Here is a 55689-nt window from a genome sequence, read left to right on the forward strand (position 1 = left end):
GGTAGTCGGGTTCGATCTCGACGATCTCGTGGCCGAGTTCGGCGAACCGCTCCGCGAGCCGGACGACGGCCGCGTGCGCCTGCGGATCGAGTTTGGTCTTCGTCGCGGTGAACGGGATCCGCGTGGACAGCCCGATCCGCATCCGGCCTGGTTCGCGGCGGGCGGCCGCCTGGAACGCGGTGCCGGTGCCGGCGGCGACGTCCAGCAGGAGGGCCGCGTCGGCGACGGTGCGCGCGAGCGGGCCGACCACGGTCAGGCCGTGGAAGAGTTCGCGTTCGGTCGGGACGCGGCCGCGCTGCGGTTTGATGCCGACCAGATCGGTCCACGCGGCCGGGATCCGGATCGACCCCGCCCCGTCGGAACCCAGCGCGGCGGCGATCACCCCCGACGCGATGGCCGCCGCCGCGCCGCCCGAGGAACCACCCGGGGTGCGCTCGGTGTCCCACGGATTGCGGGTCGCGCCGAACGCCGGGCCTTCGGTGAACGGCCATTGGCCGAGTTCCGGGGTGTTGGTCTTGCCGATGAGCACCGCGCCCGCCTCGCGGAGCGCGGCGACGGGCGGGGAATCCGTTGTCGCGACGGAGAAATCGCCTTCGCAGCCGAACGCCGTCGGCAGTCCCGTGACGTCGAGGTCGTCCTTGATCGCGGTCGGGACGCCGAGCAGGGGAGCGGATTCACCGGCAGCGAGCCGCCGGTCGGCCTCCTCAGCCTCGCGAAGGGCTTCTTCGGCGCGAAGGCATTTGAAGGCGTTGAGAACGGGCTGGCTGGCTTCGGCCTTCTCGAGCGCTTGCCGGGTGAGTTCGACGGAAGTGACCGCGCCGTCGGCGAGCATCGAGGCCTGTTCGGCGAGGCCGGTGAACGCGAGGTCGGCCTTCGAGGTGGTCATGGGTTCCCCCTGCAGGTTCTCGTTCGTTCAAACGAACGATACCACCGAGTAGTCTCGGTGTGGTTACGTGAAGTTCATGAACCTCGATCGCTTCCCCCGCGTCGACCTCGGCGGCTATCCGACGCCGCTGCATCCAGCACCCCGGCTGGGCGAGGCCCTGGGCCTGCCGAATCTGCTGCTCAAACGGGACGACGTGCATCCGCTCGGCGTGGGCGGCAACAAGCTGCGCAAACTCGAGTTCCTGCTCGGCGCGGCGATCGAGAACGGCGCCGACACGGTGATCACCTTCGGCGCGCTGCAGACCAACCACGGCCGCCAGACGGCCGCTGCCTGCGCGAAGCTCGGGTTGCGGTGCGAGCTCGTGCTGACGGCGAAGGTGCCTCGCGATGGTGACGCGTACGAAAAGTCCGGCAACGTCTCCCTCGACCATCTCTTCGGCGCGAACGTGCACATCTGTCGCGACGGCGAGGAGACCGGAAAGACCTACGACCGGCTGATCACCGAGGCCGCGGCCGAGGGGCGCCAGGTGGCGACGTTCCCGGTCGGCGGCTCCGACGGGGTCGGCGCGCTCGGTTACGTCGCGGCCGCGCGGGAGATCGCCGGGCAGCTCGCCGAGCTGGGGATCACCAAGGCGAGGCTGGTCGCGCCGCACGCCAGCGGCGGGACGTCCGCGGGGCTCGTCGTCGGGACCGCGGACCTCGACTGGCTGACGCTGGACATCGCCTGCGTCAGCCATCCGGTCGACGAAGCCCTCGACAACCTGGCCGATCTCACCATCGCCGCCTCCGCGCTGCTCGGCACCGAGCCGCCGTCACTCGACGGTCTGCGCGTCGACGACCGCACGATCGGCCCCGGCTACGGGATCCCGACCGGCGAGACGTGGGACGCGGTGCGGCTTTTCGGCCGCACGGAAGGAATCGCGCTCGATCCCGTGTACACCGGCAAAGTGGGCGCCGCGCTGATCCGCTGGGCCGCCGAAGGCCATTTCGCGCCCGACGAGCACGTTGTCTTCCTGCACACGGGCGGGCTTCCCGGTCTCTACGGGTACGCCCCGGAATTCGCCGACGCGGTGCGCCGCTGACGCGACCTTCAGCATCCCGGCGATCAGGATCACGTGTGCCACCAAGGAAACCCGCTGCATGACCCCGACCGGCGCGATATCGGTCAGCGTCTTGAAGAACGGGATGTCGGCCAGGCGCACGAAGATGAAGCTGAGCCCGAAGACGACGAGACCGGCCGCGCTGCCCCAGGCCAGGCGCCCGACGAGCCTGGCCGCCGGGGTGCCGCACAGGTTGTCGCGCAAGGTGAAGCCGGCGGCGGGCAGGCTGAGGAACGCGACGAGGCACGCGTACAGGTGGATCTCGCCACTGACCGGATCCGGGAATTCGGGGTAGCTCGCCGGGAAGATCGCGGCCGCCGCCAGCCCGAGCGACCACAGCACGAACAGCAGTTTCGTGGTACGGCTGAGCGGGATCCCGGCCGCGGCCAGTGCGCCGAGCGCGGTGAGCGAGCCGATCGACAGGGAGAGCACGCTGGCGCCGAGCATGCCGGTGCCGCGGTCGACGTAGGCGTAGCTGGACAGCGTGTCGAACACCGGATCGCGTGAACTGATCAGGTGGAGCACGACCATGGTGAACAGTGCCCAGCCGATCGCCGCGCCCGACGCGATCAGCCAGGGTCTCGTCCGCGATCTCTCCCCAGGGAACGTCATGCGTCCAGCCTGCTCGCGCGGGCGCGGCTTTCCGATCCGGGAAGCCCCCGGTTTTACCCTGGGGCTACCCCGAAGTCGACCAGTACCAGTAGCTGGTCATCGTGCCTTTTCGCGCGGGGCCAGCGCTCGCCGTCGGGGTCCTGTTTCTCCGCCGTGCGCACCGCGTCGAGGACGGCGTCGGGGCCACGCTCCCGGCTGATGGTGAGCACTTCCGGCCAGTCGAACAGGCCGTACTCGTCGACGCCGATCGCGACGCCGTCGGTCGCCAGCAGCAGGGCGTCGACCTCCGAACGCGGCCAGCTGCGGCGGACGGCCTCGGCGGCGGCCCTGGGTTCCGCTTCGGCGACCCAGAAGCCGTCCGGCGCGTTGCGTTTCGCGCGGACGTCGGCGCCGGTGCGGAGCTGGCCGCTTTCGCGCAGCGAGACGAGCCTGTCGTCGGTGAGCGGGTCGGCGCCGGAAGGGCCGAAGGCGACGATGGGGCTGTCGGCGAGCACCAGCCCGTCGACGGTGTCGTCCGTCCAGCGCGCGATCGCGACCGTGCTCGACGGCGAGCGTCCCGGTTCGAGGCCCTCGCGGCGGGCGACGTCGGCGATCGACTCGGCCAGCAGGACCGCGAGATCGGCCTGGGGTTCCGCGGTCAGCGCCCGCGACAGGCTGTGCACGAGCAGGCTCGCGTACCAGCCGCCGGACGGCAGATCCGGCCTCGGCGCCGTCGCCCCGTCGAGCACCACCACGGCGTTGCCGAGGACGGCGACGTGGTCTTCGGTCGGGCGCGTCGATCCGTCCGCGCCTACTCCGTCCCTTTCCGCCACTGAGATTTCGGCCATGTCCCCGACCCTAACTGTCAACTGAGGTTGACACCTGCGAGATGTCAACGTAGGTTGACGTCATGACCGAAGCGACAGATCTGGCCGCGCGAGCCGGCGACCGCGATCCCCGGGTGGGATTGCGCGCCGTCGCCGCCTTGCGCCGGCTGTTGGAACAACTCGAGGCCGTGCAGGTCCGCAGCGCGCGGGTGCACGGCTGGTCCTGGCAGGAGATCGCGGCCGAGCTGGGGGTCAGCAGGCAAGCGGTGCACAAGAAGTACGGGAGGCACTGATGTTCGAACGTTTCACGCCCGAACTGCGCGAGGTCGTCGTCGGCGCCCAGCGGGTGGCGTCGGACGAGACGTCCGCGAACGTCGACGCTCTGCACCTGCTGACGTCGCTGGCCAGGGGCACCGGCGTGCTGACCGCGCTGGGCTGCCCGGCGGACGAACTGGCCGACGACCTCCGGCGCGTCCGCCGCCGGGGCGGGATCAGTGACGCCGATGTCGAAGCGCTGAGCGGGTTCGGCATCGACGTCGAGCACATCGTCGAGCGGGTCGAGCAGACCCACGGCCCGGGGGCGCTGACCGGTGGGCAGTGCTCGGGACGCGGTCACCGGCCGTTCACACCCGACGCGAAGAAAGTGCTGGAGAAGAGCCTTCGCGAAGCTGTCGATGTCGGCAGCAAGCGTATCGAGGGGGAACACCTGCTGCTCGCGCTGACGGCCGTTCCCGGCGTGGCCGCCGACGTTCTCGCGCAGCGGGGCATCGACTATCTCGCCGTCCGGCGCCTCCTTGAGCAGCGCGAGGCCAGCTGATCCAACCACGCACACTCGTGATCACAGGCGTAACTCGCGTGATTGAAGACGTAACTCGCGTGCTTGGACGCCGCACACACGAGATCCGCCTTCAATCACGCGAGTTGCGTCTCTGATCACGCGAGTTGCGTCTCTGATCACGCGTGCGCGCGTTCCCGCCACACGACGTACGGCAGGAACGCCTGGGTCAGCGGGCCGATGGCGAGCGCGTAGAGGACCGTGCCGACGCCGACCGTGCCGCCGAGCAGCCAGCCCGCGGCCAGCACGGTGATCTCGATGAGGGTCCGGACGAGGCGGATCGACTTGCCCGTCCGGGCCGAGAGGCCGGTCATCAGCCCGTCGCGGGGGCCGGGGCCGAGCCGCGCGCCGACGTAGATCGCGGCGGCGAGGCCGTTGAGCACGACTCCGGCGACCAGGTTGAAGATCTGCCAGCCGAGCACGTCCTGATCCGGCAGGAAGACCCGCACGAGGTCGACGGTGAGCGAAATGACCACGACGTTGGCCGCGGTCCCGATCCCGGGCCGCTGCCGCAGCGGGATCCACAGCAGGAGAACAAGGACCGACGCGATCGCGGTGACCGTGCCGAACGAGAGACCGGTGATCTTCATCAGGCCTTCGTGGAGCACGTCCCACGGGTCGAGGCCGAGTCCCGACCTGGTCAGCATGGCCATGCTGCCGCCGTAGAGGGCGAGCCCGCCGACGAGCTGGAGCGAACGGCGGGTGGTGTCCTGGGAGATGCCGACAGGTTTGAGGTCGAGTTTGAGTGCCACGAGTGCACCATCAGGGGTAAGTGGCTACCTTGACCATGGCCAATCTGGAACAATTGGCCTTATGGAACCGCTGATCCCGCTGACTGGACGCGTTTCGGGCCCGAAATTGGCCATCTTGCTGGGAAGTTGGCGGCAGAGTGGTTCTCGACACGGTGCCGCGGATCTGGCGGCCGCCGTCGAGCTGCTGGTCCTCGACGGCAGGCTGCCGCTCGGCACGAAACTGCCCGCCGAACGGGAGCTCGCCGAAGCGCTGGACGTCAGCCGCACCCTGATCGGGGCCGCACTGGACAAACTGCGCGCCGACGGCCTGGTCGCGAGCCGTCGCGGGGCGGGTTCGTGGATCGCGGCCCCCGGCGGCCGCGGCCGGAGCGCGATCCTGCCGACCGGCGAGGACCTCATCGACCTCGCCCAGGCCTGCCCGCCCGCCGTCGCGGGCCTGGTCCCGGCCGTCGATGCCGCGCGGAAGGCGCTGGTGGACCACCTCGGCGAGAACGGCTATCAGGTGCGCGGCCTGCGGATCCTGCGTGAGCGGATCGCCCGCCGCTACACCGAACGCGGCCTGCCGACCAACGCCGACCAGGTGATGATCACCAACGGCGCGCATCACGCGTTCGTGCAGGTCCTGCGCATGCTGGCGGGTCCCGGCGACCGGGTGCTCGTCGAGCAGCCGACGTACCCGAACTCGCTGGAAGCCATCGGCGCGGCCCACGCGATCGGGGTACCGGTGCCGTTGGATCCCGTCACCGGATGGGACGTCGTCGGGATCGAAGCCGCGCTGCGGCAGTCCGCGCCGAGGCTCGCGTACTTCGTCGCGGACTTCCAGAACCCGACCGGTCTGCGTATGGACGCCGCCGGCCGGGAGCGGCTCGCGGCCGCGCTGAACCGCGCTCGGACCCCGGCGATCATCGACGAGACGCTGGTCGAGCTGGACCTCGAAGGCGATCCGGTGGACGGGCCGCCGCCGCTGGGCGCGTTCATGGGCGATCTCGGCATCACGATCGGCTCGGCGGCCAAATCGCACTGGGCGGGCCTGCGGCTCGGCTGGATCCGCGCCTCCGAGGACATCATCGGGCGGCTGGTCGCCGCCCGGTTCGCCGTCGACCTGGGGTCGCCGGTGTTCGAGCAGCTCGTCCTCGCGGAACTGCTCGACGACGGCGGGGCCGCGCTGGCGCATCGTCGTCAGGAGACGCTGGCCCTACGCGACGCGCTGACCGGCGCGCTCAACTGGTACTGCCCGGAGTGGACGTTCACCGTCCCGCCCGGCGGGCTCTCGCTGTGGTGCCGTCTGCCGGAGCCGATGAGCACGCGGCTGGCCGTCGCGGCGGCGGGACACGGGGTGCAGGTGGCGCCGGGCTCGCGGTTCGGTGTCCACGGTGGACTGGAGCGCTGGCTGCGGCTGCCGTACGCGCTTCCGGCCGAGACCCTCTTCGAGGCCGTACGCCGTCTCGGCGCGGCGGCCGCTTCGGTCGCCGCGACCCCCGCCGTCGTCGCCCCGGTCGCCGTCCAGGTCACCTGACTCCCCGCATTTCGTCCTCTGAATGCGGTCCTTGCGCGTGCAACTACCGCATTCAGAGGACGAAACGCGGGCCGGAAACGGAAATAGCCGGTGCGCCGGCGGGGCGGCCGATGCTCCAGGGAGGGCATCGGCGCCGCACGACCAGCGCACCGGCTATCCGGCCCGCCCCGAGGCCGAAACCTCGCAGGCGGGCACCGCGGCGGTTACCCGGCACAGCCCCTCGACGTGCCGGGAACCGCCCGCGGTTCAGGCGGACTTCGAGCTTGGCCGGCTCCTGCTCGGCGCGGTGAGCAGAAGCCCCCGGAGTCCACCCGGTGCTGGTCCCGGCGCCGCAGGGGCAGCGCGGCGCCGGGGCCGGGATCCGAACCGGCCGGGCGCGGTCGGCCGTTCGGAAAGACTTTGGGGTTGCCTGAAAAAGGGGCAGGCGAAAATGGCTTATGCCAGAGGATTCAGCAGCCGTCGAAACCAGAAGTTGATCTTGGTTTGGACGTGGTTCTCCCCGGCGACCCGGTCAGGTCAGTCGGGGGAGGTGGCGGGAAGCGCGGCTTCCCGGCCGGTGCGCTCGCCTTCGTGATCGCAGCCGGTTCCGAGGAGCTTCAGCTGCGTGGCGGGGATTCCGGAGTCGAGCACGGCGAGCGGCCCGCGGCCGCCGCCGGTGTTGTCGTGTCCGGGCTGGGCGGTCGTCGTGGGCGCGACCGGCGCCACCGGGGCGCTCGGCAGGCCACCGCCGCCGCCCGAGCCGCCGCCGTCCCGGGACGCGTGCGTGTCGGACTCGGCGGGCGCGGCCGGAGCGGGCTTGGCGTCGTACTGGACCTGGACGGGCAGCGTGACGCGGTGGTTCTGGCTCGCCGCGACCGGAACGGGCGTCTCGGCGGGGACGAGCGGACGCGGCTCCGGCGTGGCGGGCGCTTCCGGCGTGACGGCCTTCGCCGGGACGGCGATGGTGACCGAGCCGCTCGCCGATTCACCCGAGCCGCCGCCGAAGACGGGGTCGAGCATGTCGCCGGTGCCCGGCAGGATCGACGGGGCGCCCCCGGCGCAGCACGGATTCGGCGTGACGATCGGCGCGACGACCTGGTCGCCGATTCCGTCAACGACACCGACGACCCCGCCGACGGTTTCGACGACGCCGCCGACCGTGGTCGTGACGACGTTCAGCACGCCGCCGATGAGACCGCCCAGCAAACCGTTGGACGCCTGGGGCTTCGCGGTCTTCGTTTCCGGCTCCGGAGAAGAAGTCTTCTCGACGGAACTCGTACTCGAAACGGTCTCTTCCTCCACAGTGGCCTCGGGCTCCTCGCTCACAACGGGAGCGGGCTCCTTCGAGGTTTCGGTGGGTTCAGCGGGTTTCGTGGTTTCGGTCGCGGCGGAGTCCGAAGTGGACTCGTTCGGAGTAGTCGATTTCCCGGATCCCGCTTCGGCCGCGGGCTGGACCACGGAGGTCTCCGGCGTCACGGGAAGCTGTTCGTCGGCCGAAGCCGGGGTGCTCAAAACGGCGCCGAGAAGCCAGCCGGTGAGCGCGAGCCCGCCCGCGAAAAGAATTCGCATGCCGGTCTTGCGGAAGGTGAGGTCGTGACGGCGCACGACTGCCGCACCACTCACAGCAATCACCACCGTCCGCGCCTGAAACCCACGTTTTCCGCGTGAGTTCGATCTTTCTTGGGGTCTCTTCCGGTCAGGTCGCAGTTCCCCCGGGGCTGCACCAGTTTTAGCACCGGAGGGGAGTGTTTCACCTCAGCCGCCGTCGATCCAGCCCGTTAGGCGGAACGACGCAACCGGCTCCGGTGCCTGGAGTACCGAAGTTGATCACTCTCGGTATGTGCCCGGCGGCCATCCGGGGACGGGTGGAACTACTCAAATCCTCGGTGACCTGACCTTTTCCGGATCCCGGATGCGGTGTGTGCCGTCGAAGTCGCGTTCGGTGATCGGTGCGGCGGACGCAAGCCGCCGGGAGGGAAGGGTCCGGGATGTGGGACGTGAACGCCGTGTCGGCGGCGGTGCTCAAGGCGCTGAAGGCCTACCGGCTGAGCGAAGCCGACGCCAAGGACATCTGTCAGGAGGCTTGGCTGGAACTGCTTCGCGTGCCCGGCGCGCTACGCGACGAAGCGAAGCTTGGGGCTTGGCTGACGACCACGGCGCGGCGTCGCGCACTCCGGATGATCACCAGGAACAGACGCGAAACGCCGCGTCCGCTGCCCGGCGCGGAGACGACCCCGGAGGCCGAGGTCGTCCGCGCCGAACGGGACCGCGCGCTCTGGGCGGCGGTCGATCGCCTGCCGGATTCGCATCGACGGCTCGTGCGGCTCCTCGCGCACCGGCCGGAGCTGTCCTACGCCCAGATCGCGGGGGAGCTGGGCATCAGTCCGGCCAGTGTCGGCAGGCTTCGAAGACGGTGTTTGGACCGGCTCAGACGGGCACTCGAAAAAGGCGGCTGGGCGTGAACATCGGACGGGTCAGCGCAGTTTGCGCAACCGGGTGACGGCTTCGTCGATGACCTCGTTGCGTTTGCAGAACGCGAAGCGCAGAAGGTGTTTCCACTCTTCCGGGTGATCGGTGAACACCTTTACGGGCACGGCGGCCACGCCCACCCGTTCGGGGAGCTCCCAGGCCAGTTCCGCCGCGTCGTCGAAGCCGAGCGGGCGGACGTCGACGCAGACGAAGTACGTCCCGGCGGTCGGCCGGACCGCGAACCCCGCCTCCGCGAGGCCGGCCGCGAGCCGGTCCCGTTTGTCCTGGAGGCTCGTGCGCAACTCCTCGGCCCACGGCAGTTCGTGGTCCAGCGCGTGGGCGACGGCGGGCTGGAACGGGCCGCCCGAGACGAAGGTGATGAACTGCTTCGCCGCCTTCACCGCCGCGACCAGTTCGGGGCTCGCGCAGACCCAGCCGATCTTCCAGCCGGTGCAGTTGAACGTCTTGCCCGCGCTGGAGATCGACACGGTGCGATCGCGCATACCGGGGAAGGTCGCCAGCGGGAGATGCTCGGCGTCGTCGAACACCAGATGCTCGTACACCTCGTCGGTGATCGCGATCAGGTCGTGCTCCACGCAGAGCGCGGCGACGGCTTCCAGTTCGGCGCGCGTGAACACCGTGCCGGTCGGGTTGTGCGGCGAGTTGATCAGGATCGCCCTGGTCCGGCCGGTCACCGCGGCGTGCAGGCCCTCGACGTCCAGCGCGAACCGGCCGTCGCGTTCCACCAGCCCGACGACGCGCCGCTCGGCGCCAGCCATGGCGACCGCGGCCGCGTACGAGTCGTAGTACGGCTCGATGACGATCACCTCGTCACCCGCCTGCGTGAGCGCGATCAGCGACGCCGCGATGGCCTCGGTGGCACCGGCGGTGACCAGGATCTCGGTGTCGCGGTCGTACTCGACGCCGTAGCGGAGCCGGTGCCGCGCGATCGCCGCGCGCAGTTCGGGCCGACCGGGACCCGGCGGATACTGGTTCGCACCCCCGAACAGCGCGTTCTTGGCGGCGTCGAGCATTCCGGCGGGGCCGTCGGTGTCGGGGAAACCCTGGCCGAGGTTGACGGCTTCGTGGCGGACGGCGAGTGCCGTCATCTCCGCGAAGATGGTCGACGTGAAGGGCTGGAGGCGGGGTACGAGGACAGGTTCGCGCACGATCAGCCATCCTCACGGACAATGGCGGTGTGGAGCAACTGACGCCCGCCAAGGTGACCCCAGCCGATCCGCCCGGTGGAACCGCCGCCGAGGAGGAGAAGCGCCGCGGCCTGCGCAAGATGAAGACGGTCGCGCTGTCGTTCCTGCTCGGCGCGACGGTGATCTTCCTGCTGACCAGCTGGGCCGAGGCCGCCGGCTGGCCCGCGTGGGTCGGCTACGTCCGCGCGGCCGCCGAGGCCGGGATGGTCGGCGCGCTCGCCGACTGGTTCGCGGTGACGGCGCTGTTCCGGCATCCGCTGGGGATCAAGATCCCGCACACCGCGATCATCCCGAACAAGAAGGACGCGCTGGGCAGCAGTCTCGGTGACTTCGTCGGCTCGAACTTCCTGTCCGAGGCCGTGGTCCGCGAGAAGCTGAGCCGGGTCGAGGTCTCGAAGCGGCTCGGCGGCTGGCTCTCGCAGCCCGCCAACGCCGAACGCGTGACGTCCGAGCTGGCCACCGTCGTGCGGGCGGCGGTCAAGGTGCTCCGCGACGAGGACGTCCAGGCGATCATGGAACAGGCCGTGGTCAAGCGGATCGTGGACAAGCCGTGGGGTCCGCCGCTCGGCAAGATCCTGGAGGGCGTGTTCGCCGACGGGGCGCACCACAAGCTGGTGGATCTGATGTGCGACCGCGGCTACGAGTGGGTGCGGGACAACCACTCGACGATGCTGCGCGTGGTCTCGGACCGGGCGCCGAGCTGGTCGCCGAAATTCGTCGACGAGATGCTCGCGGACAAGGTCTACGGCGAGGTGCTGTCGTTCGTCTGGGCGGTGAAGACCGACGTCAACCACCCCATGCGGCTGGCGCTGGACAAGTTCCTCGGCGAGTTCGCCCAGGATCTGCAGACCGACCCCGAGGTGATGGCGCGCGCCGAGCAGGTCAAATCCCAGATGCTGGGGCACGACGAGGTGCAGAAGCTGATCGGTTCGGCGTGGGCGACGGCGAAGGAGATGCTGCTCAACGCCGCCGAAGACCCGTCGAGCGAGCTGCGGCGCCGCGTGCGCACGGGCCTCGAGACGCTCGGGGAGCGGCTGGTCTCCGACGACCACATCCGGTCCAAAGTGGACACTTGGGTGGAGGGCGCGGCGGCCTACGTCGTCACCCACTACTCCAAGGAGATCACCACGATCATCACGGACACGGTGGAGCGCTGGGACGCCGAGGAGACGTCGCGCAAGATCGAGCTCCAGGTGGGCCGGGATCTGCAGTTCATCCGGATCAACGGCACGGTGGTCGGCGCGCTCGCCGGCCTGGTCATCTACACGGTCGCGCAGCTGCTCTTCTGAGCGCCGCGCGTATACCACACTCCGGAGGTCGCACCGGGAGTTGTCCACAGGAAGTGGAGTCATCCCCAGGGTTATCCACAGCTTTTCACGTTTTTGGCCTAACGGTGTGCACAACCCCTGGGGGTAACTCGGGGGTGGGTGACACCAGAAGTTGTGGTCGTTCGGGTCGTGACGCTCAGGTCGAGACGTCCGCCGTCCGGGCCCGCCAGGCCCGCGCCTTCTCCCGGTTCCCGCAGGCCCGCATCGAGCACCACGTCCTCGACCGGTTCCGGGATTCGTCGTAGAACGCCCACAGGCAGTCGTCCGCCGGGCAGATCTTGAGCCGGATCCATTCGCCGAGCACGGTCAGCCGGGTCGACGCCGCCAGCACCGCCTCGCAGACCGTTTCCGAGACCAGGAGCGGGCCTTCGGTGCCGAGGACGATCTCCGCCGGGGCGCGCAGGCCGAGCCGGGGGAGTCGCGGATCGCCGATCGCGGCGCGCAGCGCGTCCCGCGTTTCGCGCGCGGCCGCGGGGGTATCCGCCCGCAGCCGGTGATCGCGGGCCCAACGTTGCCAGGACTCCAGCTCGTCCAGGAGGTCGGTGCCGCGTTCGACGTTCACCGTGTTCAGAAACTCGACCACCAGGGACGCGTCGGTGTTCACCCCGCCCAGTGTACGGGCGAGACCGGTTGTCATCGGCTTTGATAACCCTCATACTCGGTTCACTGGTTACTCGATCTTTCTGGAGGCTGAACCATGGGTGCGGTACCGACCTTCGGCGCGGTGGCGCTCGACTGCCCGGATCCGGTCGCGCTGGCGGAGTTCTACCGCGAGCTGCTCGACTGGAAAGCGGCCGAAGTCGCCGAAGACGGCCATTGGGTGACCCTGCGGAACCCGGAGGGCGGCGCGCGGTTCTCGTTCCAGCGCGTGCCGGACTACCGGCCGCCCGCGTGGCCGTCCGCCGAGAACCCGCAGCAGGCCCATATCGACCTCGACGTCACCGACATGGAGGCCGCCCACGAGCGCGCGCTGGCCATCGGCGCGAAGCTGCTCGACGACTCGCCGGAGACCTTCCGGGTCTACGCGGATCCGGTCGGGCACCCGTTTTGTCTGTGCGCCTGCTGACCTCGCGGGCGAAAAATGCGTAATCTCTGATACGTGATTTGTCCGAAGTGCCAGAACGCCATGAAGACCGTCGACAAGAACGGCATCCACATCGACCAGTGCCAGGGATGCCGCGGCATCTTCCTGGACCGGGGTGAGCTGGAAGCCATCACCAACGCCGAGACCTCGTACTACGGCGGGCACCAGCCCCCGCCGTATCAGGGAGGCGGGCACGCGCCGGCGCCGCATTACGGCCGTCCGGACTCGCCCCGCCCGCACCGTGGGGGTTACGCCGACTCGCCGAAGGGCTACCGGGGTGGGTACTCGGACTCGCCCAAGGGGTACCGCGGCGGATACGCGGACTCTCCGCACGGCTACGGCCACAAGCGTCGTAAGGGTGGCTTCCTCGAGGGCCTCTTCGACTGACCGTGGTCCTCGATCTCAAGATCTGCCCGGCCTGCGGTGATCGCGCCGAACGGCCACGAGTCGAGAGCGGGCTGCTGGTGTGCGCGGTGTGCGCGCACCGGTGGCCGTTCCGGCGGCTCCCGCTGTTCGCGCTGACCGGGCCGAGCGGCGCGGGCAAGTCGACGGTCGGCCCGCTCCTGGCGCGACGGCTCGGCGATCTCGCGCTCGTGGTCGAACAGGACGTGCTGTGGACCGGGGCGTTGCGGGACGACGTCCCCGGCCATCCCGCGTTCCGCTCGACCTGGCTGCGGATGGCGGCGATGCTGCACCAGAACGGGCGGCCGGTCGTCCTGTGCGGCACGGTCGCGCCGCCCGAGTTCGAGCGGTTGCCCGAGCGCGTCTTCTTCTCCGACATCCACTACCTGGCGCTCGTCAGCGAGCCCGACGCGTTGCGCAAGCGTTTGCTCGCGCGGCCGGCCTGGCGCGAGTGGGACGAGGAGCGCGTCGAGGAGATGCTGGAGTTCAACGCATGGCTGCAAGCGGAAGCATCCGCGATGGAGCCGCCGGTCGAGCTGTTCGACACCACTCACGTCCCGGTCGAAGACGCCGTCGACCGCGTCGAGAAGTGGGTGCGAGGTCTGCTTTCAGGAGCCCAGCGGCCAAGTGCGGCCATCGGGTGAGTCCAGCCAGATCACCTGTTCCTCCCCGTCGAGGCTGAGCCCGAACCGGTCCCGCCCGGGCTCGCCGAGGTCGAGCCATTCCTCGTACGCGGCTTCGACGACCTCCCAGAGCCTTCGCGGGCCGCCTTCGGCCACCTCGAACCCGTCGCCCGCCTGCCGATGGCGCATCCATGAGCCGTCCGGATGAACCAAGGCGGTGCTCTGGCCGTCCCGCGAGGCCGTCACGCCCGGAAGACAGAGCCCGGCGAAGAACTCGAAACGGCTGCGAACCTCGGTGAGCACCCTCATCGGCAGCCGGGTCGGCCGCCAGGTGACGTCGCCGTCCGGCATCCTCGACTGCTTGAACCGGTGCGCGCGAAGCGGCATGAAGCGCCCGTCGCGCGCGAGCACCCGCCCGTGTCCCGTCGCGCCTTCGCCCGCGACGATCCGGACGAGCCCGCCGCCGATCGGCCGGTTCAGCGTGGTGACGATCAGCCCGCCGGGCATCGTCTGCGCCAGCCACGCGGGCGGGATCGACGACACCGAACAGGTGCAGATCACCCGGTCGTAGAGCACTCCCGCCGGGAAGCCCTCGGCGCCGTCGGCCGCCGCGCACGAAGGCACGTATCCGATTTCCGCGAGCCGTTTGCGCGCGGCGTCGACGAGTTCCGGATCGATGTCCACTGTGTACACGAGCCCGGCACCGAGCCGGTGGCACAGCAACGCTGTGTTGTATCCGGTGCCCGTGCCGATCTCCAGCACGCGATTCCCGTCGGCGACCCGGAGCTCTTCGAGCATGATCGCCATGATCGACGGCTGGCTGGACGAACTCGTCGGCGTTCCCGGCTGCGCGCCGAGATACCGCGCCCGTTCCCAAAGCCCCGAATCGTCGTCCAGCTGCACGACCAGCACGTCGGGGGAGTAGACGCGGTTGAGCCACTCGTCGTCGCCGTGTTCGACCGCGGCCCAGCCGTTCGCCGCCGGGACGAAGAACCGCGGCAGGAAGACGTGTCTCGGCACGGCGCGGAACGCGGTCATCCAGCGCGCGTCATGCAGCACGCCCTCGGCGAGCAGATGCTCGACGAGGCGCCGCCGCAGCCGCGTGGCGTTCGACATCCCTCCACGGTAGCCGGGTGAGCACCAACACACCCGATGGTTGCAAGCAGAGTGCTTGCAATTGCTAGCACTCGGGCGTAGCGTTGACGACGTCGCGAGGAGGTGACCGATGTCAGACACCGACCGGGATCAGCCCACATCGGGCGGACCGATGGAGAAGGTCGCGGACATCGCTTCCGACATCGGCGAGTACATCCGCCAGCAGCGCAGCAACGCGAAGATCTCCTTGCGGCAGCTGTCGAAACTCGCCGGCGTGTCCAATCCGTACCTGAGCCAGATCGAGCGCGGGGTCCGCAAACCCAGCGCGGAGATCCTGCAGCAGATCGCCAAGGGCCTGCGTATTTCGGCCGAGGCGCTCTACGTGCAAGCGGGAATCCTCGATCTGCCGATGGGCGGCCCGGTCGGCGACGCGATCCGCGCCGATACCGAGCTGACCGAACGGCAGAAGCAGGTCCTGCTCGACGTCTACGAATCGTTCCGCCGCGAGAACGCCGCCGCGAAACCCGAGCAGGCGGCCCAGGCGAAAACCGAAGACCAAGTCGAAGAAACCAAGGAGTCAGCATGACCACGGCCACCAAGACCGAACGCAAGCACACCGCCCTCGACCAGGTCCGCACGCCGCTGCTGGCCGCCCTGGGTGCCGGCAACCTGGCCGGACAGGCCGTCGTCGACGCCGTGTCGAAGGCCAAGGAGAAGGTCGTCGAGGGCAGCGAGACCGCCCGCAAGAACATCGAAGAGCTCCCGCACGACGTCGAGGGTCTCCGCGAGAAGCTGGACCCGGCCGAGCTGCGCAAGGTCATCGACGACTACACCGAGGCCGCGCTGAAGCTGTACAACAAGCTGGCCGAGTCCGGTGAGCAGGCGTGGGACAAGATCGCCGCGCAGCCGCAGGTCAAGAAGGCCATCGAGCAGCTCGAGGACGCGATCAGCACCGCGCAGGACCGCGTCGAGGGTGCGACCACCGACGCCCGCGAGCGCATCGACACCGTGCTCGGCAAGGTCACCAAGGGCACCCGCTCCGTCGGTGAGAAGACCGCCCGCAAGGTGACCGAGGTCGCCGGCGAGATCGCCGACGAGGTCGAGGAGATCGGCGACGACCTCGCGCACGAGACCCGCTCGGCTTCGCGCAAGGTCGCCAACAAGACCGCGCCGAAGACCACGACCACCGCGCGCCGCACCACCGCCGGCCCGGCCGCCAAGAAGCCGGCCACCGCGCCGAAGACCACCGAGAAGTAAGGTCCGCGTGAATTCCAGGGCCCCCGGCACCCGCTTCGGTGCCGGGGGCCCGGGTCATTCGCCCGGTTTGACGTAAGCTGAGTCCGTGTTCGTTGCCAACTGGATCCTCATCGCCATCCATTGGGGCGGCGCGCTGACGGGGCTGTTCGCGTTCGTGCACGCGCTGTTGCAGCGCGCGGACGCGTATTCGGCCGCCGATCGGAAGACCAAACCCATCTGGATGCTCATCACCGGTGGGGCCACCGTGGTGTTGACGTTCTTCCAGTTCTACGGCGGCGGCATGATCCTGTGGCTGCCCGCGCTGGTCGCGGTCCTGGTCTACCTCGTGGACGTCCGCCCCAAGCTCATCGAGGTCCAGCGCGGCGGCCGCAACTGGTGATTAGGGTGGGCGGTGTGACTGACTGGACCATCGCCGGAAGCCTCACCGTCGTCCCCGCCCTCACCCGCACGGATCTGCTCGCCGAGCCCGTCGCGAAGGCACTCGCCGCCCTGCCCGATCCGGACGCCGTCGGCGTCGTCGAGATCGACGCCGAGCTGGCCGACACCGCCGCCTTCTGCGAGGCGTACGGCTCACCGCTTTCCGCGTCCGCGAACTGCGTCGTCGTCGCCGGCAAACGCGCCGGTGAGGTCCGTTTCGCCGCCGCGATGATCCTCGCCACCACCCGCGCCGACGTGAACGGCGTGATCAAACGCCGTCTCGACGTGCGCAAGGCCTCCTTCGCCCCGATGGACGAGGCCGTCTCGCTCACCGGAATGGAGTACGGCGGCATCACGCCGGTCGGCCTGCCCGCGGAGTGGCCGATCCTGGTCGACCAGCGCGTCGCGGACGAACCCGAACTGGTCATCGGCAGCGGTATCCGCGGCGGCAAGCTGCTGATCCCGGGCTCCGTCCTCGCGTCCCTGCCCGGTGCCGAGGTGATCGACGGGCTCGCGCGCCCCGTCGAGTGAGGCTGTCCACAAAGGACTTCCCGCTGGCCGCCGCCTTCGAGGCAGAGGTCCTCGAGCTCGACCCGGCGTTGCTGGCGAGGCTCGGCGAAAACCGCGCCCGAGTCCTCGCCGCGCTGGACGAGCGCCCCGTCTACGGCGTGAACACCGGTATGGGGCGGCTCGCGGGGGTCGCCACGCCCGCGTCGAACGCGCACCAGCGAAACCTGCTGATCGGCCGTGCCGTCGGCGGCCCGCCGTGGCTCTCGGCCGAGGAAGTGCGCTGGCTGCTGCTGGTGCGCCTGCGGGATCTGCTCGCCCCAGAAGCGGGCGCCGGTCCGGAGCTCGTGACGTTTCTCGTCGACCGGCTGAACGAGGGGTTCACGCCCGCCGTGCCGCGGACGGGGCTGGGCAGCGCCGGCGAGATCATCCCGCTGGCGCATGCCTTCCAGACCTTTCTCGGCGTCGGGACCGTGCTGGTGGACGGCGTCGAGACGCCCGCGTCGGAGGTGCTGGCGGAGCCGTACGAGCCAGGTCTCAAGGAGGCCGCGACCCTCATCCAGGGTTCGCCGCTGGCGGAGACGTTCGCCGCCTTCGGGCGGGCCGAGGTCCGGCGGGTGGTGGATCTCCAGACACTCGCCGCCGCGATCGCGGTCGACGTTCTCGGTGCGCCGCAAGGGATCTATCGTCCCGCGCTGGCCGGAGACGACCAGGTGCTGCGTTCGGTCCTGTGCGAAGTGAGCGATCTGATCCGAGGTGCCGTCGAACGACCGGTCGTGCAGGCGCCGGTTTCCGTGCGGGTGGCTCCGCGCGCGCTCGCTCATCTGACGCGGGTCGCCGCCGAGCTGGACGAGGTGCTCGGGCGCTCCATGCCGACCGATTCGCCCGTCTTCCTCGACGGCGAATTCGTGTCCACGACCGGGTTCCACGCCGTCGAACTCGGGCTGCGGATGGACGCGGTGACGGCGGCGCTGGTGCACCTAGGCGAAGTGAGCGTGCAGCGGACGCACCGGTTGCTCGACGAGCGGTTCAGCGGTCTTCCCGCGCAGCTCGCGGTGGAACCGGGGCCACAGGTTGGGCTCGTCCCGCTGCACAAACGCGCGGTGGGGGAGCTGCACGCGCTGCGGCGGTTGGCCACGCCCGCGACCTTGGGTTCCGTCGACACGTCGGGTGGGCAGGAGGACGTGCAGGCGTTCGCCTGGGCGGCGGGGAACCAGCTCCGTGACGCCTGTGCGCGGATGTTCGCCATCACCGCCTGCGAGCTGATCACGGGTTCGCAGGCGCGGTGGCTGGCATCCGGGGACGGGGCACCGGCGCTGCGCGCGACCTACGAACTGCTGCGGGAGCTGGTGCCGCCCGTCGAGGAGGACCGGGCGCTGGGCCCGGCGGTCACGACGGTGGTTTCGGCGCTCAGGAACGGGTTTCCGCGCGGGACTGGATCGCCAGCCCGCGAGGGGTCACCCAACGCGTGACGAGCGCGAAAACCCCTTCGCACACCAAAGCCAATACGACGACCGCGATACCGCCCGCCAGGATCTCGCCGTGGCCGGGCTCGCCGAGCGCGAAACCGTCCACAATGTACCGTCCGAGTCCGCCGCCGTCGTTGACGATCGCGCCGATCGCGACCGTCGCCACCAGTTGCAGGAACGCGACGCGGGCACCCGCGAGGATGACCGGTGAGGCGAGCGGCAACTCCAGGCGCAGCATGATCTGCCACTCGCGGTAGCCGGTTCCGCGCGCGGCGTCGACGGTTTCCTGCTCCAGCTGGATGACGCCCGCGTAGGTGTTGGTGAACAACGGCGGCAGTGCCAACGCCACCAGCGCGAGCATCAACGGCCAGAAGCTAGTGTCGACTTCGAGCCGGGAAGCCAGGAACCAGAACAGGATCACCAGCCCGAAGCTGGGGATCGCGCGGCCGATGTTCACCGCGCTGGTCGCGAGGAACTGCGCGCGGCGGTAGTGCGCCAGCCACAACGCGGGCGGGATCGTCAACACGGCCGAGATCGCCAGTGCCAGCAAGGAGAACTGGAGATGTTCGACCGTCCGGTACGGCACGCCCGCCGGATCGGTCCAGCTCCAGCGGTTCGGTTCGCCGAACCATGCGATGGTCTGGTCGATGATGCTCATCGCGACGCCGCCTTCCGCGACCACGGCGCGAGCGCGCGCCCACCGAGCCACAGCAGCAGATCCACCACCACGGCCAGTACCACGGAAAGCCCGACGCCGACGATGATCGACGTCGGATTCGGTGTCGCGGTCTGGATCCCGTTGCGGATGAAGTACCCCAAGCCGCCCTTGCCGAGCATGGAGGTCACCGTCACGAGCCCGATCGTGGTCACCGCCGCGACCCGCAGGCCCGCGATCACCACCGGCAGCGCGAGCGGGAGTTCGACCTGCCACAGCAACCGCGAACGGGTGAAACCCATGCCTATCGCGGCTTCGCGGACTTCCTTGGGGACCTGTTCCACGCCGGTGACGATGTTGCGGATCAGGATGAGCAACGTGTACGTCGCCAACGGGATCACCGCTGTGGTGAAGGACGTCAGGCCGGTGAAGGGAACCAGGACGGCGAAGGCGCCGAGACTCGGAATGACGTACAGCGAACCGGCCGTGCTCAACGCGACGACGTAGAACCACCGGCGACGCAGCGAAATCGCGGAAACACCGATCGACACCACCAGTCCGATGGCGAGCGCCGCCGCGGTCAGGACGATGTGCTCACCGAGCCGTTCGAAGATCTCGTCGAGATGGCGGTCCACCCAGCGCCACTCGAAGAGCGGCCGCCCGCCCTGGGCGGGTACGGGGAACACGGAGGAGGCTCGCACCGGCCGACCTTACCCCGTTCGGGGCGCCGGATTCCGTTCTCTGGGAGCGCAAGGGGTGGAACTCTCAAAATGTGGATTCTGTCGTGACCCGGAGATACTGTCCATTCCTCTGAACGAGTCATAGGAGTGTGCACGTGCGCTGGACACGGAATGTTCGAGTGGGCGCGGTGCTCGCCGCCGCCATCCTCGGTATGACCGCCTGTGGGGGCGGAGACGACGCGGCGGCCCCGGCCGCGCAGAGCAAGGGCGGGACGCCGATCGTGGTCGCCTCCTTCAACTTCACCGACAGCGTGATCCTCGCCGAGCTGTACGCGAACGCGTTGGAGGCCAAGGGATACCCGATCACCCGCAAACTCAACGTCGCGTCGCGCGAGCTGATCTACCCGGCGCTGAAATCCGGCGAACTCCAGTTCATCCCGGAGTACCAGGGCGCCGCCATCACCACCGGATACGGCAAGGAAGCCCCGAAGGACGCGGCGGGCGAGCACGAGCAGCTCAAGAAGTTGTTCGAGCCGGACGGCATCGGCCTGCTGGACTACTCGCCGGCGGAGAACAAGAACACCTACATCGTGAAGGCCGACCTCGCCAAGGAGAAGGGGCTGGCGAAGATCAGCGACCTGTCCAAGGTCGACAACGTCGTCGTCGCCGGGGCTCCGGAGTGCGCGGAGCGGCTTCCTTGCTTCAAGGGCTTCACCGACGTCTACAAGCTGAAGGCCACGTTCCAGACCGTGCAGGAGGCGGGCCCGCGCGTCGAACAGCTGCGGTCCGGCAAGGTCACCGTCATCCCGGTCGACTCGGTGAGCCCGCTCGTCGGCGACCCGCAGTTCGTCGCGCTGGAGGACGATCTCGCCATCGTGCCGACCGAGAACGTCGTGCCCGCGGTGAACAAGAAGGTGCTCGACGAGCGCGGCGCCGACTTCGCGGCCGCCGTCAACGCCGTGAGCAAGGCCCTCGACACCGTGCAGCTGCGTGAGCTGAACAAGCGCGTCGACTCGGACGGCGAGAAGCCGGGCGATGTCGCGAAGGACTGGCTGAAGGAGAAGTCGCTCATCTAGCCCCCTTCGCGTGCCATGAAAGGTCCTTTCCTTGCGAAATTTGCGAGGAAAGGACCTTTCCTTGCATCCGGGCAGGGGGTGCGCGTTCCTCCTGCGAGCAGCGGTGGAATCGTGGACGCTGTCTTGCCATACGGGTGAAAGGGAGTGGGATGGGAAAGGTCACGGCCGTCGCGGAGCGCACCATCGAGGCGCCGGCGGACAAGGTCAGGGCGCTCGTCGCGGACTACGCCGAAACCCGGCCGAAGCTGCTGACGGAGCACTACCGCGACTACGAGGTCACGGAAGGCGGCGTCGGCGCGGGCACGAGGGCGCGCTGGAAGCTGCAGGCCACGTCGAAGCGCGTGCGTGACGTCGCCGCGACGGTGACCGAGCCGTCCGAAGGCACCCTCGTCGAGACCGACGCGAACTCCAGCATGGTCACCACCTGGACCGTCCGCGAGGTGCCGGGCGGCAGCCTCGTCCGCATCGAGACCACCTGGGACGGCGCGGGCGGTATCGGCGGCTTCTTCGAGAAGACCTTCGCGCCCGGTGGGCTCAAGCGGATCTACGAGGGCGTGCTCGGCAAGCTCGCCGAGGTCGTGTAGCCCTCGCCACAATCGGAATGGGCGCCCCGGTTGGCTCGTTGTATCCGTCGTGAATACGGGGCGACCGCCCCGCTTCGGCAACAGACTTGGAGTTACCTCGTGAACGCAACCGAGATCCGGCTCGCCTCCCGTCCGCACGGTGTTCCGACGCTGGAGAATTTCGAGATCGCCGACGTCGAGATCCCGGTGCCGGGCGAGGGGCAGATCCTGGTCCGGAACCAGGTGCTGAGCGTGGATCCGTACATGCGCGGCCGGATGAGCAGCGCGAAGTCCTACGCCGAGCCGTACGAGGTCGGCAAGGTGATGCACGGCGGCGCCGTCGGCGAGGTGCTCGAGTCCACCGTGGACGATTTCAAGCCCGGTGACATCGTGCTGCACGGCCTCGGCTGGCGCTCGCACGCCGTCGTCGCCGCGAAGCACGCGGTGAAGGTCGACCCGGAGGCCGCCCCGATCACGGCGTACCTCGGCGTACTCGGCATGACCGGGCTCACCGCGTACGCCGGGCTGCTGGAGGTCGCCGAGTTCAAGAAGGGCGACACCGTCTTCGTGTCCGGTGCGGCGGGCGCCGTCGGGTCCGTCGTCGGCCAGCTGGCGAAGCTGAAGGGCGCGAAGCGGGTCATCGGCAGCGCGGGCACGGACGACAAGGTCAAATGGCTGACCGACGAGCTGGGCTTCGACGCGGCGTTCAACTACAAGGACGCCCCGGTGATCGAGCAGCTGCGCGCGGCGGCGCCCGAAGGTATCGACGTGTACTTCGACAACGTCGGCGGCGAGCACCTCGAAGCGGCCATCGACTCCATCAACCTGCACGGCCGCATGGCGATCTGCGGGATGATCTCGGTCTACAACAACACCGAACCGGCCGCGGCGCCGCGCAATCTCGCGTCGATCATCGCGAAGCGGTTCACCATGCGCGGCATGCTGGTCGGCGACCACTACGCGCTGCAGCCGCAGTTCGTGCAGGAGGTCGCTCCGCTGGTGGCCTCGGGGCAGCTGAAGTACTCGGAGACCATTGTGGACGGTATCCGCAACGCGCCGCAGGCGTTCCTGGACCTGTTGGGCGGGGCGAACACCGGCAAGATGCTGGTCCGCGTCTGACCCGCCTCTCGCCGGATGTCATGAAAGGGTCGTTCAGGACATTTTTTGTCCTGAACGACCCTTTCATGACATTTGGGGCTCAGTACTGCGTCGTGAGCGCGCCTTCGGTCAGCGCCGCATCGAGCGCCTCCGCCGACACGTCCAGCTTCATCTGGTCACGGAAGATCTGGCCCGCGGTCGGCAGGCTCGACCGCTCCGGCCACGTCTCCGGCTTCCACAGCGACGACCGCAGGAAAGCCTTGGCGCAGTGCATGTACAGCTCTTCGACCTCGACCAGGATCGCCAGCGCCGGCCGCTTCCCCTTGACCACGAGGTCGTCGAAGAACGGCGCGTCCGCGACCAGTTTCGCGCGGCCGTTGATCCGCAGGGTCTCGTTCATCCCCGGGATCAGGAACAGCAGGCCGGCGTGCGGGTTTTCGAGGATGTTGGTCTGGCTGTCGAGCAGTTTGTTGCCCGGCCGGTCCGCCAGCACCAGCGTCTTGTCGTCGAGCACCTTCACGGAACCGGCGGGGTCGCCGCGCGGCGAGACGTCACAGGTCCCGTCGGCGGACGCCGTCGCCAGCAGGTAGAACGGCGAGTGCTCGATCAGCGTGCGCGCGTGCGGATCGAGGAACGGGATGATCTTCCCCTTGGTCCGCTCGGCCGGGTGGCCGAGGTGTTCACGCAGCGCTTCGAGCGTCTCGATCGCCTTGATCTCTGAGGTCCCCATGACCACAGTGAACCACTAGAACACGACAGTCCGGTTCCCGTGCACCAGCACGCGGCCCTCCAGATGCCACCGGAGCCCGCGCGCCAGCGTCACCTTCTCGATGTCGCGGCCCTTGCGGACCATGTCCTCGACCGAGTCCCCGTGGTCGACGCGGATGACGTCCTGGTCGACGATCGGGCCCGCGTCGAGGTCGGCGGTGACGTAGTGGCAGGTCGCGCCGATGAGCTTCACCCCGCGCGCGTGGGCCTGGTGGTACGGCCGCGCGCCGACGAACGACGGCAGGAAGCTGTGGTGGATGTTGAGCGCCCGCCCAGCCCACGCCTCGCACAGTTCCGGCGGCAGGACCTGCATGAACCGGGCGAGGACCACGGCGTGCGGGTCGTGCTCGTCGACGAGTTTCCGTACTTCGGCGAACGCCGGCGCCTTGGCGGCCGGGTCGCCGGCGGGGAACGGGACGTGGTGGAACGGGATGCCGTGGGCGCGGGTGATGTCGCCCAGCGACGCGTGGTTGCCGATGACGGCGGCGACGTCGACGTCCAGTTCCCCGGACGCGACCCGGCCGAGCAGGTCGTAGAGGCAGTGCCCGGCCTTGGAGACGAGGATCACCGCGCGGCGGCGCTCGCCGGTGTCGCTGACCTGCCAGCTCGACTCGCTCGAAAGCGACTCCGCGACCTCGGCGAAGCGCGTACGCAGTTCGGCGGCGTCGAACGGGAGTGAATCGGCGCGGACGACCTGGCGGGTGAAGAACCAGCCGGTGTCCGGGTCGGTGTGATACGCCGCTTCGACGATCCACCCGCCGTGCTCGGCGAGGAAACCCGAGATACGGGCGATGATGCCCGTGCGGTCCGGGCAGCCGAAGGAGATCACATAGCGACGTTCAGGGTTCGACACGCACACCATTGTCGCTGGTCCCGGCCGCCGCGCGGCGCCGGGTCAGTATCCGGACGCGGACCCGCCGCCCGATCTCGATCGCCGCGACCAGCAGCAAGCCGAGTGCGAAGGACAGCAGAAGGCCCTTCTCCGGTTCGTCCGCGAAGGCCGCTCCGCCGACCAGTCCGATCAGGACGCTGTACACCGCCCAGATGCCCGCGCCGAGGGCGTCGAGGGGGACGAATTTGCGTGGCGGGTAGCCGAGGCTGCCGTTGGCGAGCCCGCTCGCGACGCGGCCGCCGGGCAGGTAGCGGGCGGCGAGGATCAGCAGGACGGCGTTGCGCCGCACCTGGATCTTCGCCCATTCGTAGCGCCGGATCCCGTCCGGACCGCGCTGCAGGCGGGCGAGCGCCCGCGGGCCCGCGGCGGCGCCGACGGTGTAGCCGAGGCAGTCGCCCAGCCAGGCCCCGAGCGCGGCGATCAGCGCGAGCAGCGCCAGCTGGGCGAAGTCCGTGCCGATCAGAACGGCGACGGTGATGACGGTGGTCTCGCTCGGCATGAACGGCAGGAGCGCGTCCAACCCGGACACGAGGAACACGATCACCCACAGCCAGGGCGATCCGAGCGTGCCCTCGAGCAGCCCGGTGACGTACTCCAGCAGTTCCACGGTTCCATGGTGATCACCGCAGGTCGCTTTGGGGTGACGGAGCGGGGTTCGACCGGTGAATTCCTAGGCCGGGGCCACCGAGGACCACGGCACCGTGAGTTCACCCAGCCGCCACCGCGACGGCCGGTTCAGCACCGGCCAGCCCCGGGCGGTGAGCAGATGGACGGTGTGCGCCCAGCGGGCACGGACACCGAAGTTCTGATGCGGCGCCGCCGTCGCCCAGCAGATGTCCAAAGTGGACAGTAGTTCGTGGACGCGTTCGCCGGGAACGTTGCGGTGGATCAGGATCTTGGGCAGTCGTTCGGCCACTGTGGACGGACGTTCCAGGCTGGCGAGATGTACCGACAGGGTCAGGGTGCGCGGTCCGTCGTGTCCGACGGCGACCCAGGTGCTCAGTCGCCCGATCTCGTCGCAGGTGCCTTCGACGAGGAGCCCGCCCGGTGCCATCGCGTCCAGCATGAGCGACCACGCGCCAGGGACCTCGGCTTCGTCGTACTGCCGCAGGACGTTGAACGCGCGCACCAGCACCGGCCGCGCCCCGCCCAGCTCGAAGCCGCCGCGCCGGAAGTCCAGCCACGGCTTGTCGACGGCGGACTGCGCGACGGCGACCCGTTCGGCGTCCAGCTCCAGGCCCAGCACGCGGACGTCACGGCGGACCGTGCGCAGCCAGCGCGCCATCTCGACCGTGGTCACCGGTGAGGCGCCGTAGCCGAGGTCCACGACGAGCGGTTCGTCCGCGCGGTGCAGCAGCCGCGTCACGCCCGGATCGCTCGCGAGCCACCGGTCCACCCGCCGGAGCCGGTTGGGGTTGGTCGTGCCCCGTGTCGGCGCGCCGACCGGTTTCAGCGCTCGGCCAGCCATTTCGCGACGAATTCCGCCTCGCGCTCCAGCAGCTTGGTGACCTGTTCGGCGATCACGCCCTCCAGCTTTCCGCCGACGAACGGGATCCGCACCTTGACCTGGCCGCTGTTGACCAGCGTCGTCCGCTCGCCTTCGGCGGTCAGCGACGTCTTCGCGGTGATCTCGCCCGGCACGCCCGAGACCGCAGCCGTCGCGGTGCCGGTGTAGCCGTTCCCGGCCGCCTTCCAGCTCTGCTCGCGCTCGACGATCAGGTCGCCCCGGTGCAGCGTCCGCACGGCCGACGGGAGCTTGTCCGAGCTGATGCCCTGACGCAGCTTGTAGCGCACTCCGTCCTCGGCCGGGACGTACTCCAGCAGTTCCGCGTCGTCGCCGCCGATCTGCTCCAGCCGCGCCCGCAGCGCCGCCTCGCCGGCGACCGCGTCGAACGTGGTCGCGAGGTCTGCGGAGAACGCTGAGCGGTGCTCGATACGGGAGGCCATGGCGCCAGACAGTACCGTTCACGGGCGTGAGCACTGCCGAAACTCCCACCCTCGCCGACCACACCACGTTGCGCCTCGGCGGTCCGGCCCGGCGTTATGCCGAGGCGAAGACCGTGCGGGCCCTGGTCGACGCGGTCCGCGAGGCCGACGAAGCGGGCGAGCCGGTCTTGCTGCTCGGCGGCGGTTCGAACCTCGTCGTCGCCGACACTGGTTTCGAGGGCACGGTGCTGAAGGTCGGCAACACCGGCTGGACACGTGACGGAGATCTCGTCGAGGTCGCGGCGGGCGAGAACTGGGACGGTTTCGTCGCGGGCCTGGTCGGCGAGGGCATCGGCGGGCTCGAATGCCTCTCCGGGATCCCCGGTTCGGTCGGCGCGACGCCGATCCAGAACGTCGGCGCGTACGGCTGCGAGGTGGCCGAATCCCTGGTCTCGGTCGATCTCTACGACCGCGCCACCCGCGAGATCCGCACGCTGACCGCCGAAGAGCTCGGCTTCGGGTATCGCACGTCGATCCTGAAGGGGACCGACGCGGGCGTCGTGCTCACAGTGCGTTTCAAGGTCAGCGAAGACGGCCTCTCCGCCCCGATCCGCTACGCCGAACTCGCCCGCACGCTCGGCGTCGAGATCGGTGACCGGGTCCCGGCCGCCGAAGCACGCGAAGCGGTCCTCGGGCTGCGTCGCGGCAAGGGCATGGTCCTGGACGCCGACGACCACGACACCTGGAGCGCGGGCTCGTTCTTCACCAACCCGATCATCGGCGAGGCGCGGCTGGCGAAGGTGTTGGCGGGCATCGTGGATGTCGTCGGCGAGGACGTGCGAGTGCCGCAGTACCCGGCGCCCGGTGGCACGAAGCTGTCCGCGGCCTGGCTGATCGAGCGTGCCGGATTCGCGAAGGGGCACGAAGGGCCTGGCGGCCGGGTCTCGCTGTCGACGAAGCACACGCTGGCGCTCACGAACCGGGGCAAGGCGTCGACCGAGGACCTTCTCGATCTGGCGCGCGAAGTGCGCGACGGCGTCCAGGCTCGCTTCGGCGTTTCGCTGCACCCTGAACCCCTGCTCATCAACTGCGCGCTTTGAGCCAAAGACCGCATTCAGAGGACTAAATGCGGGCGGGTGAACAACCCGACGCCACCCTCGTGCGTCTATCGCTCTGAGGGGCGAGGGTGAGTTCCGTCGCCGCGGGTAACGTCGGAGGGGTTCCCGGCGCTGAGCGGGTAGAAGCTCGCGGGGATCTTCATGGGAGGTACACGGTGATCGAACGGCGCACGGTGTTCAAGGCCGCGCTCGCCGCGGGCGCGGCCATGCTGGCCGCCGCCTGCTCCAGCGAAGAAGGCGGCAACGCCAAGCCGGAAGGCAGTGGCGGCGGGGAACAGGGTGCCGCCCCGGTCGCGAAGATCACCGCCGAACCCGCCGCCGACGCCAAGGACGCGTCCGTGGTGACGCCGGTCGTGGTGAAGGTCGCCGACGGCAAGCTCACCGAGGTCAAGGTCACCGGGGACGGCGGCAAGGACGTCAAGGGCGAACTGTCCGCCGACGGGCTCACCTGGACCAGCACCGAGGTCCTCGGCTACGGCAAGACGTACACGTACGCCGCGAAGGCCACCGGCAGCGACAACAAGCCCGCCGAGTTCAAGGGCTCGTTCAGCACGGTCAAGCCCGCCAAGGAGGTTCGCGCCACGCTGAACCCGACCGACGACGCCGAGGTCGGCGTCGCGATGCCGATCAGCGTGAAGTTCGCGTCCCCGGTCAAGGACAAGGCGGCCGCCGAGAAGGCGCTCAAGGTGAAGACCGACAAGGACGTCGAGGGCTCCTGGGGCTGGCTGTCGGACACCCAGGTCGACTGGCGGCCGAAGGAGTACTGGCCCGCGAACATCAAGGTCAACGTCGAGGCGAAGCTCTACGGCGTCGCGCTCGGCGGCGGCGCGTACGGCAAGGCCGACGTGACCACCGAGTTCAAGATCGGCCGCAACCAGGTGGTCAAGATCCACACCCCGGACCACGTGATGAAGGTCTACCGGGGCGGGGCGGAATCGGCGAGCTACCCGTGCTCGAACGGGCTCGACGGCGACGTCCAGCGGAACACCCCCAACGGCACGTTCATCGTGATGACGAAGGAGCCGATGGCGCGGTTCGACAACGCGCGCTACGGCTACACCAACGTCAACAAGAAGTGGTCCTGCCGGATCTCGAACAACGGCGAGTACATCCACGAGAACCAGGACAACGCGGCGAACATCGGCAAGGCCAACACCTCGCACGGCTGCGTGAACCTGCTCGAAGCGGACGCCAAGAAGTACTTCGACTCGGCGATGATCGGCGACCCGGTCGAGATCACCGGTTCGAAACTGGGCAGCCCGACCAAATCGGACGTCAAGAACTGGTTCTACGACTGGAAGTCCTGGAAGGCCCTCTCTGCTGTCAAATAATCGCGCGACCGCGAACGTGTCTACGGGCCGTGGCCTGGCACTGAGTGCGGCGGTTCCGCAGAGGGCGGCCCGCAGCCACGTTCGCGGGGCCTCGCGGCCAAGACGCGCGACTTCAAAAGACGAAAGCGCCTTGGGTCACCGTGGGATCGACCTCATAGGCTGGCGGCCATGAAGACCGAGGTAGTCGGCTACGGCGGGACCCGCATCGGTTTGTGGGTCGAGGGCGCCGAGAACACCCGTCCGATCGTGTTCGTGCACGGCTGGGCCCAGTCGAGCCGGGCGTGGGCGCCGCAGCTGGCGGACCCCGCGCTCAGCGAGCGGTTTCGCCTGGTCGCGATGGATCTGCGCGGACACGGGGACTCCGAAGTGCCCTCCGCCGGCTACGACGATCCCCGGGTCTGGGCGGAGGATCTCGCCTCCGTTCTCGACTTCGCGGGCGACGACGCGATCGTCGTCGGCTGGTCTTACGGCGGGCTGGTCATCACCGACTACCTCCGGGTGCACGGGTCTTCGAGGCTCAGCGGCGTCGTTTTTGTGGGCGCTATCACAGAAATCGGCAAGAACCGCCCCGGCGGCAAGGTCGGGCCCGCGATGCGCGACGCCATCCCGGCGGTCCTTTCGGACGATCCGGCGGTCGCGATTCCCGCGTTGGTGCAGTTCAGCGCGCGGATGACGGCCGCCCCGGTGTCCGGCACGCTCACCCAAGCGCTGCTCGGCGCCTGCCTTTCCACGCCGCCCGCGGTGCGCTCCGCGCTGTTCCGGCGTGACGTCGGGAGCGAGGACGTGCTTCGTGATCTGGACAAACCGGCACTTATCGTCCATGGTCTCGCGGACGCTGTGATCGATCCGACGTCCGCGGAATACGCGGCGGGGAAGATTCAGGGGGCCGTCGTGCGTTGGCTACCTGAGGTGGGGCATCTGCCGTTCGCCGAAGCGGCGGACGAGTTCGGTGAACTGCTGCGCGGGTTCGCCGATCAGTAGGACTTCGGGAGTGTTGACCAGGTGACGATCCCTCTGCACGGGTTCGACGCCGCGCCCAGGCGCGTCGCGGTGCTGTCGTTGCACACTTCTCCGCTGGAGCAGCCGGGTACCGGCGACGCCGGCGGCATGAACGTCTACGTGAGCCAGACGGCCACCGAGATGGCCCGCCGGGGCGTCGAGGTCGAGGTGTTCACGCGGGCCACGTCCTCGGATCAGCCCCCGGTCGCCGAACTGGCGCCCGGCGTGCTGGTCCGGCACATCCCGGCCGGGCCGTTCGAGCCGCTGGGGCGTGACGAGCTGCCCGCGCAGCTGTGCGCCTTCACGGCAGGGGTGTTGCGGGCCGAGGCGTTCCACGAACCGGGCTACTACGACCTCATCCATTCGCATTACTGGCTCTCCGGCCAGGCGGGCTGGCTCGCCCGCGACCGCTGGGGCGTGCCGCTGGTGCACACCGCGCACACCCTCGCCAAGGTCAAGAACGCCGCGCTGGCCGAGGGCGACACCCCCGAGCCGCGCACCCGCGTGATCGGCGAGGAGCAGGTCGTCGAGGAGGCGGACTGCCTGGTCGCGAACACCCGTGTCGAGGCCCGCGAGCTGATCGAGCTGTACGACGCCGACCCGCACGCCGTGCACGCCATCCCGCCCGGCGTCGACCTCGACCGCTTCACCCCCGGCTCCCAGGCCGCCGCGCGCCGGGCGCTGGGCCTCCCGGCCGACGCGATCGTGCTGGCCTTCGCGGGCCGGATCCAGCCGTTGAAGGCGCCGGACGTCCTCCTGCTGGCCGCGGCCGAAATGCTGCGCGAGCGGCCGGAGCTGGCGTCGCGGCTGGTGGTGCTGATCGTCGGCGGCCCGTCCGGGACCGGGCTGGAGCAGCCGCAGGCCCTGCGCGAACTGGCCGTTTCCCTCGGGATCGAGGCGCAGACCCGGTTCATGCCGCCGCAGCCGGGCCAGTCGCTGGTCAATGTCTACCGGGCGGCCGACCTCGTCGCCGTGCCGAGCTACAACGAGTCGTTCGGGCTGGTCGCGCTCGAAGCGCAGGCGTGCGGGACACCGGTGATCGCGGCGGAGGTCGGCGGGCTGCCGGTCGCCGTCCCGCACGGCGTCTCCGGGCTGCTCGTGCCGTCGCACGACGCGAAGGACTGGGCGGGCGCGCTCGCGAACGTCGCGTTGCGGCCCGATTGGCGTGCCGAGCTTTCGGCCAACGCCGTCGTCCACGCGCGACGCTTCTCCTGGCGCCGGACGACGGACCGCCTGCTGGACACGTACGCTCAAGCGACCGGCGCGTTCCGGCGTGCCCTCGAACAGCGCGCGGAGGTGGCGGTTTGACGCTCGACGAGACCTTGCGGTCCTCTTTGGACAATGCGGGCCTGGAATATCAAAGGCGTGGCGAGGGAAGGTACTTCGTCACGTTGCCCGGCACCAAGAAACTGCAGACCAACTGCTGGCTGGTCGCCGGTGACCACGCTTTCGCCGTCGAAGCCTTCGTTTGCCGCCGCCCTGACGAGTCCCATGAGGACGTTTACCGCTTTCTGTTGCGCCGCAACGCGAAACTGTACGGCGTGCACTACACGGTCGACGCGATCGGCGACATCTACCTGGTCGGCCGGTTCGGTTTGGACACGGTCACCGAAGCCGAATTGGACAAGATCCTCGGGCAGGTGCTGGAGGCCGCCGACGGCGACTTCAACACGCTGCTGGAACTCGGATTCGCCGAATCGATCAAACGCGAATGGGACTGGCGCGTGTCGCGCGGCGAGTCGCTGGCGAACCTGCAGGCGTTCAAACATCTCGTCGAGCCTTCGAACGGGCACGAACCCGGAGCCTTGACCGACTCGTGACCCGGACGGTGCAACGGCACCGTCGTCCGTTCCGTCTCTTTCCGCAGCACTGGAGGGAGACGGTTTTGATGCACAAGCGAGTGAGATGGGTCGCGGCCGCCGGCATCGTGCTGGCGCTGGCGGGCTGTTCGGCGAACGATTCCGGCGGTGAGTCGGCCGCGATGCCGATGTCGGCGGACACCAAGCAAGCGGCACCCAAAGAAGGGGTGCCGAACAAGGAAGCCACCGAAGGCAAGGCCGGTTCGGACAAGGCACCGGCGCCCGCGGGGCAGCCCGGGGTCGCGGACCGCAAGCTGGTGCGCACGGCGAACCTGGAACTCACCGCCCCGAACGTCGCCGACGTGATCTCGCAGGTACGCGTCATCACCCAGGGCGCCGCGGGCTACACCGGGCAGGAAAGCACCCAGGAGAAGCGGGCGTCGGTCAACGTCATCGTGCCCTCCGAGCGCCTCGACGGCGTGCTGGACCAGCTCGGGAAGCTGGGGAAGCAGGTCCGGCGCGAGGTCACCGCGACGGACGTGACCGAGCAGATGGTCGACGTCGAATCGCGGCTGGCCACCCAGCGCGCGAGCGTCGAGCGCATCCGCGCGCTGCTCGCGAGGGCGACGTCGGTTTCGGAGATCGCCTCGGTGGAGAGCGAGCTGACGAGCCGGGAGGCCGAGCTCGAGTCGCTCCAGAAGCGGCGCGAAAGCCTGGCGGGCAGTGTCGCCATGTCGACGATTTCGTTGCAGGTGAAGGCGGAGACGGTCGCGGCGTCGGAGGAATCCCGCAGCGGTTTCCTCGGCGGGCTGGCCGGCGGCTGGGACGCCTTCCTGACCTTCGGCGGCGGCCTGCTGACCGCGATCGGCGCGATGGCGCCGTTCCTGCTGGTCTTCGGTGTTCCCGTGGCCGCGCTGGTGTGGTGGCTGCGCAAGCGGCGCCGTCCGGCGGAACCCGCGATGGCGACCGCTTCGGATCTGCCGTCCGCGCCCCCGCTCGACTGAAGAGAACAGGCGGGACGGCTCGAGGGAGGGGGGAGTCGCGATCTCGAGCCGCCCCGCTGAAGTTCCCGCCAAGGTGGACCCGGTGACGAGGGGGATGCCAACGGGGCCGGCGGGCGCCGCGACTCGGCAGGGGGGAGACGAGTCGCGGTCGTCACCCGCGTCGAGCCGGGGAGTGCGTGGAATCCGGCCGCGCGGGACGTAGTCAACCTGTCAGATCTCCACCTGTAATCACAAGACTACCGGTTACTCCGTTCGAGTGAACTTCGAAAACCGGGATAACGGAGTGCAGCCTGATTTCCAGGGAACGGGACTTGTTGGCAACCCGTCTTCTGGACGGGTGAAGGTGTTACTTGCGGGTAACGCACTCTCTGTAGAAATAAAGCCAAGCGCAGCCCTCTGACCGGCGCTTCCGCTCCCTCTGGCAGGCTGAACCCCATGGCTGAGCTTGGGACTCTGGTGCTGCTGCGTCACGGGCAGAGCACGTGGAACGCCGAAAACCTGTTCACCGGCTGGGTGGACGTGCCGCTGTCGGAGCAGGGCGAGCAGGAGGCGCGCAAGGGCGGGCAGCTGCTCGCGGAGTCCGGCCTGCTGCCGGACGTCGTGCACACCTCGCTGATGCGCCGCGCGATCTCGACCGCCAACCTGGCGCTCGACGCCGCCGACCGGCACTGGATCCCGGTGAAGCGCGACTGGCGCCTCAACGAGCGCCACTACGGCGCGCTGCAGGGCAAGAACAAGAAGCAGACGCTCGACGAGTTCGGCGAGGAGCAGTTCATGCTCTGGCGCCGTTCCTACGACACCCCGCCGCCGCCGATCGACCCGGCCGACGAGTTCAGCCAGGTGGGCGACGCGCGCTACGCCGACCTCGGCGACGCCGCCCCGCTGACCGAATGCCTCAAGGACGTCGTCGCGCGGCTGCTGCCGTACTGGGAGTCCGAGATCGTGCCGGATCTGCGCGCGGGCAAGACCGTGCTGGTCGCCGCGCACGGGAACTCGCTGCGGGCGCTGGTGAAGCACCTCGACGGCATCTCCGACGACGCGATCGCCGGGCTCAACATCCCGACCGGCATCCCGCTGCGTTACGACCTCACCGAAGACCTCAAGCCGGTCACCGTCGGCGGCACCTACCTGGACCCGGAGGCCGCCAAGGAAGCCGCGGCCGCCGTGGCGAACCAAGGCCGCTAGACCCACGCATTTCGTCCTCTGGATGCGGTAGTTCGATCTCGAACCACCGCGTTCAGAGGACGAAATGCGTCAGGGGAGGGCTTGGACCGACTCGATGCCGGCCGCCTTCCACCCCTCGGGCAGGTGCTGGAGGCGCAGGACGAGCGGCAGGTACCGCTTCGACGCCTGCCCGGCCGCGTCCGTGACGTCCGACGTCGCGAAGAGCAGCACGCTCGCCTTGTCGTCCACGACCTCCATGACCGCCGCGGCCGGGTTCGGCGCCGGCGACGCCTTCGTGCCGCCGGACCGGATCTGGTTCAGCCGAGCCGCTTTGTCCTGCTGGAACTGGGTCAGCAACTGCCCGGTCGACACGGACTCGTAGCGGGCGTACGTGCCTTCGGGGTCGGCCGGATTCACGTTCAGCAGGGCTTCCGCGGCGCGCAGGGCACCGTCCCGCGCGGAATCCCGCACCCTCGCGAACACCCGGTCACCCGCGCCCGGCTTCTCCGCCGCGAGCGGGGAGTCCGTCGGGTTCACCTTGACCTCGCCGATCCGCCAGCGGTCACCCTCGCGGACGGTCGCGAGCAGCACCGACGCGATGCCCTTGCTGGTGGCACCGGCCCTGGTGCTGCTCTGGTCCAGGACGGTCAGCACCCGCGCCTTGTCCGGCGTCTGCTCGACCGCCGCCGACACGATCACCTTGGTCACGAGCTTGACCGGCTCGGCCGATTTCCGGACCTCGGCGAACAGTTTCGCCAGCTCGTCGCGCGCGCCCGGCGTCACGTTGTCGGCGAGTGCCTTCTCGTAGGCGGGCACGGCCGTGCTGTCGTAGGAGAACACGGCTTCGGCGGCCGTCTTCACCGCAGTCAGCACGGACGCCGTCTTCGCCGGATCGACCAGCGCGAGGTTCGCGGGCGGGGTCTCCGGTTCGGGCCGGGCGGTGCCGGAGATCGTGGTGGTGCAGCCCGCGAGCGCGAGCAGCACGGCCAATCCCGCCCAGCGCTTCACAGCAGGCCGAGTTCCCGTGCCCGGGCGTCGACCTGCAGACGCGACGTCACGCCGAGCGCGACCAGCAGCTCCGAGACGCGACGCTGATAGGTGCGCACGCCCATCCCGAGGCTCTTCGCGGCCTTCTCGTCCTTGCAGCCGGTGGTCAGGAACTCGAGGATCTGCGGTGCCTCCATCCGGATGTCGGCGAACCGCGCGTCGAACGTCTCCAGGGTGGTGGACGCGAGCCAGGCGGTTTCGAACAGCGACAGGATGCCCTGCACCAGCTCCGGGCGCGAGATGACGCTGTACGAGCGCACCGCCTTGCCCTCGTCGCCCGCCATGATCGCGACCCGCTCGTCCAGCAGGATCGTCTCGTTGATCTCCTCGGTGCCGATCCGGATCTGCGCGCCGAGACCGGACAGCCGGTGCAGATGCTGCGCGGTCTGCTCGTTCAGCAGGACGCCGGGGCGGTACAGCTTGCGGATCCGCTTGTCGCGCACCAGCCGTTCGCCCTGCCGCGTGAGCGACGGCCGCGAAAGCGCCCAGGTGTAGAGGTCGTCGGCCGCGCACGCGATGTCGGTCGCCGCGACGAACAGATGAGCCGTCCGGTCGAACAGCTCTTCTTCTCCGCGAATCAGGGAGATGTCACTGACGAGTTCCACGGCGACAGTCTTCCAACAATCCCCGGGAGCCGTGACGGGAACGTCGCTATTCCCGGTGAACGATCACGACGAAAGTCGGGATCCGGGCATCACGTGGCGACCATGTCCCCGGTTCGGGTGACCCGCCTCACCCAGGAGATCTCGGCGAGGGATCGGCCACGTGAACGGCGGCTGACCTGCAGGCGAACAGGGTGTCCCCAGGTGTCATAGGCATCACGAGTACGCGGCCGGGACTAGGCCAAAAGACTACCCACGCGCTTACGATTCCCCTGTGACCACGCCTGTTGCACTCGCCCTGGCCGTCGGCGGACTGATCGTCGGTGTGGTTTTCGGCTTCCTGATCGCGAGGGGCCGCGCCCGCCGCGAGGAGCGGCGACCGACCGGTCCCACCGTGGCCGAACTGCTCGAACGCCTCGTGCGGTCCAGCAACAACGGCGTCGTCGTCCTCAACAAGTTCGGCGACATGGTCCTGCACAACCCGCGTGCCTACGAACTCGGCCTGGTGAAGGTCAACCAGGCCGATCCGCGGGCCCGCAAGGCCGCCGAGCAGGTGGTCGAGACCGACGAGCCGATGGAGATCGACCTTTCCCCGCTGGAGGCGAGGGGCCGTCAGCCCGAGGCCGTCCTCGGCGAGGTCCGCCCGCTCGGCGACGGGTTCACTGTGGTCGAGGCCGTCGACCACTCCGAGGCGATCCGGCTCGAAGCCGTCCGGCGTGACTTCGTCGCGAACGTGAGCCACGAGCTGAAGACGCCGGTGGGCGCGATCGCGCTGCTCACCGAGGCCGTCCTCGACGCCGCGGAGGACACCGAGGAGGTCCGCCGCTTCGGCGGCAAGATCCTCCGCGAGTCGACCCGGCTCGGCCAGCTCGTCACCGAGCTGATCGCGCTGTCGCGGCTGCAGGGCGCCGAGCGGCTGCCCGACCTCAACGTCGTCGAGGTCGACGCCGTGGTCCGCGAGGCGCTCGGCCGGACGACGCTTTCGGCGGAATCCGCCGAAATCACCATCACCACCGACGCGGCCAGCGGCCTGCTCATCGAGGGCGACCGGACGCTGATGGTCACCGCGCTGTCGAACCTGCTGGAGAACGCCGTCGCGTACTCGCCGGCGGGCAGCCCGGTGTCGATCAGCAGACGGCTGGTCGACGGCAAGGTCGAGATCGCGGTGACCGACCGCGGCATCGGGATCGCCGAGGACGAGCAGCAGCGCGTCTTCGAGCGCTTCTATCGCGCGGACAAGGCGCGGTCGCGGGCGACCGGCGGCACCGGGCTGGGGCTGGCGATCGTCAAACACGTGGCCGCCAACCACGGCGGTTCGGTCGGCCTGTGGAGCCGTCCCGGCACCGGGTCGACCTTCACCCTGCGGATCCCCGCGCACATCCCCGCCGAACCGGCCGCGCCCGTGAAACAGGCTCCGCCGGCGTCCCGGCCGGAGAAGACCCCCGAGCGGACACCCCGTCTCGTGGCAACAGGGCAAGAAAGCCCCGACCATGGAGGAAACCTGTGACGAGGGTTCTCATCGTCGAGGACGAAGAGTCGTTCGCCGACCCGCTCGCGTTCTTGCTCCGCAAGGAGGGCTTCACCGCCGCCGTCGCCGTGACGGGGCAGCAGGCGCTCGAGGAGTTCGACCGCAACGGCGCCGACATCGTCCTGCTCGATCTCATGCTCCCCGGTATGAGCGGCACCGACGTCTGCAAGCAGCTCAGGCAGCGTTCCGCGGTACCGGTGATCATGGTGACCGCGCGTGACAGCGAGATCGACAAGGTCGTCGGGCTGGAACTCGGCGCCGACGACTACGTCACCAAGCCGTACTCGGCCCGTGAGCTCATCGCGCGGGTGCGGGCGGTGCTGCGCCGCGGCGGCGAGCCGGGCTCCGAAGGCGACCTCGCCCCGCTCGTGCTGACCGCCGGGCCGGTGCGGATGGACGTCGAGCGGCACGTGGTGACCGTCGACGGCCAGGAGGTCTCCTTGCCGCTCAAGGAGTTCGACCTGCTCGAGTACCTGCTGCGCAACGTGGGCCGCGTGCTCACCCGCGGGCAGCTGATCGACCGGGTGTGGGGCGCGGACTACGTCGGCGACACCAAGACGCTCGACGTCCACGTGAAGCGGCTGCGGTCGAAGATCGAGCCGGACCCGGGCTCGCCCCGGCACCTGGTCACCGTGCGCGGTCTGGGCTACAAGTTCGAGACGTGAGCTGAAGGGGACTTTCCCGGCATAAGAGGCGGTGAAGGCCCCTTTCCTTGCGTCTAGCGCGAGGAAGGGGGCCGGCAAAGTCGCCAGAGGACACCTTCGAGGTGAAGTGCCCGATTCAGGCATTTTGCGAAGGGGTCGTGAGTGTTTTTTGGTCGTTCTAACGACCAAAAACACTCACGACCCTAATCGAAAACCGTGCGAATAGGTATCAAACGGACATTTGTCTGTGGGTTGGCGTCCTTTGTGGACATCATCCGACCAAGTCAAGCCTTCATGTACTCGGGACCGAGCGCTGCGAGATCACGACTGCCTCCGCCGATGGGTCGACCAGGCACGGAGGCCTTCACGCGCGGCCGTGCGATACAGATCACGGTTACGGTTTCGTGACCTGACGTGGGGGCGGGTACCGTAGACGCTCGTGCGCCTAGGGGTACTCGACGTCGGTTCCAACACCGTCCACCTGCTCGTGGTCGACGCCCACCGTGGCGCCCACCCGACCCCGATGCATTCCGAAAAGGCCGTCCTCCGCCTCGCCGAGCAGATCACCCGCAACGGCGACCTGAGCCGCGCGGGCGCGGACAGCCTCGTACGCGCTGTCGAGTCGGCGAAGGCGGCCGCGGCCAGGCTGGGCTGCGAAGAGGTCATGGCGTTCGCCACCTCTGCGGTCCGTGAAGCCAAGAACGCCCCGAAGGTGCTGGCGAAGGTCCAGGAGCAGACCGGCGTCGAACTGAAGGTGCTCTCCGGGATCGACGAGTCCCGGCTCACCTTCCTCGCCGTCCGCCGCTGGTTCGGCTGGTCGGCGGGCAAACTGCTCGTGCTCGACATCGGCGGCGGCTCGCTCGAGATCGCGATGGGCCGCGACGAGGAACCGGACCTGGCCGAATCGCTGCCCCTGGGCGCGGGCCGGACCACGCGGACGCGGTTCCAGCACGACCCGCCGTCCCGTTCGGAGCTCATCGCGACTTCGGTGTGGCTCGAAGAACAACTCGCCCCGCTCGCGAAGAAGGTCGCCAAATTGGGTGAACCCGATCGTGTCGTGGCGACCTCGAAGACGTTCCGGTCACTCGCCCGGCTGACCGGAGCGGCGCCGTCGGCCAGCGGGCCGCATGTGCGCCGTACCCTGACCGACACCGCGTTGCGCCAGCTCATCGCGTTCATCTCCCGGATGACCGCCCAGGACCTGGCCCAACTCGAGGGGGTCAGCGCGAGCAGGTCGCATCAGCTGGTGGCCGGCGCGCTCGTCGCACAAGCCACCATGCGGGCGCTTTCCCTGGAAGAACTGGAGATCTGTCCGTGGGCGCTGCGAGAAGGTGTCATCCTTCGACGGCTGGACCATTCGAACGGTGCGGACGAGACTGTGGGCGGCAGCGCCCGACTGGACTTAGTCGACGGAGAACGGGCACGGTGAAGAGGTGACGGAAATGCGGATGACGGTGGATAGCGCGCGCGACGCCGCCGATGCCCCGTCGCGTGCCGGTTCACAACGGCTGGAGCGCGCATTGGACAGCACGGTATGACGGACGAGACAGAGAGCGGCCAGCCACAGAAGACCGTGGCGGAGCTGCTGGCGCAGCACGGAGCCCAGCCCGAAGGCGGGCGCCGCAGGCGACGCCGCGCGGCCGACGACGAGGACGAGGCTCCCGAGCCCACTCGCGGACGGCGCGCGCCGTCGGTGAGCGACACCGCGCCGCAGGCGATCATCGACCGCGTGTCGGGTGACACCCCGCCGCCCGCCAACCGTCCCCCGCGCCGCGCGCGCCCGCAAGACTCCGGAGCGCGTCCGCTCCCGCAGCCGCAGCAGGATTCCGCGCCGCTGCCGGTGCCGCCGAACGTCGCGTCGACCCCGACCCGGCAGACGCCGCCGGTGCGCCCGCCGCAGGAGCAGAGCGGCTATCAGCAGCGTCCGCCGCAGCAATCCGGGCAATTCGTGCGGCCGACACCGCCGCCGCAGGAGCAGAGCGGTTACCAGCAGCGTCCGCCGCAGCAGTCGGGTCAGTTCGTGCGGCCGACACCGCCGCAGGAGCAGTCCGGCTACCAGCAGCGTCCGCCGGATTCCGAGGGGCTGCCCCCGCGCGGCCGTCCGCGTCCGCCCGGTCCGGAGGAGACCCGCGGCGCGGTGCCGCCGGTCCGCCGCCGTCCCGAACCGCCCGCCGGGCCCCCGTCGTCGGGGCTTTCGGCGAGACTCGACGGTGGCCTCGACGCCCCGGCCGAAGACGTCCAGGATCCGCCCGGCCCGATGGCCAGCGGCGCGTTCGCGACGCCGCCCGCCCAGCCGGCGCGGCGCCGTCGTCCGGCGGCCCGCCCGCCGCAGCCGAAGGCCGAGCCGAGCACCGAGCAGTTCGCCGCGGTCGGCGAAGAGGCCGTGCCCGAACCCGAGGCCCCCGTGGAACCGGCGGCGCCGCCCGCGGGGCTCGCCGGATGGCGCAAACGCAGGCAGAAGGTGCAGTCCGAGGACACCGAGATCGGCGGCATCCCGCCGGTGCCGCCCCCGGTCGCGCCCGTCGAGCCGGACCCCGAGCCCGAACCGGACCCGTTCGACGCAGGCCCGCCCACCATGGGTTCTTCCCACCCGCCCCACCCCGCGCCGATGCCGTTCGTGCCGCCGCATTCCCTCGACGACCGTGACCGTCAGGACAACCTCGACGAGTACGAGCGCGAGTTCGCCGACCCGGCGTATCCGGACGGCGGCCCGGACTTCGAGCGTGACGACTACGGCTACCGCGCCGACGAGTACGAGGACGACTACGACGACGACCAGGCCGAGGAGGTCGTCGACGAGCCCGCGGCGCCCGCCGAAAAGGTCTCGCCGGGGAAGCAGTGGCTGGCGCTGGCCGGTCAGCTCGCCCTCGGCGTCGTCGGTGGTGCCGCGGTGTGGCTGGGCTTCAACTGGCTGTGGGTGAACCTTCCCGCCGCCGCGCTGGTCGCCGCGTTGCTGGTGATCGTCGCGCTGGTGTGGATCGTCCGGAAGATCCGCAAGGCGGAGGATCTGCAGACCCTGGTGCTCGCGGTGCTGGTCGGACTGGTGGTGACGGTCTCACCGGCCGCACTCCTGCTGGTCGCCCGTTAGCGGCCTCGGGAAGAATGCCGGAATGGTTCAGCAGGTTCCGGTAGGCCTCTCGACGGCGTCCGTCTGGCCGTTGCGGGCGGGAGTGGCGTTCGAGCTGGCCGCCGACCTCGGCTACGACGGGGTCGAGGTGATGGTCTGGGCCGACCCGGTCAGCCAGGACGTCTCCGCGTTGCGCCGGTGGTCGCGGCGCACCGGGGTGCCGGTGCTGTCGATCCACTCGCCCTCGTTGCTGATCACCCAGCGCGTGTGGTCGCCGGATCCCGTGGTGCGCCTGCGGATGTCGGTGGAAGCCGCGCAGGAACTGGGCGCGCGCACGGTCGTGGTGCATCCGCCGTTCCGGTGGCAGCGCCGCTACGGCGACGCGTTCGGAGACCTCGTCGACGAGCTCGAAGAAGCCAGCGGTATCGAGATCGCGGTCGAGAACATGTTCAAGGTCCGCCCGCCCGGTGGCTCGCGGACGTCGCGGGTGTCGGCGTTCCGGCCGTCGATCGACCCTACGGACGTAGGGTTTCGCCACTACACGCTCGACCTGTCCCATACAGCGGCAGCCGGGATGGACGCCCTCGCGCTCGCCGATCGGATGGGTCCCGGGCTCGCGCACGTCCATCTGGCGGACGGCACGGGGCTCCCGAAGGACGAGCACCTGGTGCCCGGACGCGGTATCGAACCCTGCGCCGAACTGCTGGAAAAGCTCGTGAGCAGCGATTTCTCCGGACAGGTCGTGCTGGAGATCAACACCCGGCGGTCGCCGAGCGCGGCGCAGCGGTCGCGGGACCTCGCGGAGTCACTCTTGTTCGCGAGGCTGCACCTAGGTCAGTGACAAAGATCGTCTCCAGGTGCGGAGATTCATTCCTCCCTGCGCCCGAGGCGCTGGTACACGTAAAGTTCCGACCGTGAACCAGCTGCGCTTGTTGATCTCCCGCACCCCGATGGATCGGCTCGTGGCCTGGGTCAGTGCTCGGTGAGCGCGACCGACGAAACGAGCACCTCCTTCGACGAGGCATGCGCGACGAGATCACTGGGTGACGGCACGTTCACGGCGGTACTCCGTACCGAATGGTCGATCGGTGGACACCCCCACGGCGGCTTCCTGATGGCCCTGATGGCACGGGCCGCCCTGTCGTTCCTCCACGAACGCGGAGAGCCGCCGTCCGAGCCGCTCGCGATCAGCGCGGAGTTTCTGCATCCGCCCGCGGTGGGACCGGTGCTGCTGCGCATGGACGTCCGGAAGGTCGGCAGGCGCGCCTCGGTCGTCGGGGTCCTGCTGGAGCAGCGGGGCCGCAGCTGCGTCGAGGCCAGGGTGACCACCGGACGGCTGCCGATGCGGCGGCCGGAGTGGACCGACGTCCCGGCCATGGCCGCGGAGCCGCCGCCCGGCGCGGTGCCCGTGACCGGCGAGACCTCCGAAGGCCTCTTCAACCTCGCGAAGGGCTGCGAAGTCCGGCTCGACCCGGCGAGTGTCGGCTACCTGCACGGCCGGATCGGCGATCCGCCGAGGATGCGGCTGTGGGTCCGGCCGCGGCACGGTCTCGCGGACCCGTACTTCGCCCTGCTCGCGAGCGACGTGAACCCGCCGGTGGTCTACAACCTCGGCCGGGTCGGCTGGGCGCCCACCGTGCAGCTGACCGCGTTGCTGCGCACCCGGCCGGCGCCGGGCTGGCTGCGGGTGATCGTCCAGAGCCAATCGGTGCACGAAGCCTGGTTCGACTCGGACGCCCTCGTGGTCGACTCGCAGGGCAGGCTGGTCTGCCAGGCGCGGCAGCTGGCGCTTGCCCCGGCGCCTGGAGCCTGACGGCCGTTTGGCACGCTGAACGGCATGAGCGTGATCGCGGTTCTGGGTGCCGGGAAGATCGGGGAGGCCCTGCTCTCGGGCCTGCTGCAGGGCGGGCACAGCCCGGACGACCTCCTGTTCACCGAGCGGTATCCGGCGCGCGCGGCCGAGCTGACCGAGCGCTACGGCGTGCACGGGGTCGGCGTCGCCGACGCCGCCCGCAGGGCCGACGTGCTGGTCGTCGCGGTCAAACCGCAGGACATCGAGCCGGTGCTGGACGAACTCGCGCCGCTGCTCGGCGAGGAGTCGCTGGTGGTCTCGCTGTGCGCGGGCCTGCCGACCGCCCTGTACGAGCGCAGGCTGGCCGACGGCGTCCCGGTGGTGCGGGTCATGCCGAACACCCCGATGCTCGTCGGAGAGGCGATGAGCGCGGTCTCCGCGGGCGCGCACGCGACCGCCGAGCACATCGCGGTGGTGAAGGACCTGCTCTCACACGTCGGGCAGGTCGTCGAGGTGCCCGAGTCGCAGCAGGACGCCGTCACGGCGTTGTCCGGCTCCGGGCCCGCGTACTTCTTCTACCTGGTCGAGGCCATGATCGACGCCGGGATCCTGCTCGGCCTGCCGCGGGCGCTCGCCGGGCAGCTGATCATCCAGTCGGCGGTCGGGGCGGCGAAGATGCTCGCCGAGTCCGACGAGCACCCGGTGCTGTTGCGTGAAGCCGTCACCTCGCCCGCCGGGACCACCATCAATGCCATCCGCGAGCTGGAGAAGCACGGCGTCCGCGCGGCGCTGCTGGCCGCCATCGAGGCCGCGAAGGACCGCTCGACCGAGCTGGGCCGCGCCCACGAACCCCGCGTTTAGTCCTCTGGATGCGGTGGTTCGACGTCGAACCACCGCATCCAGAGGACGAAATGCGTAGTCGGACGGGCCCATCCCGGTGACTCGCGTCGCTTTAGCCACACGTGTCCCGCTACTCTCAGGAGAGCACGTGCGTGTCGATACCACAGGTGGGGAAGCCTCGTGGCGCGACACGTGTCGAAGGACACGGTGAATCATGCCGCCGAACAAGAAGGATGATCTGCCCTCAGTCGGCCAGGTCCAGTTCCTGACGGTCGCCGAGGTGGCCACGCTGATGCGGGTCTCCAAGATGACCGTCTACCGCCTCGTTCACTCGGGCGAGCTGCCCGCGGTGCGCGTCGGGAAGTCGTTCAGAGTGCCCGAAAAGGCCGTACACGAGTATCTGCAGGGCGCGTACTTCGACGTGGGCTGAGGCTCGGTCCACGGAGCACAACGTGCCCGCCCGAGGGCGTCTTCCGGGGCGCGAGTACCCTGGAAGACCGCTCGTGCCTGTGCGCTCCACCCGTTGGACGCTGCGCCGGGCAGCGTGACCGACGACGAAGGAAGGAGCGCTCACGATGGGCTCTGTGATCAAGAAGCGCCGTAAGCGCATGTCGAAGAAGAAGCACCGCAAGTTGCTGCGCCGGACGCGCGTTCAGCGTAGGAAGGCCGGCAAGTAAGACACAGCCGGTGAGTGGCCCGTCCAGTTTCTGGACGGGCCATTCCCATTTCGTGGGCGGTTTCCGCCCATTCGAGTGAGACGTGGATCCCCTCTGCGAGCAGCGGGTTAATAGCATGTAAGCGCTGACTCGACTACCCCTAATGAGCGGTAACATCTCAAGGGCAGCCGCGCGATGCTTCCCATGAGTGCAGGTTCGCGCACACACGGTCGATGGACCAGCGCTCAAGGTCATCAGGACCCCGTGATCGAAAGTCCGAGAACCGCCCAAAAGCCGCAGGGAGTCCTATGCCGTCGAACATCGTGCTCGTGACCGGGGTCGGGGGAGACCTTGGCGGGAAACTGCTCGCCAGACTCGGCAACAATCCGGGGTTCGAGCGGGTGATCGGCGTGGACACCACGCCCCCGCAGAAGTCGGTACTGCAGCGCATGGGGCACGCCGAGTACGTCCGCGCCGACATCCGCAATCCGCTGATCGCCAAGGTGATCAGCACGGCCAAGGTCGACACCGTGGTGCACGCCTCGTGCACCGCGCATCCGGCGGGCCCGGCTCGCCGGACGGCGATCAAAGAGGTCAACGTCATCGGCACGATGCGGCTGCTGGCGGCCTGCCAGCGCTCGCCGCTCGTGCGCAAGCTCGTGGTGAAGTCGACGGCCGCCGTCTACGGCGCCGGCGCGCGTTCGCAGGCCGTCTTCACCGAGGATTCGGAGCTCATCCCCACCTCGGCCAGCGGCTACGCGAAGGACGCCGTCGAGATGGAGGGGTACGTCCGCGGGCTCATGCGCCGCCGTCCCGACATCACGACGACACTGCTCCGGTTCGCCAACATCATCAGCCCGGAGATCGACACGGTGCTCTCGCGCTACTTCGCGCTGCCTGTCGTCCCGACCGTCTTCGGCTACGACGCGCGCATCCAGTTGCTCCACGCCTCGGACGCGCTGACCGTCTTCGAACAGGCGACGCTGAACGACAAACCCGGCGTGTTCAACGTCGGCTCGGAGGGGGTGCTCACCCTCTCCCAGGCGATCCGGCGAGCCGGGCGGGTCGAGCTGCCGATGCCCAGCGGCGTCGTGCCGTCGGTCGGCAAGGTGCTGCGCGGAGCGCGGGTGGTCGACTTCTCCGCCGACCAGGTCCGGCTGCTGAACTTCGGCCGCGTCGTGGACATCACGAAGCTCAAGAAGGACTTCGGCTACACCCCGCGGTGGACGACGCGGGAAGCGTTCGACGACTACATCACCGGCCGCGGGCTCCGGCCCGTGGTGGACGGCGGCAAGCTCGCCGGATTCGCGGGCAAGGTGCTGGTGGCCGCGGCGACCGGACAGGCGGCCCACCGATGAGCAGGCCACACGAGAACTCTCACGAAGGCGAGGCGGAAAACGTGAGCGGCGCTGAAGCGCAGGTCATCCCGTTGCACGGCCCCGGCCGAGAGAAGCCGGACCCGGCCGCTCAGGCGGAACGGGATCTTCGCGAGTCGGAAGAAGCTCAAGAACATCTGGACTCGGAACGCCGGGCCGACGCGCCCGTCGTCGAGTTCCCCGGGGCGGCGCGGGTCTCGCCCGCCCGGACGAGGCCCGCCGACGCGGACCTCCTCCCGGACTCGCTCAGGACGGCGTTGGCGTTCGTGCGTGACCGGCTGACCGGTGACTACACCGTCGACGAGTTCGGCTTCGACGCCGAGCTCACCGAGACGCTGCTGTTGCCGCCGCTGCGCGCGCTGTACGAGAAGTGGTTCCGCGTCGACACCTTGGGCGTCGAGAACCTGCCCGCCGACGGCGGCGCGCTGCTGGTGTCGAACCACTCCGGCACGGTGCCGCTCGACGCGTTGATGACCGCCGTGGCCGTGCACGACCACGTCCCCGGCGGCAGGCATCTGCGCGGCCTCGGCGCGGATCTGGTGTTCCAGCTGCCGCTGATCGGCTCCTTCGCCCGTAAGTCCGGGCAGACGCTCGCCTGCAACGCCGACGCGGAACGCCTGCTGCGCAAGGGAGAACTCGTCGGCGTCTGGCCGGAAGGGTTCAAGGGGATCGGGAAGCCGTTCTCGTCGCGGTACAAGCTGCAGCGGTTCGGCCGTGGCGGTTTCGTCTCCGCCGCGCTGCGGACCGGGGCGCCGATCATCCCCGTGTCCGTCATCGGCGCGGAGGAGATCTACCCGAAGATCGGGGACATCAAGCTGCTCGCGCGGGTGCTCGGCCTGCCGTACTTCCCGGTGACGCCGCTCTTCCCGCTGCTCGGCCCGCTCGGCGCGATCCCGCTGCCGACGAAGTGGAGCATCGAGTTCGGCGAGCCCATCCGCACGGACACCTACGACGCGGACGCCGTGGACGACCCGATGCTGGTGTTCACGCTGACCGACCAGGTGCGGGAGTCGATCCAGCAGTCGCTGTACAAACGCCTCTCGCAGCGGAAGAGCGTCTTCAAGGGCTAGCCCACCCACACGCGTTTAGTCCTCTGGATGCGGTAGTTGCACGCGCAAGGACCGCATTCAGAGGACTAAATGCGGTCAGCGCTTGCGGTAGGCCATGCCCGCGGCGACGGCACCGGCCACGGCACCGACGCCCAGCACCGAGGGCACGCCGATCTTCGCGGCCTTCCGCCCGGTCCGGAAGTCGCGGATCTCCCAGCCACGTGCCCGCGCGACGTCGCGAAGTCCGCCGTCGGGGTTCACCGCGACCGCGGTCCCGACGACCGACAGCATCGGGACGTCGTTCTGCGAGTCCGAATACGCCGTGCAGCGCTTGAGGTTCAGCCCTTCGCGTGAAGCCAGCGCGCGCACCGCGTGGGCTTTCGCGCGGCCGTGCAGCAGGTCGCCGACGAGACGGCCGGTGTAGACGCCGTCCTTGGTCTCCGCGACGGTGCCCAGCGCGCCGGTGAGGCCGAGGCGCCGCGAGATGATGGCCGCGAGTTCGATCGGGGTCGCGGTGACCAGCCAGACCCGTTGTCCGGCGTCGAGGTGCATCTGCGCGAGCGCCCTCGTGCCGGACCAGATCTTGTCCGCCATCAGCTCGTCGTAGATCTCTTCGCTGATGTCGGTCAGTTCCTGCACGGTGCGACCGGCCACAAAGGACAGTGCGCGCTCGCGGTGGGTTTTGATGTCCTCCTTGTTCTCCCGGCCGCCGAGCCGGAATTTCACCTGCTGCCAGACGAATCCGGCCAGATCGGCGGACGTGAAGAACTTGCGCGCCGCGAGCCCGCGGGCGAAGTAGAAGATCGACGCGCCCATCATCATGGTGTTGTCGACGTCGAAGAACGCGGCCGCCGTCAGGTCCGGCGGAGCGGGCGGCGCGGGCGGTTCGAGGGCTTCGGCGGACGCGGTCGCCATGGCGGCCTCGGCCGACGCCTCGCCCGCGAGCTCGGCCAGCCGTTCGAGCTCTTGACTCTTATCCCTGCCCCGCCAAACTGACACGCACACCGCCTCCGGAATCCCAGGTGCCTGTGCACAGCGTAGCGAGCGGCCGACCACGCTGTCCCGGGTGTGGCGCCTGCCTCACGTGACACCGAGTCAGCCGATGATTATCGGCGGTAACCCCGGAATGAGCGGCGGAATCGAAACCAGCGGCGGCGGTGGCGTGGTGGTCGTCGGCGGCAACGTCCTCGTCGTCGGGCCGGGCGTGGCCACGACGGGCGGTGGCGTGCCTCCCGACGGCGGGGCGAGCGGTCCGGTCGGGGCCGCGGTGTCCACACCGGACGAAGGCGGCACCGAGGTCGGTGTCGGCGTCACGGACGGAGCGGACGACGGCGGGGAAGACGTCACCGGCGGAAGGACCGCGTCGGGGGAGTCGGGATTGCGGACGCAGTCACCGGCGGCCGGGACCGCGCCCAGCTCGTCGGAAGAGCCCGTGGTGATCGTGTAGCAGACCAGGCGCGAGCCGAGATCCGTCGTGCGTTCCTGGACCTTGTCGAGCAGGGCGCGGGCCGCGGAGAACTTGTCGCGCGCCTCGGTGGGGGCGAGGTCGATCTGGAGGCCGAGCCGGTCGGATTGCTGCCGTGCCCACGAGCGGAGCTCGGCCAGCCGGGACTGGCCGCCCTGGTCGGTGACGAGCGCCGTCAGCTGCGAGACGCCGGCGCGGAGATCGGTCTCGAAATCGGCGAGTCCGGTGAAATACGCGGCGGTGGGCGCGCCCTGGCGGGTCAGCTCGTCCAGTTCGCCGACGCGGTTGGCGGCGAACTCCAGATGCTTCTTCGCCTTGTCCTGCTCGTCGAAGGTGAGCCCGAGCGAGGCCGATTCACCCGCTCGTTTGATGCCGTAGAGCGGATCGCCCGGCAACGCGTCCTTGGACAGCAACAGGGTGATCCCGCCGAGCGCCAGCACGAGCGCGACGGCGGCCGCGGCGAGATTGGCGACGGCGTGACCACGTCGCTTCGGCGCGGCTTCGGCTTCGGCTTCGGCGAGACGTCCGGCGATCTCGTCGCGGATCCGCTGCCGGGTCTCCGCGTCGGGGGCGCCGCCGGCGCCGAGTTCGCGCAAGCCGCCGACGAGCGCGAGTTCGTGCGCGAACTCGTCGTCGTCCGGGGATTCGGTGCCGTCGACAAGGTCGGCGAAGCGGTCACCGTCCGCCCGCTCCCGCGCGAACCATCCCGGCACGCCCACGGCGAAGTCTCCATCTGCTCAGCCCGGTCCTGACACCGGTCTGGCTGAGAAAACGAGCGGGGACGCCCAAGGGTTACGGCAAGGCCCGGTGAGGGACAAATATGGAACCTTAACGCAGTCCTGTGGGCAGAAGTTGTGCCAAACGGCGTACCGCGCGGTGCTGAAGGGCCTTGATGGCGCCCTCGTTGCGCTTCATGATCGCGGCGGTCTCGGCGACCGAAAGCCCCTGCATGAACCGCAGCACGATGCACTCGCGCTGATCCTCGCCGAGTTCGGCGACGCACCGCAGCAGTTCGGCGCGGGTGGCACGGCTGATGGCCTGCTGTTCCGGGCCCGCGACGGCCTGCACGCCGACGTTCCCGATCGGCGCCCCGTTGGGCTCGGCGACCTCGTCGGTGACGACTTCGAGGCGGAACCGGCTCGACTTCACGTGGTCGAGGATGATGTTGCGCGCGATGGTGACGAACCAGGCGCCGACGTCACGCCCTTGGTAGCTCACCGAGGTGATGCGGCGCAGTGCGCGGAGGAACGTCTCGCTGGTGACGTCTTCGGCCAGGTCCCGGTCGCCGAGGCGGAACAGGACGTACCTGTAGACGACGTCTACATAGCGGTCGTAGAGCCGTCCGAACGCGGAGGTGTCGCCGTCCTGCGCGGCGCTGACCAGCTCCCAGGCTTCGGCCTTCGCGGCTTCGGCGGCATCTGTGCCTTCTTCGACCTTGGGCCTGGCCGAAGGCGCCGCCGGGAAACCGCTCCGGCGGAGGATGTGGCCCGCCAGCATCGAGACGGGATTGGGTGCGGGAAGAGTCACGGTCCACCTCCCGTTCCGGACAGGGAGCACCGGCCCGCATGTCCCACCGCCGCGTGGGCCTGCAAGATCTGCACGTCCGGACTCCCTTTCTCACCATCGAGTGATCAACACCACTCGACGACGCACGGCAGCATACGTGTAGTTACCGCGAAGTAGGTAGCGGTGCCGGGGTTACGGAACTGCGACGAAAGCGAGTGACCCCCATGACGGTGGCCGGGATGACAAACTGGCAACGCCGTTCACTCCAGGGAAGAGGTTCGCAGTTGAGCGCGGAGCAGGTTGCCGATGCAAGTGTGCCCACTTTGCTCTCCGAGGCCGCCCGTCAGTGGCCGGGCAAGGCGGCCGTCCAGGAGACCGGCGGAGGCGTCGCGCTGACCTGGGCGGAACTCGACAACGCCGCCCACACGCTGGCCCGCGCCCTGCTCGACGCGGGAATCGAGCGCGGCGACCGGGTGGCGTTGCGGCTGCCGACGTCGGCCGCGTTCGCCGTCTCGCTGTTCGGGGCGCTCCGGGCGGGCGCGGTGGTCGTCCCGATCTCGCCGCAGGGGCCTGCCGCGGAGCTGAACGGGCTGCTGGAGCACAGCGGCGCACGGCTCGTCCTCGAACGCGAACCCACCGAGGAACTCCCCGACGGGGTGACAAGCCTCTCACCGGCTGTTACCTCGGATGGAGCAGCCGAACCGGTCGACGCGTCCGGCGCCGGTGAGAACATAGCGGTCATCTCGTACACCTCCGGCACGACCGGCCCGCCGCGCGGCGTGATGCTGTCGCACCGGGCGCTGCTGGCGAACCTCGACCAGCTGAGCCGGATCACCCCGGCGCCGCTCGTCCACGGCGACCGCGTGCTCATCACCATCCCGCTGTTCCACGTCTACGGCCTCGGCCCCGGCCTGCTGCAGACCACGGCGGTCGGCGCGACGGCGATCCTGTCCGAGCGTTTCCTCGCCGAGCGCACCCTGGCCGACTGCACCGAGTACCGGGTGACGTCGATCGCCGGCGTGCCCGCGATGTACGCCGAATTCGCCGCGATGGACCCCGAGGAACTCGGGCGGGGCCTGTCCACCGTCCGGCGGATGACCTCGGGTGCGGCGCCGCTGCACCCCAAGATCCTCACCGCCCTCCGCGGCGCCACCGGACTCGACGTCTACGAGGGCTACGGCCTCACCGAATGCGCACCCGTGGTCACCACGACCCTGGTCACCGGCTACCCGAAGCCCGGTTCGGTGGGGCGGCCGCTGCCCGGCGTCGAGCTCCGGCTCGTCGACAGCGACGGCGATGCCGATCCCGTCCCGCTGGACCCGGACGACCTCGGCGACGCCTTCGACGAGGACGGCGGCACCGGCCTGGTGTCGATCCGCGGCGCGAACCTGTTTTCCGGCTACTGGCCCGACGGCTCGCACGGACCCGACGAGGACGGCTGGTTCCGCACCGGCGACGTCGGCTACCTCGACACCGACGGCGACCTGCACCTGGTGGACCGGGCCAACGACCTGATCATCGTCAACGGTTTCAACGTCTTCCCGCACGAGGTCGAGAACGTGATCTCGATGCTGGACGAAGTCGTCGAGGCGGGCGTCGTCGGCGTCGTCGACGAGCGGACCGGTGAGGCGGTGAAGGCCGTCGTCGTGCCCGCGCCGGGCGCTTCGCTGTCGGAACAGCAGGTCGTCGAGCACTGCGCCGAGCATCTGGCCGGGTACAAGGTGCCGCACACCGTCGAATTCGCGGAGTCGCTGCCGCATTCGGCCACCGGGAAGCTGCGCAGGATGCGCCTCAGGTAAGGATGGAGCCATGGCGCACCACGTGACCGTCATGACCCGCACGGGCTGCCACCTGTGCGAGGTCGCGGAACAGGACATCGAGCGGATCTGCGGCGAGCTGGGCGTCGCCTGGTCGGCCCAGGACGTCGACAGCGATCCCGAATGGCGGGCCGAATACGGCGACCGCGTGCCGGTGATCCTCGTCGACGACGCCGAGCACGGTTACTGGCGTGTCGAAGAGGACAGGCTTCGGAAAGCCTTGGCGTAACACACTCGTAAGGGGCGATCGGCCACCCCGAAGGCCGATTCGCTCCGAAGATGGAGTCGTGGACGACGAACGCAGGCTCACCTTCCCGCAAGCCGCGCTGACCGGGCTCCTGTCCCTGGTGGCGGCCCTCGGCGTGGGACATCTCGTCGCGGGGTTCGTCGGGTACACGGCCTCGCCGTTCGTCGCCGTCGCGAACTTCGTCATCGACCACAGCCCGCACGCGGTCGTCGCCTGGGCCGAGCGGACGCTGGAGACCTGGGACAAACCCGTCCTCAAGATCGGCCTTGCCGTCGTGCTGGTGCTGTTCGCGTTGCTCGCCGGGCAGCTCTCGCGCCGTACGCCGTTGCCGGGACAGGTGATCGTCGGCGTCCTCGGCGCGGCAGGCGTCGCCGCGGTCTTCGTGCGCACCGACCTCGGGCAGATCGCGCTGCTGGCGCCGGTGATCGCCACCGTCGTCGCGCTGATCGTGTTCACGCGGCTGCATTCGTTCTTCCGCCCGAAGGTGTTCTTCGACGACCGTGAAGGCGAAGGACCGGACCGGCGCAGGGTGCTGATCACCGGCGCGTCCGTCGCGGCGGGTGCCGGCGTCGCCGCGCTGACCGGCCAGATCGTCGGGACCAGGAAGAACGCGGAGGAGTCGCGAGCCGCCGTCGGCAGGCTCGTCGCGGCGAGGACCGCGCCGCCGATCCCACCCGACGCGGATTTCGCGAAGCTCGGCACCCCGCCGTACATCACTCCTTCGAAGGATTTCTATCGGATCGACACGGCGCTGGTGGTCCCGCAGGTCCGCACCGAGGACTGGAGCCTGCAGATCCGCGGGATGGTCGAGCGCGAAGTCACCTATCGGTATGAAGATCTCCGCTCGCGGCCGTTGATCGAACGAGACGTCACCCTGTGCTGTGTCTCCAACGAGGTCGGCGGCCCGTACATCTCCAACGCGCGCTGGATCGGCATCGACCTGCGGGACCTGCTGAACGAGGCGGGTGTGAAACCCGGCGCCGAGCAGATGTTCGCGACCAGCGTCGACGGCTGGACCTGCGGAACCCCGGTCGAAGCCGCCCTGGATCCGCGACGCGGCGCGATGCTCGCCCTCGGCATGGACGGCGAACCGCTCCCGATCGAGCACGGTTTCCCGGCGCGGATCGTGATCCCCGGGCTCTACGGCTACGTGTCCGCCACGAAATGGGTGACCGAGCTGGAGATCACCACCTGGGCGGAGCGCAAGGCGTACTGGCTCGACCGCGGCTGGGCCAAGGAAGCGCCGGTGAAGACGCAGTCGCGGATCGACGCGCCGGGTTCGGCGGTGAACGCGGGCAAGGTCGTGGTGTCCGGGACCGCGTGGGCGCAGCACACCGGCGTCGCGAAGGTCGAGGTCCGCGTCGACCAGGGGCCGTGGAAGGAGGCCGTCCTGTCGGCGGAGACGTCGAAGGACACCTGGCGGATGTGGTGGACCGAGGTCGACGTCGCCGCTGGTCAGCACGAGATCGCCGTGCGGGCCACGGACCAGTCCGGCTACACGCAGACGCAGGAGCGCGCGGGAACGGTCCCGGACGGCGCCACGGGCTGGCACACGGTGACGGTCAACGCGCGCTGACGCCTCGGTCACCGTGGTCGTGAGTGGTAAATGTCGTTAGAACGACACTTACCGCTCACGACCCACGCGCCCGGGCACTGTGGGGTGCGTCATCCCCTCTACCTGTGACTTTGTGCCTGCGTTCACAAGTGGCTACCGTAGATACGTCGCCTCCGAAAGCGCCCGGCATCGAACCGGACTCAGCGCGGCGGGTCAAGAGCCGTTTTCCAGGTTCGGGCGATTCATGTCGTCAGCAGGGACCAGAGGGAGCGGACAAGCGTGGTGTCGCAACGAGGCCGGCGCACCCGGGTGACACCGGACGCCGACAACGCGCCCACCGCGGAGATGCCGGCCGTCGAGGCCACCGCCGAACCCGAAGCGGTCCGCGCGAAGTCGATCCCCGAAGCCGCCGTCGCCCGCCTCGCCGTCTACCTCCGTGTCCTCTCCGGGCTGGCCGAGCAGGGCGCGACGACGATCTCCAGCGAAGAGCTCTCGCAGGCCGCGGGCGTCAACTCCGCGAAACTGCGCAAGGACCTGTCCTACCTCGGCTCGTACGGCACCCGCGGCGTCGGCTACGACGTCCAGGTGCTGGTCAGCCAGATCGAGCGCATCCTCGGCCTGACCCGCAAGCACAAGGTCGCCGTGGTCGGGATCGGTAACCTCGGGCACGCGCTGGCCAACTACGGCGGGTTCCCCGGCCGCGGTTTCCCGGTCGAGGCGCTGTTCGACCTCGACCCGGATCTGGTCGGCGTCCCGGTCGGCGGTCTCCCGGTCTCCCATCTCGACGAGATCCCCAAAGTCTGCGCCGAACGGCAGATCTCCATCGGCGTCATCGCCACCCCGCCCACCGCCGCGCAGTCGGTCTGCGACCGGCTCGTCGCAGGTGGGGTGCAGTGCATCCTCAATTTCGCCCCGGTGGTGCTGCAGGTTCCGGCACATATCGAGGTTCGCAAGGTCGATCTCGCGGTCGAGCTGCAGATCCTGTCGTTCCACGTCGCTCGTCGCGCCGATCTGGCCGCTAACGGCAACGGCGGAGGAGACGCTGGCTCCGGGGGCGCCGAGAATGGCAGCGTGAACGGCCACGGCAACGGAATGGTGGTGCGCTGAAATGAGCGTGTTGGCGGTCGGGCTCTCGCACCGCAGCGCCGAGCTGAACACCCTGGAGCGCGTCGCGGTCCCCGCGACCGACGTGACCAAGGTGCTCCACGAGCTGCAGCAGGCCGAGCACGTCAGCGAGGCGATCCTCGTCTCGACCTGCAACCGCATCGAGGTCTACGCCGTCGTCGAGACCTTCCACGGTGGCCTCAACGACGTTTCCGACGTGCTCGCCCGCCAGGCCGGGATGCAGCCCGCGGACCTCTACGACTCGCTGTACGTGCACTACGCCGGCGCCGCGATCGAGCACCTGTTCTCGGTCACGTCGGGGCTGGACTCGATGGTCGTCGGCGAGACGCAGATCCTCGGCCAGATCCGCTCCTCCTACGCCACCGCGCGCGAGGCGGGCACGGTCGGCCGCACGCTGCACGAGCTGATCCAGACGACGCTGCGCGTCGGCAAACGCGTCCACACCGAGACCGGGCTCGACCAGCTCGGCGCGTCGGTGGTCTCCGAGGCGCTCGCCGCGGCCGGCGACATCGCGGGCAAGCACGCGCTGATCATCGGTGCCGGTTCGATGGGCGCGCTGACCGCGTCCCAGCTGCGCAAGTCCGGCATCGGCGAGATCACCATCGCCAACCGCACCGAGGCCAGGGCCGCCCGCCTCGCCGCCGCGAGCGTCGAGCAGGGAGTGCCCGCGAAGGCCGTCCAGATGAGCGGGATCGCGGACGCGGTCGCCGAGGCGGACGTCGTCGTCTGCTGCACCGGCGCGCAGGCCGCGGTCTTCACCGCCGCACACGTCCCGGCCCGTGCCGGGCGCCCGCTGGTCGTCTGCGACCTCGGCCTCCCGCGTGACGTCGACCACGACGTCGCCGCGCTGGCCGACGTCACCGTGGTCGACCTCGAAACCATCCAGCGCCGCATGCGGGAAGCGGGCACCCCGACCACCGAACGGCAGACCGCGAAGGCCACCGGCATCGTGCTCGACGAGGTGCGCGAGTACCTCGCCGGTCAGCGCAGCGCCGAGGTCACCCCGACGGTGACGGCGCTGCGGCGCCGGGCGGCCGAGGTGGTCGACGCCGAACTGCTGCGGCTGGACAACCGCCTGCCGGACCTCGACGCCGGGGTCCGCGAGGAGGTCGGCCGCACGGTCCGCCGCGTGGTCGACAAGCTGCTGCACGCGCCGACGGTGCGGGTCAAGCAGCTGGCCGCCGAGACGGCCGACACCGACTACGCCAACGCGCTGCGCGAGCTGTTCTGCCTCGACCCGCAGGCGCCCGCAGCCGTGGCGAGTCCCACCGCTACGCCGAAAGACGAGTGATCATCCAGTGAGCAGAGTCATCCGCATCGGGACGCGCGGCAGCAAACTCGCCCTCGCGCAGACCGGCACCATCGCCGACGCCCTGCGGGCCACCGGGGCCGAGGTCGAGCTCGTCACCGTGACGACCCCCGGCGACAAGTCGTCCGCGCCGATTCCCACGATCGGGGTCGGCGTCTTCACTTCCGCGCTGCGCGAAGCCTTGCTGCGCGAGGAAGTCGACGTCATCGTGCACTCGTACAAAGACCTCCCGACGAAGCCGGAGCCGGGCATCACGCTCGCCGCCGTGCCGCGCCGCGAGGACCCGCGTGACGCGCTGATCGCCCGTGACGGGCTGACGCTGGGCGAGCTTCCGCCCGGCTCGACCGTCGGCACCGGCTCGCCGCGGCGGACCGCGCAGCTGCGCGCGCTCGGTCTCGGTTTGGAAATCGTGCCGATCCGAGGCAATATCGACACCCGCATGCGCAAGGTGAGCGACGGAGAGCTCGACGCCGTCATCCTGGCGCGTGCCGGACTGGCCAGGATCGGCCGGGCGGAGGAGATCACCGAGACCCTCGACCCGATCCAGATGCTGCCCGCACCCGCACAGGGCGCGCTGGCGGTGGAGTGCCGGACCGGCGACGTGGACATCGAGCACCTGCTCGGGTCCACAGTGGACGATGAAGGCA

General features: G+C 69.6%; 60 protein-coding genes and 1 pseudogene (2 of these 61 cut by a window edge). 41 read left to right on the top strand and 20 right to left on the bottom strand.

Features of this window, described 5'->3' with window-relative positions; all coding sequences use genetic code 11:
* A protein-coding gene (locus DMC64_RS03070) for an amidase (protein WP_125731931.1) crosses the window boundary here: on the bottom strand, window positions 1-886 show its 5' portion. 497 nt of this gene lie to the left of the window's left edge; only the first 886 of its 1383 coding nucleotides appear in the window; it begins with the start codon at window positions 884-886; its stop codon lies beyond the left edge, outside the window.
* A 76-nt stretch (window positions 887-962) separates the two neighbouring features.
* Here DMC64_RS03070 and DMC64_RS03075 point away from each other — a divergent pair, with 76 nt between their 5' ends.
* Window positions 963-1967 (top strand): D-cysteine desulfhydrase family protein, encoded by a 1005-nt coding sequence (locus DMC64_RS03075; RefSeq protein WP_125731933.1) that lies wholly within the window; start codon window positions 963-965, stop codon window positions 1965-1967.
* Window positions 1968-2045: 78 nt separating this feature from the next.
* Here DMC64_RS03075 and DMC64_RS03080 read toward each other — a convergent pair.
* Window positions 2046-2597 (bottom strand): annotated as a pseudogene (locus tag DMC64_RS03080) (DUF998 domain-containing protein); the annotation flags it as partial.
* 53 nt (window positions 2598-2650) lie between these two features.
* Window positions 2651-3424, bottom strand: coding sequence for a protein phosphatase 2C domain-containing protein (locus DMC64_RS03085; RefSeq protein ID WP_125731935.1), 774 nt, complete (start codon window positions 3422-3424; stop codon window positions 2651-2653).
* Between the two features lie 62 nt (window positions 3425-3486).
* On the opposite strand from DMC64_RS03085, the gene DMC64_RS03090 reads away from it, so the two are divergent.
* Window positions 3487-3696, top strand: a complete 210-nt coding sequence (locus tag DMC64_RS03090; RefSeq protein WP_004559389.1) for a sigma factor-like helix-turn-helix DNA-binding protein — start codon at window positions 3487-3489, stop codon at window positions 3694-3696.
* Window positions 3696-4220, top strand: coding sequence for a Clp protease N-terminal domain-containing protein (locus tag DMC64_RS03095; protein WP_125731937.1), 525 nt, complete (start codon window positions 3696-3698; stop codon window positions 4218-4220). Before DMC64_RS03090 ends, DMC64_RS03095 begins: the two co-directional genes overlap by 1 nt.
* Window positions 4221-4357: 137 nt before the next feature.
* Here DMC64_RS03095 and DMC64_RS03100 read toward each other — a convergent pair whose 3' ends face one another.
* Window positions 4358-4990, bottom strand: a complete 633-nt coding sequence (locus DMC64_RS03100) for a YitT family protein (protein WP_037333077.1) — start codon at window positions 4988-4990, stop codon at window positions 4358-4360.
* Between the two features lie 61 nt (window positions 4991-5051).
* On the opposite strand from DMC64_RS03100, the gene DMC64_RS03105 reads away from it, so the two are divergent.
* Complete coding sequence (locus tag DMC64_RS03105; protein ID WP_125731939.1) at window positions 5052-6506, top strand: PLP-dependent aminotransferase family protein; 1455 nt, start codon at window positions 5052-5054, stop codon at window positions 6504-6506.
* Between the two features lie 516 nt (window positions 6507-7022).
* On the opposite strand, the gene DMC64_RS03110 is transcribed toward DMC64_RS03105, so the two are convergent.
* The gene (locus DMC64_RS03110) at window positions 7023-8108 is read right to left on the bottom strand and encodes a hypothetical protein (RefSeq protein ID WP_233629546.1); all 1086 of its coding nucleotides are present in this window, start codon (window positions 8106-8108) and stop codon (window positions 7023-7025) included.
* A 365-nt stretch (window positions 8109-8473) separates the two neighbouring features.
* Between DMC64_RS03110 and DMC64_RS03115 the strand changes: the two genes are divergently transcribed.
* Window positions 8474-8947, top strand: a complete 474-nt coding sequence (locus DMC64_RS03115) for an RNA polymerase sigma factor (protein WP_038520230.1) — start codon at window positions 8474-8476, stop codon at window positions 8945-8947.
* A gap of 12 nt (window positions 8948-8959) precedes the next feature.
* Here the strand turns inward: DMC64_RS03115 and DMC64_RS03120 are convergent, their stop codons facing one another.
* Window positions 8960-10123, bottom strand: a complete 1164-nt coding sequence (locus DMC64_RS03120; protein ID WP_125731941.1) for a pyridoxal phosphate-dependent aminotransferase — start codon at window positions 10121-10123, stop codon at window positions 8960-8962.
* 29 nt (window positions 10124-10152) lie between these two features.
* On the opposite strand from DMC64_RS03120, the gene DMC64_RS03125 reads away from it, so the two are divergent.
* Window positions 10153-11451, top strand: a complete 1299-nt coding sequence (locus DMC64_RS03125) for a DUF445 domain-containing protein (RefSeq protein ID WP_125731943.1) — start codon at window positions 10153-10155, stop codon at window positions 11449-11451.
* A 175-nt stretch (window positions 11452-11626) separates the two neighbouring features.
* Here the strand turns inward: DMC64_RS03125 and DMC64_RS03130 are convergent, their stop codons facing one another.
* Complete coding sequence (locus tag DMC64_RS03130; protein WP_037333063.1) at window positions 11627-12094, bottom strand: CGNR zinc finger domain-containing protein; 468 nt, start codon at window positions 12092-12094, stop codon at window positions 11627-11629.
* 93 nt (window positions 12095-12187) lie between these two features.
* Between DMC64_RS03130 and DMC64_RS03135 the strand changes: the two genes are divergently transcribed.
* Genes DMC64_RS03135 through DMC64_RS03145 form a run of 3 tightly spaced genes read left to right on the top strand, consistent with a single transcriptional unit; the run spans window position 12188 to window position 13620 of the window.
* Window positions 12188-12556 carry a VOC family protein gene (locus tag DMC64_RS03135; RefSeq protein ID WP_016330885.1) on the top strand — a complete coding sequence of 123 codons (369 nt, stop codon included), beginning with the start codon at window positions 12188-12190 and terminating at the stop codon, window positions 12554-12556.
* A gap of 33 nt (window positions 12557-12589) precedes the next feature.
* Window positions 12590-12961, top strand: coding sequence for a zf-TFIIB domain-containing protein (locus DMC64_RS03140; RefSeq protein WP_081975690.1), 372 nt, complete (start codon window positions 12590-12592; stop codon window positions 12959-12961).
* A 2-nt stretch (window positions 12962-12963) separates the two neighbouring features.
* Window positions 12964-13620 carry an AAA family ATPase gene (locus DMC64_RS03145; RefSeq protein WP_125731945.1) on the top strand — a complete coding sequence of 219 codons (657 nt, stop codon included), beginning with the start codon at window positions 12964-12966 and terminating at the stop codon, window positions 13618-13620.
* Here the strand turns inward: DMC64_RS03145 and DMC64_RS03150 are convergent.
* The gene (locus DMC64_RS03150; RefSeq protein WP_125731947.1) at window positions 13585-14715 is read right to left on the bottom strand and encodes a methyltransferase domain-containing protein; all 1131 of its coding nucleotides are present in this window, start codon (window positions 14713-14715) and stop codon (window positions 13585-13587) included. The two genes, DMC64_RS03145 and DMC64_RS03150, sit on opposite strands and share 36 nt — an antisense overlap.
* Before the next feature lie 151 nt (window positions 14716-14866).
* Here DMC64_RS03150 and DMC64_RS03155 point away from each other — a divergent pair, with 151 nt between their 5' ends.
* The 5 genes from DMC64_RS03155 to DMC64_RS03175 all read left to right on the top strand — a co-directional run bounded on the left by DMC64_RS03155 (window position 14867) and on the right by DMC64_RS03175 (window position 18347).
* Window positions 14867-15280 (top strand): helix-turn-helix domain-containing protein, encoded by a 414-nt coding sequence (locus tag DMC64_RS03155; RefSeq protein ID WP_052120361.1) that lies wholly within the window; start codon window positions 14867-14869, stop codon window positions 15278-15280.
* On the top strand, window positions 15277-15951 hold the full coding sequence (locus DMC64_RS03160) for a hypothetical protein (RefSeq protein ID WP_125731949.1): 675 nt from the start codon (window positions 15277-15279) through the stop codon (window positions 15949-15951). Before DMC64_RS03155 ends, DMC64_RS03160 begins: the two co-directional genes overlap by 4 nt.
* An 85-nt stretch (window positions 15952-16036) precedes the next feature.
* Window positions 16037-16330: a DUF2516 family protein gene (locus tag DMC64_RS03165; protein ID WP_037333051.1), complete on the top strand. Its 294-nt coding sequence runs from the start codon at window positions 16037-16039 to the stop codon at window positions 16328-16330.
* Between the two features lie 14 nt (window positions 16331-16344).
* Window positions 16345-16899 carry a YbaK/EbsC family protein gene (locus DMC64_RS03170; RefSeq protein ID WP_037335938.1) on the top strand — a complete coding sequence of 185 codons (555 nt, stop codon included), beginning with the start codon at window positions 16345-16347 and terminating at the stop codon, window positions 16897-16899.
* Window positions 16896-18347 carry an aromatic amino acid lyase gene (locus DMC64_RS03175; RefSeq protein ID WP_125731951.1) on the top strand — a complete coding sequence of 484 codons (1452 nt, stop codon included), beginning with the start codon at window positions 16896-16898 and terminating at the stop codon, window positions 18345-18347. Before DMC64_RS03170 ends, DMC64_RS03175 begins: the two co-directional genes overlap by 4 nt.
* On the opposite strand, the gene DMC64_RS03180 is transcribed toward DMC64_RS03175, so the two are convergent.
* Complete coding sequence (locus tag DMC64_RS03180; RefSeq protein WP_037335936.1) at window positions 18286-19002, bottom strand: ABC transporter permease; 717 nt, start codon at window positions 19000-19002, stop codon at window positions 18286-18288. The two genes, DMC64_RS03175 and DMC64_RS03180, sit on opposite strands and share 62 nt — an antisense overlap.
* The gene (locus DMC64_RS03185) at window positions 18999-19685 is read right to left on the bottom strand and encodes an ABC transporter permease (RefSeq protein ID WP_199754917.1); all 687 of its coding nucleotides are present in this window, start codon (window positions 19683-19685) and stop codon (window positions 18999-19001) included. Before DMC64_RS03185 ends, DMC64_RS03180 begins: the two co-directional genes overlap by 4 nt.
* Before the next feature lie 173 nt (window positions 19686-19858).
* Between DMC64_RS03185 and DMC64_RS03190 the strand changes: the two genes are divergently transcribed.
* The 3 genes from DMC64_RS03190 to DMC64_RS03200 all read left to right on the top strand — a co-directional run bounded on the left by DMC64_RS03190 (window position 19859) and on the right by DMC64_RS03200 (window position 22437).
* A complete protein-coding gene (locus DMC64_RS03190) occupies window positions 19859-20755 on the top strand; it encodes an ABC transporter substrate-binding protein (protein ID WP_081975689.1) in 897 nt (298 codons plus the stop codon).
* A gap of 149 nt (window positions 20756-20904) precedes the next feature.
* On the top strand, window positions 20905-21339 hold the full coding sequence (locus tag DMC64_RS03195) for an SRPBCC family protein (protein WP_125731955.1): 435 nt from the start codon (window positions 20905-20907) through the stop codon (window positions 21337-21339).
* A 99-nt stretch (window positions 21340-21438) separates the two neighbouring features.
* Window positions 21439-22437, top strand: a complete 999-nt coding sequence (locus DMC64_RS03200; protein ID WP_125731957.1) for an NADP-dependent oxidoreductase — start codon at window positions 21439-21441, stop codon at window positions 22435-22437.
* 79 nt (window positions 22438-22516) lie between these two features.
* Here DMC64_RS03200 and DMC64_RS03205 read toward each other — a convergent pair whose 3' ends face one another.
* From DMC64_RS03205 to DMC64_RS03225, 5 genes are all read right to left on the bottom strand, one after another.
* On the bottom strand, window positions 22517-23146 hold the full coding sequence (locus tag DMC64_RS03205; protein ID WP_125731959.1) for a pyridoxamine 5'-phosphate oxidase family protein: 630 nt from the start codon (window positions 23144-23146) through the stop codon (window positions 22517-22519).
* A 15-nt stretch (window positions 23147-23161) separates the two neighbouring features.
* Entirely contained in the window at window positions 23162-24046 is an 885-nt protein-coding gene (gene purU, locus DMC64_RS03210) for a formyltetrahydrofolate deformylase (RefSeq protein ID WP_199754866.1), read from the bottom strand.
* Window positions 24024-24683 carry a DedA family protein gene (locus tag DMC64_RS03215; protein ID WP_073846215.1) on the bottom strand — a complete coding sequence of 220 codons (660 nt, stop codon included), beginning with the start codon at window positions 24681-24683 and terminating at the stop codon, window positions 24024-24026. The genes purU and DMC64_RS03215 overlap by 23 nt, the downstream gene beginning before the upstream one ends.
* A gap of 63 nt (window positions 24684-24746) precedes the next feature.
* The gene (locus DMC64_RS03220; RefSeq protein WP_125731961.1) at window positions 24747-25544 is read right to left on the bottom strand and encodes a class I SAM-dependent methyltransferase; all 798 of its coding nucleotides are present in this window, start codon (window positions 25542-25544) and stop codon (window positions 24747-24749) included.
* On the bottom strand, window positions 25526-26023 hold the full coding sequence (locus DMC64_RS03225) for a DUF2505 domain-containing protein (protein ID WP_037333031.1): 498 nt from the start codon (window positions 26021-26023) through the stop codon (window positions 25526-25528). The genes DMC64_RS03220 and DMC64_RS03225 overlap by 19 nt, the downstream gene beginning before the upstream one ends.
* Window positions 26024-26049: 26 nt before the next feature.
* Between DMC64_RS03225 and DMC64_RS03230 the strand changes: the two genes are divergently transcribed.
* From DMC64_RS03230 to DMC64_RS03260, 7 genes are all read left to right on the top strand, one after another.
* Entirely contained in the window at window positions 26050-27102 is a 1053-nt protein-coding gene (locus tag DMC64_RS03230) for a UDP-N-acetylmuramate dehydrogenase (RefSeq protein WP_125731963.1), read from the top strand.
* Between the two features lie 173 nt (window positions 27103-27275).
* Window positions 27276-28451, top strand: a complete 1176-nt coding sequence (locus tag DMC64_RS03235; RefSeq protein ID WP_037333027.1) for an Ig-like domain-containing protein — start codon at window positions 27276-27278, stop codon at window positions 28449-28451.
* Window positions 28452-28619: 168 nt separating this feature from the next.
* Window positions 28620-29432 (top strand): alpha/beta fold hydrolase, encoded by an 813-nt coding sequence (locus tag DMC64_RS03240; protein ID WP_125731965.1) that lies wholly within the window; start codon window positions 28620-28622, stop codon window positions 29430-29432.
* A 21-nt stretch (window positions 29433-29453) separates the two neighbouring features.
* Window positions 29454-30758, top strand: a complete 1305-nt coding sequence (gene mshA, locus DMC64_RS03245) for a D-inositol-3-phosphate glycosyltransferase (protein ID WP_199754867.1) — start codon at window positions 29454-29456, stop codon at window positions 30756-30758.
* Window positions 30755-31270: a YbjN domain-containing protein gene (locus tag DMC64_RS03250; RefSeq protein ID WP_037333023.1), complete on the top strand. Its 516-nt coding sequence runs from the start codon at window positions 30755-30757 to the stop codon at window positions 31268-31270. The genes mshA and DMC64_RS03250 overlap by 4 nt, the downstream gene beginning before the upstream one ends.
* Before the next feature lie 68 nt (window positions 31271-31338).
* The gene (locus DMC64_RS03255; RefSeq protein ID WP_125731967.1) at window positions 31339-32253 is read left to right on the top strand and encodes a DUF4349 domain-containing protein; all 915 of its coding nucleotides are present in this window, start codon (window positions 31339-31341) and stop codon (window positions 32251-32253) included.
* A 435-nt stretch (window positions 32254-32688) separates the two neighbouring features.
* Window positions 32689-33438 carry a phosphoglyceromutase gene (locus DMC64_RS03260; protein WP_043847866.1) on the top strand — a complete coding sequence of 250 codons (750 nt, stop codon included), beginning with the start codon at window positions 32689-32691 and terminating at the stop codon, window positions 33436-33438.
* A 69-nt stretch (window positions 33439-33507) separates the two neighbouring features.
* Here the strand turns inward: DMC64_RS03260 and DMC64_RS03265 are convergent, their stop codons facing one another.
* Together DMC64_RS03265 and DMC64_RS03270 are read right to left on the bottom strand one after the other, a co-directional pair.
* Window positions 33508-34425 (bottom strand): hypothetical protein, encoded by a 918-nt coding sequence (locus DMC64_RS03265; RefSeq protein ID WP_125731969.1) that lies wholly within the window; start codon window positions 34423-34425, stop codon window positions 33508-33510.
* Entirely contained in the window at window positions 34422-35069 is a 648-nt protein-coding gene (locus tag DMC64_RS03270; protein ID WP_125731971.1) for a DNA-binding response regulator, read from the bottom strand. Before DMC64_RS03270 ends, DMC64_RS03265 begins: the two co-directional genes overlap by 4 nt.
* A 271-nt stretch (window positions 35070-35340) precedes the next feature.
* Here DMC64_RS03270 and DMC64_RS03275 point away from each other — a divergent pair, with 271 nt between their 5' ends.
* The 11 genes from DMC64_RS03275 to DMC64_RS03325 all read left to right on the top strand — a co-directional run bounded on the left by DMC64_RS03275 (window position 35341) and on the right by DMC64_RS03325 (window position 46039).
* Complete coding sequence (locus DMC64_RS03275; protein ID WP_037333013.1) at window positions 35341-36573, top strand: cell wall metabolism sensor histidine kinase WalK; 1233 nt, start codon at window positions 35341-35343, stop codon at window positions 36571-36573.
* On the top strand, window positions 36570-37259 hold the full coding sequence (locus DMC64_RS03280) for a response regulator transcription factor (RefSeq protein ID WP_005167072.1): 690 nt from the start codon (window positions 36570-36572) through the stop codon (window positions 37257-37259). Before DMC64_RS03275 ends, DMC64_RS03280 begins: the two co-directional genes overlap by 4 nt.
* A gap of 418 nt (window positions 37260-37677) precedes the next feature.
* Window positions 37678-38667 carry a Ppx/GppA phosphatase family protein gene (locus tag DMC64_RS03285; protein WP_037333010.1) on the top strand — a complete coding sequence of 330 codons (990 nt, stop codon included), beginning with the start codon at window positions 37678-37680 and terminating at the stop codon, window positions 38665-38667.
* 105 nt (window positions 38668-38772) lie between these two features.
* Window positions 38773-40326 (top strand): hypothetical protein, encoded by a 1554-nt coding sequence (locus DMC64_RS03290; RefSeq protein WP_125731973.1) that lies wholly within the window; start codon window positions 38773-38775, stop codon window positions 40324-40326.
* 22 nt (window positions 40327-40348) lie between these two features.
* Window positions 40349-41146: a sugar phosphate isomerase/epimerase gene (locus tag DMC64_RS03295; RefSeq protein ID WP_037333006.1), complete on the top strand. Its 798-nt coding sequence runs from the start codon at window positions 40349-40351 to the stop codon at window positions 41144-41146.
* Window positions 41147-41287: 141 nt separating this feature from the next.
* Window positions 41288-42118 carry a thioesterase family protein gene (locus tag DMC64_RS03300; RefSeq protein ID WP_016330916.1) on the top strand — a complete coding sequence of 277 codons (831 nt, stop codon included), beginning with the start codon at window positions 41288-41290 and terminating at the stop codon, window positions 42116-42118.
* Window positions 42119-42142: 24 nt separating this feature from the next.
* Entirely contained in the window at window positions 42143-42958 is an 816-nt protein-coding gene (gene proC, locus DMC64_RS03305) for a pyrroline-5-carboxylate reductase (RefSeq protein ID WP_125731975.1), read from the top strand.
* Between the two features lie 193 nt (window positions 42959-43151).
* Window positions 43152-43367, top strand: coding sequence for a helix-turn-helix domain-containing protein (locus tag DMC64_RS03310; protein WP_016330918.1), 216 nt, complete (start codon window positions 43152-43154; stop codon window positions 43365-43367).
* 145 nt (window positions 43368-43512) lie between these two features.
* Window positions 43513-43614 (top strand): 30S ribosomal protein bS22, encoded by a 102-nt coding sequence (locus DMC64_RS03315; protein ID WP_007030867.1) that lies wholly within the window; start codon window positions 43513-43515, stop codon window positions 43612-43614.
* A gap of 287 nt (window positions 43615-43901) precedes the next feature.
* Entirely contained in the window at window positions 43902-44951 is a 1050-nt protein-coding gene (locus DMC64_RS03320; RefSeq protein ID WP_037333001.1) for an NAD-dependent epimerase/dehydratase family protein, read from the top strand.
* Window positions 44948-46039, top strand: coding sequence for a lysophospholipid acyltransferase family protein (locus DMC64_RS03325; protein WP_125731977.1), 1092 nt, complete (start codon window positions 44948-44950; stop codon window positions 46037-46039). The genes DMC64_RS03320 and DMC64_RS03325 overlap by 4 nt, the downstream gene beginning before the upstream one ends.
* A 75-nt stretch (window positions 46040-46114) precedes the next feature.
* Here the strand turns inward: DMC64_RS03325 and DMC64_RS03330 are convergent, their stop codons facing one another.
* From DMC64_RS03330 to DMC64_RS03340, 3 genes are all read right to left on the bottom strand, one after another.
* Entirely contained in the window at window positions 46115-47017 is a 903-nt protein-coding gene (locus DMC64_RS03330; RefSeq protein WP_016330921.1) for an HAD family phosphatase, read from the bottom strand.
* Between the two features lie 96 nt (window positions 47018-47113).
* Window positions 47114-48202 carry a DUF5667 domain-containing protein gene (locus DMC64_RS03335; RefSeq protein ID WP_125731979.1) on the bottom strand — a complete coding sequence of 363 codons (1089 nt, stop codon included), beginning with the start codon at window positions 48200-48202 and terminating at the stop codon, window positions 47114-47116.
* A gap of 109 nt (window positions 48203-48311) precedes the next feature.
* Window positions 48312-49010: a sigma-70 family RNA polymerase sigma factor gene (locus tag DMC64_RS03340; RefSeq protein ID WP_073846225.1), complete on the bottom strand. Its 699-nt coding sequence runs from the start codon at window positions 49008-49010 to the stop codon at window positions 48312-48314.
* A 293-nt stretch (window positions 49011-49303) separates the two neighbouring features.
* Here DMC64_RS03340 and DMC64_RS03345 point away from each other — a divergent pair, with 293 nt between their 5' ends.
* From DMC64_RS03345 to hemC, 6 genes are all read left to right on the top strand, one after another.
* Window positions 49304-50788 carry an AMP-binding protein gene (locus tag DMC64_RS03345; protein WP_233629547.1) on the top strand — a complete coding sequence of 495 codons (1485 nt, stop codon included), beginning with the start codon at window positions 49304-49306 and terminating at the stop codon, window positions 50786-50788.
* Between the two features lie 10 nt (window positions 50789-50798).
* Window positions 50799-51035 carry a glutaredoxin family protein gene (locus tag DMC64_RS03350; protein WP_038520134.1) on the top strand — a complete coding sequence of 79 codons (237 nt, stop codon included), beginning with the start codon at window positions 50799-50801 and terminating at the stop codon, window positions 51033-51035.
* A gap of 58 nt (window positions 51036-51093) precedes the next feature.
* The gene (locus tag DMC64_RS03355; protein WP_125731983.1) at window positions 51094-52629 is read left to right on the top strand and encodes a molybdopterin-dependent oxidoreductase; all 1536 of its coding nucleotides are present in this window, start codon (window positions 51094-51096) and stop codon (window positions 52627-52629) included.
* Window positions 52630-52887: 258 nt separating this feature from the next.
* Window positions 52888-53715: a redox-sensing transcriptional repressor Rex gene (locus DMC64_RS03360; protein WP_037332988.1), complete on the top strand. Its 828-nt coding sequence runs from the start codon at window positions 52888-52890 to the stop codon at window positions 53713-53715.
* Between the two features lies 1 nt (window position 53716).
* Window positions 53717-55024, top strand: coding sequence for a glutamyl-tRNA reductase (locus tag DMC64_RS03365; protein WP_037332986.1), 1308 nt, complete (start codon window positions 53717-53719; stop codon window positions 55022-55024).
* Between the two features lie 7 nt (window positions 55025-55031).
* Window positions 55032-55689 carry the 5' portion of a hydroxymethylbilane synthase gene (gene hemC / locus DMC64_RS03370; protein ID WP_016330928.1) on the top strand. It continues 290 nt past the right edge of the window, so 658 of the gene's 948 nt are visible here — the first part of the coding sequence; the start codon lies at window positions 55032-55034; its stop codon lies beyond the right edge, outside the window.

This window comes from Amycolatopsis sp. WAC 04197, from assembly GCF_003947475.1.
Lineage (GTDB): Bacteria > Actinomycetota > Actinomycetes > Mycobacteriales > Pseudonocardiaceae > Amycolatopsis > Amycolatopsis japonica.

Bases quoted from the DNA above. Each gene is read 5' to 3' on its own strand.
- DMC64_RS03075 (WP_125731933.1), top strand. From the start codon at position 963: ATGAACCTCGATCGCTTCCCCCGCGTCGACCTCGGCGGCTATCCGACG.
- DMC64_RS03085 (WP_125731935.1), bottom strand. From the start codon at position 3,424: ATGGCCGAAATCTCAGTGGCGGAAAGGGACGGAGTAGGCGCGGACGGA.
- DMC64_RS03090 (WP_004559389.1), top strand. From the start codon at position 3,487: ATGACCGAAGCGACAGATCTGGCCGCGCGAGCCGGCGACCGCGATCCC.
- DMC64_RS03095 (WP_125731937.1), top strand. From the start codon at position 3,696: ATGTTCGAACGTTTCACGCCCGAACTGCGCGAGGTCGTCGTCGGCGCC.
- DMC64_RS03105 (WP_125731939.1), top strand. From the start codon at position 5,052: ATGGAACCGCTGATCCCGCTGACTGGACGCGTTTCGGGCCCGAAATTG.
- DMC64_RS03115 (WP_038520230.1), top strand. From the start codon at position 8,474: ATGTGGGACGTGAACGCCGTGTCGGCGGCGGTGCTCAAGGCGCTGAAG.
- DMC64_RS03135 (WP_016330885.1), top strand. From the start codon at position 12,188: ATGGGTGCGGTACCGACCTTCGGCGCGGTGGCGCTCGACTGCCCGGAT.
- DMC64_RS03150 (WP_125731947.1), bottom strand. From the start codon at position 14,715: ATGTCGAACGCCACGCGGCTGCGGCGGCGCCTCGTCGAGCATCTGCTC.
- DMC64_RS03155 (WP_052120361.1), top strand. From the start codon at position 14,867: ATGGAGAAGGTCGCGGACATCGCTTCCGACATCGGCGAGTACATCCGC.
- DMC64_RS03160 (WP_125731949.1), top strand. From the start codon at position 15,277: ATGACCACGGCCACCAAGACCGAACGCAAGCACACCGCCCTCGACCAG.
- DMC64_RS03180 (WP_037335936.1), bottom strand. From the start codon at position 19,002: ATGAGCATCATCGACCAGACCATCGCATGGTTCGGCGAACCGAACCGC.
- DMC64_RS03195 (WP_125731955.1), top strand. From the start codon at position 20,905: ATGGGAAAGGTCACGGCCGTCGCGGAGCGCACCATCGAGGCGCCGGCG.
- DMC64_RS03205 (WP_125731959.1), bottom strand. From the start codon at position 23,146: ATGGGGACCTCAGAGATCAAGGCGATCGAGACGCTCGAAGCGCTGCGT.
- purU (WP_199754866.1), bottom strand. From the start codon at position 24,046: ATGGTGTGCGTGTCGAACCCTGAACGTCGCTATGTGATCTCCTTCGGC.
- DMC64_RS03220 (WP_125731961.1), bottom strand. From the start codon at position 25,544: ATGGCTGGCCGAGCGCTGAAACCGGTCGGCGCGCCGACACGGGGCACG.
- DMC64_RS03225 (WP_037333031.1), bottom strand. From the start codon at position 26,023: ATGGCCTCCCGTATCGAGCACCGCTCAGCGTTCTCCGCAGACCTCGCG.
- DMC64_RS03240 (WP_125731965.1), top strand. From the start codon at position 28,620: ATGAAGACCGAGGTAGTCGGCTACGGCGGGACCCGCATCGGTTTGTGG.
- DMC64_RS03255 (WP_125731967.1), top strand. From the start codon at position 31,339: ATGCACAAGCGAGTGAGATGGGTCGCGGCCGCCGGCATCGTGCTGGCG.
- DMC64_RS03260 (WP_043847866.1), top strand. From the start codon at position 32,689: ATGGCTGAGCTTGGGACTCTGGTGCTGCTGCGTCACGGGCAGAGCACG.
- DMC64_RS03290 (WP_125731973.1), top strand. From the start codon at position 38,773: ATGACGGACGAGACAGAGAGCGGCCAGCCACAGAAGACCGTGGCGGAG.
- DMC64_RS03295 (WP_037333006.1), top strand. From the start codon at position 40,349: ATGGTTCAGCAGGTTCCGGTAGGCCTCTCGACGGCGTCCGTCTGGCCG.
- proC (WP_125731975.1), top strand. From the start codon at position 42,143: ATGAGCGTGATCGCGGTTCTGGGTGCCGGGAAGATCGGGGAGGCCCTG.
- DMC64_RS03310 (WP_016330918.1), top strand. From the start codon at position 43,152: ATGCCGCCGAACAAGAAGGATGATCTGCCCTCAGTCGGCCAGGTCCAG.
- DMC64_RS03315 (WP_007030867.1), top strand. From the start codon at position 43,513: ATGGGCTCTGTGATCAAGAAGCGCCGTAAGCGCATGTCGAAGAAGAAG.
- DMC64_RS03320 (WP_037333001.1), top strand. From the start codon at position 43,902: ATGCCGTCGAACATCGTGCTCGTGACCGGGGTCGGGGGAGACCTTGGC.
- DMC64_RS03325 (WP_125731977.1), top strand. From the start codon at position 44,948: ATGAGCAGGCCACACGAGAACTCTCACGAAGGCGAGGCGGAAAACGTG.
- DMC64_RS03350 (WP_038520134.1), top strand. From the start codon at position 50,799: ATGGCGCACCACGTGACCGTCATGACCCGCACGGGCTGCCACCTGTGC.
- DMC64_RS03365 (WP_037332986.1), top strand. From the start codon at position 53,717: ATGAGCGTGTTGGCGGTCGGGCTCTCGCACCGCAGCGCCGAGCTGAAC.